Raw genomic sequence first — 57,671 nt, 5'->3', positions numbered from 1 at the left:
ATCCGAAACCGATAAAATAGACGAAGCCATGGAAGAGTTTGACGGCGATTATGAAGAAGAAGAATTGCGCCTGTACCGCATTAAGTTTATTAGTGACGTGGCTAATTAACTGTCATTTAATACAAACTTCATTAAAAAAATGATTAGGGAATACGCACCTAAAGATAAGTCAAAAGTAGTGGAGCTTCTGCGGTTAAATATTCCTAAGTTTTTTGATGCTTCAGAACAAAAAGATTTGGAACATTATCTTGACAACGAAATAGAAGATTATTTTGTAGTTGAAGAAAATGCTGAAATTATCGGTGCTGGTGGAATCAACTATGAACCTAAAGAAAATGTTGCCATAATTTCCTGGGATATTATTGACCCGAATTCACAAAGGAAAGGAATAGGTGGAAAATTAATGCAACACCGTATTGACTGGTTAAAAGACCATCAACACGTTGATTCGGTTTTTGTGAGAACATCCCAGTTTACCTATCAATTCTATGAAAAGATGGGGTTCAAATTAGAAAAAGTTGAAAAAGATTATTGGGCACAGGGTTTTGATCTATACCAAATGAAATTGACCAATAAATAAAGAAGTTGAACTACCGTTTAGTTGGAAGCTCTCTTAAAAAAACATACTTTTCATTTTCATAATCCATTTGGCAATAATAATGCTCCAGTCCATTGGTGACCATTAAATACGTAGCCTTGGCAACTAAGTTGTAACGCGCGATTTGATCGAAGGTCTGTTGTGTGATCCCAATGGAAGGTGCCTTGCATTCTACAATGAGGTAGATGGTTCCGTCAGGTTTAAAAACCACGATATCGTAGCGCTTTACCGTTTTGTGGAGTTTGAGCTGTTTTTCAACATTAATTAGCGATTTTGGATACTTTTTTTCTGAAATAAGAAATTGAATAACATGTTGCCGCACCCATTCTTCGGGAGTGAGCACAATAAATTTTTTTCGAACTTCATCAAAGATCAACGTTTTGTTTTCACTATTTTTGAACCGAAACGTATATTGTGGAAAATTTAACCGTTGCATACAACAAAGTAACAGTTTCATACAATAGGTTCAAAATTTGCTCATAAGGTTTTAAATAAATAGTGAAAAATCTCAAATCTCACGTCTAATATCTCACGTCTAATATCTAACATCTAACCATGCCACTGGACAAAGCCAAAACCATCATCAACGATATAAAAAACGGAACAATAAAGCCCATTTATTTCTTAATGGGCGAGGAGCCGTATTATATTGATGGTATTGCAGATTTTATTGAGGAGCACGTTCTTTCGGAAGAAGAAAAAGGCTTTAACCAAATAGTATTGTACGGTCGCGATGTGAGTATCGACGAAATTGTGAGCAACGCCAAACGTTACCCAATGATGGCCGAACGGCAGGTGGTGATCGTAAAAGAAGCACAAGACCTTTCCCGGACCATCGAAAATTTGGTCGCTTATGTAAAAGACCCACAGCCCACAACGGTTTTGGTTGTCTGCTATAAATACAAAAAACTGGACGCCCGTAAAAAACTGGCCAAAGAAATAAAAAAAACAGGCGTCCTTTTTGAAAGCAAAAAACTGTACGAAAACCAAGTGCCCGACTGGATCAAGCGGGTGTTGGCAAGCCGCGGCTACACCATAACGCCCAAAGCAGCCCAGATGCTTACCGAGTTTTTGGGCAACGATTTAAGCAAAGTAAACAACGAGCTGCAAAAATTACAGCTCATCATACAGCCCGGCCAGCAGATCACCCCGCAATTGATTGAACGCAACATAGGGATAAGCAAAGATTTTAACAATTTCGAACTTCAAAACGCCATAGGCGCGCGCGATATTAAAAAAGCCTACTCCATTGTGCAATACTTTGGGCAAAACCCCAAAAACAACCCTATGGTCATGACGGTGGCCCTGTTATACTCCTTTTTTTCAAAATTGCTGAAGTATCACGCCCTGAGCGATAAAAACCAAGCGGCACGAGCACTGGGCGTGAGCCCTTATTTTATTAAGGATTACCAATTGGCAGCGAGAAACTATCCCATGAAAAAAGTAAGTGCCATCATTGGCACCATCCGGGAAATCGATATGAAAAGCAAAGGGGTAGGCGCTGCCAATATTCAACAAGGCGATTTACTGAAAGAAATGCTGGTCAAGATTTTCAACTAAGAACCTTTTTTTGAGAATTTAATTTCTATCCAGAGAAAACCGTCCCGGACCCAAGAGGACGATGGCAATAAAACCAAAAAGATACAACAAAGCCATTTCTTTTATATTAAACGGGTCGTTACTGTGGTGAATAAAGGCAGCAACAGCCATCGTAATAATAGTAGGTAGGGTTGCAATTCGTGTTTTTAAACCTAAAATAATGAGCAATGGGCATAGTACTTCGGCCACGATGGCTAAAATGAGGGAAACAACAGGGCCCAATCCGATGGGATCGACAAATTCAAAATTTCCATCCATTACGTTCAACACTTTTGGAATCCCATGGGTGAGCAGTATGCCCGAAAACGTTAACCGTAAAAACAAAAGAGCGAAATGATAGGTAGTGGTCATGTTATTTTATTTGTTGGTGCGCTACTAAAATACAAAACAAATTTAAACTGTACTTTTGCAATTGCCATTTAAAAGTTGGTATTAAAAAAAGTAGAACAGCATGACAAAATTACGTGCCTGGGTTTCCGCGGCCCGCCTTCGCACCCTTCCCTTATCGATTTCCGGAATTTTAACGGCCAGTGCCGTTGCCATTGCCGAAGGGTATTTTAAGCTTTCCATTTGCGTACTCGCCCTGATCACCACCTTGGGGTTTCAAATCCTGTCCAATTTTGCCAACGATTACGGCGATGGTGTAAAAGGGACCGATAATGCCGATAGGGTAGGCCCCATGCGGGCGATGCAAAGCGGTATTTTAAAAGAAAAAGACCTAAAACGAGGTATGATCATTACTGCCGTACTCACCCTTTTGGTAGCCACCTTGCTCATTTTTGAAGCCTTCGGGAATGAAAATTTTTTACATTCCTTTATTTTTTTCAATTTAGGCATTGCAGCTGTAATCGCCGCCGTAACATATACCGTGGGTAAAAAAGCCTACGGTTACAGGGCAATGGGCGATTTGTTCGTTTTTCTATTTTTCGGGTTGTTAGGCGTCATGGGCTGTTATTTTCTGTACAGTAAAAATTTGGGCGATTTAATTCTACTGCCCGCCATCGTGATCGGTCTGTTAAGCGCAGCAGTATTGAACTTGAACAATATGCGCGACCGGCTGGCCGATGCCAAAGTAAACAAAAACACCTTGGCCGTTGTCTTGGGCGGCACAAAAGTAAAACACTACCACGCCGCGTTGATCATAACGGCATTTGCACTGTCCTTGCTCTATTTTTTTCTGAAAAGTGATGAAATTATCGAATTTCTTCCCTTGGTGGCTTTTATCCCCTTGTTTTTAAATATTGTAAAGGTCTATAAAAACGAATCTCCACCTTTATTGGACCCCGAATTGAAAAAGATTGCCTTGAGCACCTTTCTCTTCTCGGTCCTTTTTCTGATTACCGTTTCAGTGGGATAGGGTTTTAAAACGGTGTTTCAAGTCGGCTGTTGTGAATAATGGAGAACATTTCCGAAGAGAACAATCAAAACGGAAAAACATTGAGCACCAATCTGCATGGCAAAAGTGCGTCAGGGAGTCGGCGCATTTTTTGTATATTTAAGCAAAAAACCACAACCTCATGAAAATTACATACTACGGCCAAAACAGCCTTGCTATTGAAGTAGGCGGAAAACACTTAATTGTCGATCCTTTTATTACGGGAAATGACCTCTCAAAAGATAAAGTTGACATCAACGACTTAATGGCAGATTACATTTTACTTACCCATGCGCACCAAGACCATATTCTGGATGCCGAAGCCATTGCCAAAAACACGGGTGCTACCATTGTAAGCAATTTTGAAATCGCCAGCCATTACGAAGAAAAAGGGTTTGATGTGCACCCTATGAACCATGGCGGCGGTTGGCAGTTCGATTTTGGGTATGTAAAATATGTGAATGCCATTCATACCAGCTCCTTCCCAGATGGTAGCTATGGCGGGCAACCCGGCGGATTCGTTATTGAAGGCGAACACAAAAACATCTATATTGCCGGCGATACTGCCTTGACCATGGATATGAAACTCATCCCTATGCAAACCAAACTCGATCTCGCCATCCTGCCTATTGGCGATAACTTTACCATGGGCGTTGACGATGCCATCATCGCTTGCGATCTCCTGCAATGCGACAAAGTGCTGGGGGTACATTACGACACCTTTGGCTACATAGAAATCGATCACGAAGAAGCCAAAAAGAAGTTTTACGATGCCAATAAAGACCTGATGTTGTTCGATATTGGTGAATCCATAGAACTGTAGCAACCTTAATTTAAATAAAAAACAATTCTCTCCCTTTGAGAGAGATGCCGTAGGCAGAGAGGGACACCCTTGCAAAATCAATAAATAACTGAACCATTTATCATTGAAAGCACATTATAAAAAACACCTCCTCAATTTTAAACGTCCCAGCGGAACTTCCCGGGGCGTTTTGCGTACCAAGGAAACCTGGTTTTTAATTATAGAAGAAGATGGAAAATGGGGCATTGGCGAATGTGGCATTTTGCGAAGCCTAAGTATTGATGACCGTCCCGATTATGAAGAAAAGCTACGGTGGACCTGCCAAAATATCAACAAAGAAAAAGATTATTTGTATGATAATTTAATCGAATTCCCGTCCATTCAAATAGGAGTGGAGACTGCTTTTAAATCACTTCAGGCAGACAATCCTTTTCAAGTTTTCCCTTCGGAATTTTCAAAAGGCTCAAAATCAATTCCTATTAACGGATTGATATGGATGGGCGACAAAAGTTTTATGAAAGAGCAAATTTCAGAAAAACTGAAAGAAGGCTTTCAATGCATTAAAATGAAAATAGGCGCCATCGATTTTGACACTGAAATTGAGCTTTTAAAATCTATCAGGCAAGAATTTTCCGCTTCTGAAATAGAATTGCGGGTTGATGCGAATGGAGCATTTTCTCCTTCCGAAGCCTTGGAAAAACTGAAAATCCTTTCCGAGTTGCAATTGCACAGTATCGAACAGCCCATTAAACAAGGGCAGTGGCAAGAAATGGCTCGGTTGTGCGAGGAAACGCCACTTCCCATTGCATTGGATGAAGAGTTGATAGGCGTGTTTTCTTCTGAAGAAAAAAAGAAACTATTAGAAACCATACAACCACAATACATCATTTTAAAACCAAGCTTGATTGGTGGTTTTAAAGGCAGCGATAATTGGATTGATTTAGCTGAAAACGGGAACGTGGGTTGGTGGATTACTTCGGCTTTGGAAAGCAACGTGGGTTTAAATGCCATTTCGCAATACACCTTCACAAAAAACGCTATCTTGCCCCAAGGTTTGGGCACGGGCAGCCTTTACACCAACAATATAGATTCGCCCTTAGAAGTTTGTAACGGAAGCATACAATATGATACTAACCAGCAGTGGGATCTCTCCGTATTAAATGAATAATAAAACCGAAAACAGAATGTTCATAAAGCAGGCTTATAACTATTTACACGACTGGTGGCGCTACATTGTTGGCGCTATCGCTATTTTTGTCGCTTCCCAATTGGGCGCCATCCCATTTGCGTTGGTGGCGGCATTTAAACTAATGCAAGAAGGGGGCGACCTTACCATGCTGGATGACACGGCGACCTTAATGACCGTCTTGGATTCTAATTTAACGCTCTTTTTAATGTTGCTAAGCTTTGTGGTAGGGTTGATAGCGGTTTTTTTGGTCGTAAAGTATTTACATAAACAGCCTATTGTCGCTGCAACCACCTCCCGGAAAAAAGTGGACTGGGGCCGTATTTGGTTTTCTTTTTTATTGATAGCCATTACCACGATTGTTATAACGATAATAGATTATTACGGCAACCCTGATGATTATGTGCTGCAGTTTGAAGCCATACCGTTCCTTATCTTAGCGGTGATCGCCATCCTTTTGATTCCGTTGCAAACCAGTTTTGAAGAGTATTTGTTCCGTGGGTATTTAATGCAGGGCATTGGCGTTATGGCAAAGAATAGGTGGTTGCCGTTGGTGATCACATCGGTGGTTTTTGGGGGACTTCATTTTTTTAACCCCGAAGTAGATAAGTTGGGCAACATTATCATGGTCTATTACATTGGCACGGGTTTCTTTTTGGGCATTATGACCTTAATGGACGAAGGCATGGAACTTGCCCTCGGGTTTCACGCCGGCAACAATTTAATCGCCGCGCTATTGGTAACGGCAGATTGGACCGTGTTCCAAACCAACTCTATTTTAAAAGATGTTTCCAATCCCACGGCCGGGTTCGATATCTTGGTGCCCGTGTTGGTGATGTATCCGGTTTTCTTGGGTATTATGGCCTGGCGCTACAAATGGACCAATTGGGGCGAGAAGCTCTTCGGAAAAATTACCCCACTACCCGAACCGCAGCTAGAAAACCAAGAACAGCTTGAACAGTAAAAATGGATATGGAACTCCCCTTTCATTCAGCGTTTACCTTTAACGGGCTTCAATATGAAACCAAGGAGGAGTTGCATGCCTTTGCTGAAAACTTACAGAGAGAAGGGGATGAATATGAAATGCACATTGGCGATTTTATCCAAGCTTGGTTGGATGAGAGTGATACCCTAACTGTAAAAACCTCCGGTTCTACCGGAACCCCTAAAAAAATCAAACTTCCTAAACAAGCGATGGTCAACAGTGCCAAAGCCACGGCTGCTTATTTTAAGTTGGCGGCAGGCACATCGGCTTTGTTATGTCTTCCGGCCAATTATATTGCAGGCAAAATGATGCTGGTACGTGCGATGGTGATGGGTTGGGACCTGCATGTAGTCGCACCCGAAAAAGACGCGCTCACACAGTACGACAATGATTACGATTTTGTGGCGATGGTGCCCTATCAAGTGCATCATTCGCTGCCCGACTTGAATAAAGTAAAAAAACTTATCATTGGGGGCGGACCGGTTTCAAAAGAACTGGAAGAACAATTGCAATTGGTTTCAACCGAAGCCTTTGGCACCTATGGAATGACCGAAACGATCACCCACATAGCAGTACGACGCATTAACGGCCCTGCTCGCAGTGAAGCTTTTTCTGCTTTACCAAATGTGAAATTTTCACAAGACGAACGAGATTGTTTGGTTATTTCGGCACCCGATATTTCCGAAGAAAAAGTAATTACTAATGATGTGGTAGCTTTACAATCGCCAACTTCTTTTATTTGGTTGGGGCGTTACGATAACGTGATTAACAGCGGTGGCGTTAAAATCTTTCCTGAAAAAGTGGAAGAGCAGCTTTCAGAAAAAATAACAGAACCTTTTATCATTGCTTCTGAAAAAAATACCGAATTGGGAGAACGGGTTGTTTTGGTTGTCGAAACCACCTCCGAAACCATCCCCGATTATACGAAAACCTTCCAGATACTTTCTAAATACGAACGGCCCAAAAAAATAATCACCCTTTCAAAATTTCCTTATACCGAAACCGGTAAAATAAAGCGGGGAGGGGTGTTGAAGCTGCTCCGGAAGTATAAAAAATAGCTGGTCTCCCATCTCAAGACAACTGGATTTTCAATTTTGGTTTCATTTTTGATATTTTTTATCTAAACATATCAAATCACCCTTAAAACCAAACTCTTATGAAGCTAGTTGCAACCCTAATCTGTATGGTGCTTGCCATCACAACTCTGCAAGCACAACAAATTACCGTAACCGGAACGGTAAACGATGAAACCAACAGCCCTCTTGCTGGCGTTAATGTAACGGTAAACGAGACAAACGCAAATACAGTAACCGATTATGATGGAAACTATGCGTTGAAAGCCGAAATAGGCCAAGCCTTGAAATTCAGGTATGTAGGCTATGGAACCATAGAACGAAAGGTGAAAAATAAAAAGCCCATTGATGTGCAAATGAAACCTTCAGTGACTTTAGATGAGGTGGTGGAAGTTGTTGAAGCTGAAGCAATGGAAGTGAAAAAAATGTCTATTCGAGGAAAGGTTTCAGAAGGCTATTTTCTGAATTCTTCGTATCCAGTCAATAACCAAGTGTCCAACAACGAATCCTACGATAAAATACAGGAAAATATTTTTAAGAGTGTAAAAACGGCACCGCTATCCACTTTTTCTATCGACGTGGACAAAGCCGGCTACAGCAACATACGCCGGATGATCAACCACGGGCAAAAAATACCCAAAGATGCCGTAAAGATTGAAGAGATGATCAATTATTTCAGCTATAATTACCCACAACCAAAACGTAATGAACCCTTTTCAATTATTACTGAAGTAGCCAATTCCCCTTGGAACAAAAACACCAAGTTGGTTAAAATAGGGCTGAAAGGCAAAGACATTGCCACCGAGAATACACCAGCGAGCAACTTGGTGTTTTTATTGGATGTTTCAGGTTCTATGAATTCCGCTAACAAATTGGGACTGTTAAAGTCTGCAATGGGTGTGCTGGTCGATCAACTTCGCGAACAAGACAAGGTGAGCATTGTGGTCTATGCCGGAGCTGCGGGAACGGTTTTGGAACCTACCGAAGGTGCAAACAAGGAAAAAATAATGAAAGCCATCAATAACCTGAGCGCCGGAGGTTCAACCGCTGGTGGTGAAGGGATTAAGTTAGCCTATAAAATAGCTGAGGAAAACTTTATAAAAAACGGCAACAATCGTGTCATCCTTGCGACCGACGGCGATTTTAATGTAGGCGCATCGAGTGATCGAGCGATGGAAGATTTAATTGAAGAAAAACGTGAAAGCGGTGTGTTTTTAACCTGTCTCGGGTTTGGCATGGGAAATTATAAAGATTCCAAAATGGAAACCTTGGCCGATAAAGGCAACGGCAACCATGCGTATATCGATACTATGCAAGAAGCCAAGAAAGTATTGGGCACGGAGTTCTTCGGAACGATTTACACCATCGCCAAAGACGTAAAATTACAAGTGGAATTCAACCCTAAGAAAGTACAAGCTTACCGCCTGATTGGCTATGAAAACAGGTTGTTGAACGACGAGGACTTTAACGACGACACTAAAGATGCCGGCGAGTTGGGGAGCGGCCATACCGTAACCGCATTGTACGAAATCATTCCGGTTGGGGTGAAAAGTGATTATTTAAAAGATATTGACGATTTAAAATACACCAATACCAATAACACGTCGAACACAAAGGAACTGCTTACCGTGAAATTTCGTTACAAAGAACCGGATGGCAACAAAAGTAAACTGATTGTCAAAACGTTGAAAGACAACAATACCGATATTAAAAATACCTCAAAGGACTTTCAATTTTCTGCTGCCGTCGCCTTATTTGGGCAACAGCTTAGAGACTCAGAATTTATTGCAACCAAAAGCCGAGAAGACGTGATTCAACTGGCCGAAGCTGGCCGCGGCAAAGACGATCAAGGTTATCGGGCTGAGTTTATTAGGTTGGTGAAGAGCTACAAGTAGTTTTTAGTCTTTTTCGATACTTTTAGGTGCCTGAGTGCTCCGACGATAGGAGGGGTGTATCGAAGGCCCAGCATTTGTTTTGGTGTTTTCGATACAAATTCGTGATCCCTGTCGGTCTCTCAAATTCACTCAACCACCTTTATTACCTAGTTTCTGATCTCCATTACACCTGCAAAACCCCCATATTAAACTTCTTTTGAATAGGGGCGTGGTTGGCGGCCTCGATGCCCATGGAAATCCATTTTCGGGTATCCAGTGGATCGATTACGGCGTCTGTCCACATACGGGCGGCGGCGTAATAGGGGGAAATCTGTTCGTCGTAGCGGTTTTTTATTTTATCGAACAGTTCTTTTTCCACTTCTGGGGTAATTTCCTTGCCTTGTTTTTTAAGCGAAGCGGTTTCAATTTGCAGCAATACTTTGGCAGCGCTGTTCCCGCTCATCACCGCAAGTTCGGCACTGGGCCAAGCGGCGATCAATCGAGGATCGTAGGCTTTTCCGCACATCGCATAATTTCCTGCACCATAACTGTTGCCGATAACAATAGTGAATTTGGGCACCACACTGTTACTCACAGCGTTGACCATTTTGGCTCCGTCTTTGATAATGCCGCCGTGCTCGCTTTTACTGCCCACCATAAACCCGGTAACATCCTGTAAAAACACCAATGGGATTTTCTTCTGGTTACAGTTGGCAATAAACCGCGTGGCCTTATCGGCACTGTCGCTGTAGATCACCCCACCAAACTGCATTTCGCTGGGCTTGGTCTTTGCTTTGGTGGTTTTTACCAATTTACGTTGGTTGGCCACAATCCCCACTGCCCAACCATCAATACGGGCATAGCCGGTCAAGATAGTCTGGCCGTAGCCTTTTTTGTATTCCTCAAAATCGCTATCATCTACCAAACGATGGATTATTTCGAGCATATCGTATTGTTCGGTGCGCGATTTGGGCAGTATTCCGTAGATATCTTCTGGCGTTTTCTTTGGTTTTTTGGTTTTGTCCCGGTTAAAGCCTGCTTTATCAAAATCGCCTATTTTTGAAACGATATTCTGAATTTTAGTTAACGCATCTTTATCGTCTTCAGCTTTATAATCGGTTACGCCGCTTACTTCAGAATGCGTGGTTGCGCCGCCCAAATCTTCATTTTCAATGCTTTCGCCAATGGCCGCTTTTACCAAATAGCTTCCGGCTAGGAAAATACTTCCTGTTTTATCAACGATAAGTGCTTCATCACTCATAATAGGCAAATAGGCCCCTCCAGCCACGCAACTTCCCATCACGGCAGCAATTTGGGTAATGCCCATACTGCTCATCACGGCGTTGTTTCTAAAAATCCTTCCGAAGTGCTCTTTATCAGGGAAAATTTCATCTTGCATCGGCAGGTACACCCCGGCACTGTCCACTAAATAAATAATAGGAAGTTTGTTTTCTATGGAAATTTCCTGGGCGCGTAAATTCTTTTTAGCGGTAATGGGAAACCAAGCGCCCGCTTTAACCGTTGCATCGTTTGCAACCACAATACATTGCTTTCCTTTTACGTAACCAATTTTAACTACCACACCGCCGCTGGGACAACCACCGTGCTCTTCGTACATGCCTTCACCTGCAAAAGCACCGATTTCTATACTGGGTTTTTTGTCGTCCAGCAGATAGTCTATACGCTCACGGGCAGTCATTTTACCCTTTTTGTGGTGTTTTTCTATTCGTTTTTCGCCCCCGCCCAATTTTACCTTGGCGAGTCTTTTTTTAAGGTCCGAAACCGATAGCTTGTTGTGGTCTTCGTTTTTATTAAAGGTCATATCCATAATAGTCATTGCAATTTCCCCAAAAATACGAAACTATGGCATTTTGGTACGGTAAATCTCTATTTTATTACCGATATTTGTGTTTGCAAATACGTCAAAGGCCGCCATTGCTTTTGGTTGCGTTCCGTACCATATTGTACTGTTAAAGACGTGTTTTTAAGAAAAAACTGCTTATGATGAATAAAAATACCGTATTGGCTTGGGCCACGTTTATAATGATAGTGGTTGGTGTCGCACTCATTGCCCTGGGGGCGTTTCGTTACGACGACGTTGCTGGTTGGGGTTTTGCGGCTGTAGGGATTGGCTTTTTTGCTATTGCCTGGGTGTTCAATGCCTTAAAGGGAAGGGTTTAGTTTTTCTGAAATGATCAACGAACAAACCATCCGTAGCCTTTTGAAAAAACACCTTGCCGGGGGCGAAGCGTTTATCCCACTGGAGGAGCTGCTTTCAGAAATTACCTTTGAGAGAATAGGGGAGCGGCCTTATAACCTGCCGTATTCGTTCTATGAACTGTTTTACCATATTGCGTTTGCGCAGAAAGATATTTTGAAATTTTGTGTTTCTGAAGACTATACAGCCCCTAATTGGCCCGATGCGTATTGGCCAGATAAACAGCGGCCAAAGACCGAAAGCGAGTGGAAACAACTGAAACAAGAGTATCTGGACGATAGAAAGCAACTGCAAGATTTGGCCGAAACAGCATCGCTTACTGAAACTGTTCCCACGGGGGATGGCCAAACCCTGATGCGCGAACTGTTGCTGGTCATAGAGCATACCGCCTATCACACAGGGCAATTGGTAGTGGTGCTTCGGTTGCTTGGATTGAAAGGCTCTTAATTTTTAAAATTGATTTCAATCTTATAGTCCTTCATCCTTAAGTCCTAGGTCAAAATTAAACCAAAGGATGCCTAAATAAACAAATTTTATTGAAGTAGCTTAACAACAAATAACTCAAACAAATAACCCAAACACAATGTCAGACGATAAAAAAGTAATTTTCTCCATGTCCGGTGTAACCAAGACGTTTCCAAGCGCACAAACACCGGTACTTAAAAACATTTATTTAAGCTTTTTCTACGGTGCCAAAATTGGTATTCTCGGCTTAAACGGTAGTGGAAAATCCACCTTGCTGAAAATCATTGCCGGAAAAGACCAAAACTATCAAGGTGATGTGGTTTTCGCACCAAATTACAGTGTGGGTATGCTAGAACAGGAGCCTGAACTAGACGAAGACAAAACCGTGATGGAAGTGGTAAAAGAAGGGGTTAAAGAAGTGGTTGATGTTTTGGACGAATACAACAAGATAAACGATATGTTCGGCCTGCCGGAAGTCTATGAAGACGCCGACAAAATGCAGGAGCTAATGGACAAACAAGCCAAACTGCAAGATAAAATAGATGCCACCAATGCGTGGGAACTGGATACCAAGCTGGAAATAGCGATGGATGCCCTGCGGACGCCCGAAAAAGACAAAAAGATTAGTGTGCTTTCAGGCGGGGAACGCCGCCGGGTAGCTCTGTGCCGTTTGCTGTTGCAAGAACCAGACGTATTACTGTTAGATGAGCCTACCAACCACTTAGATGCCGAGAGTGTGCATTGGTTGGAGCATCATTTGGCACAATACAAAGGAACGGTGATCGCCGTAACGCACGATAGATATTTTCTTGATAATGTAGCCGGTTGGATATTAGAATTAGACCGTGGCGAGGGCATTCCGTGGAAAGGGAATTACTCTTCGTGGCTCGACCAAAAGTCCAAACGGATGGCGCAAGAACAGAAACAAGCCAGTAAACGTCAAAAAACATTGGAACGCGAATTGGAATGGGTACGGATGGCTCCAAAAGGACGTCAATCTAAACAAAAAGCCCGTTTAAACAATTACGATAAGCTCTTGAGCCAAGACCAAAATAAATTACAGGACAAGCTCGAAATATTTATCCCCAATGGTCCGCGTTTGGGTACTAACGTGATCGAAGCCAAGAGGGTGGCCAAGGCATTTGGCGATAAACTGCTGTACGACGACCTTAACTTCAAATTGCCACAAGCCGGGATTGTGGGAATTATTGGCCCAAACGGTGCCGGTAAAACCACCATTTTTAAAATGATTATGGGCGAGATTGAACCCGATAAAGGTTCTTTTGAAGTAGGGGAAACCGCCAAGATTGCCTATGTAGATCAGTCGCACGCTAATATTGATCCCGATAAGAGTATTTGGCAGAACTTCAGTGATGGACAAGAACTCGTAATGATGGGTGGCAAGCAAGTAAACAGCCGTGCCTACCTAAGCCGTTTTAATTTTAGCGGAAGCGAACAGAATAAAACCGTTTCCAAACTATCCGGTGGAGAGCGCAACCGTTTGCACTTAGCGATGACTTTAAAAGAAGAAGGCAACGTGCTCTTGCTCGATGAGCCTACAAACGACTTGGACGTAAACACACTTCGGGCGTTGGAAGAAGGACTGGAAAACTTCGCCGGTTGTGCCGTGGTCATCTCCCACGACCGTTGGTTTTTAGACCGTATTTGTACGCACATATTGGCGTTCGAAGGCAATAGTGAAGTGTATTTCTTTGAAGGCGGCTTTAGCGATTACGAAGAAAACAAAAAGAAACGTCTGGGTGGCGACGTGATGCCAAAACGTATTAAATACAAGAAATTGATACGGTAATTATGCGCAACATTCTAACCATCATACTACTTGCTGTCGCAGTAAGCTCCTGCGGCAGCAAGAAAAAGACTGCAGAAGTTACCCTTGGCACCAAACAGACCGTTGCCTACAAAAGCCTTGGCAATGGCGTAGCCGCCATTTCGTTGCTGCTATTTGAAAACAACACCTTCCAGCTGAACTTTAAAAGCATCCCGCAACCGGAAACCAATGACAAACCTGTGGAACGTTCAGAAAAAGGCACGTACACCGGCGAAGGCCATTGGAAAACATTGCAGTTTTTAAGCAAAGGTTTTGATGCTTCGGCTTTGTTCGATGCGCAATACAACAACCCCGATGAGGTGGAAGTGCTGGGCAAAAACAAAGTAAAAGTCAATACAGCACAACAGACCATTACCATTTGGGGGATTGTTTGTGAACAAGTTGCGCGTTAAGGTAAGGGACAAAGCCGAGTTTGATGTTTTAAAAAACCAAATGTTCTGTATGTAGAAACTTCGGGTTTTCAACCTAAAAGTATATTTTTTACAGTAATGTCCGATTAAAAAAATTGTCCTTAAAATTAACAATAGTTATTTTCAATAAAATTTGTTTGTTCATTTTTTTCATTGACAAAAAAACGAACCAAAAAAGTCTAGGCTTAACCGAACTTTGCTAAAAATTTCCCTCGTTACGGCGCAAACTAAAGGTATTCGCTGGTTTTTATAAATTTTTAAAGCTCAAAGTTTTGCTATTGTCTATTCAATTTTTGCGGCTGGCGCTAGTTTGCTTAACCCTCCACTCACATTATTTTTTAACGCAAACTTCGCTTAGGCCATTAAAAGATAAAAAACCTTAAAGCAAGACGTCATACTATAAAATCTCTCAAACCCTTTGCTATTGTTGGCGTGTCATTCGTTTTAATTAATTTAATCGGACACTAATAATTTTTTTACATTGGTGTCCGATTAAATTTTTAAACAACTCAACAACATAACTGTTTCAAATGTTTCTCATTATGGACACCTTGCTATTTTGTTTTTGCTATTTTTTTAAAGCATAACAATTTTTTAAACACGACTGTCTGATCATCAATTTTTTAACAATAAAGTCTTACGTCTTACGTCTAATAGTCCCGTAGCTACGGGAGTCTTACCTCTTAGTCGAACACGACTATATTTTTTTATAATCAGCTGAAAATACCGTAACTTTCAAAAATACACGTAGAACAGGCAGATTAACTGACTTTTAAAGCAAAGATAGAGCAACACGCCTATGGGAAATCATAAAAACAAACGTTGGATTGTCATGTATGGAGTATTGGCGGCTTTATTGATCGCCATACATTACTTGTTGGAATTAGAAGCCTTCGATGCTTGGGATGAGTATGTTCCGTTTTTGAGAAAGCTCACCATGAGCCTGTTTTTGATTTCCTTGATTTTCATGATAAGCAAAGTCATTGCGAGGGTCGTTACCACACAAAGCCATATAGAAGGGGAGCGGTATAACCTGTTGCGCATTATCCGGTTTCTTGCCATTGTGCTCAGTCTTATCGTGGTGGCTTCTTTTCTGTTTCAAAATCTATACGCCGCAGCTGTTAGTTTCGGGTTGATTTCCTTGGTGCTGGGTTTTGCGTTGCAAGCGCCCATTGCATCTTTTATCGCTTGGATCTATTTGGTTTTTCGGCGTTCGTATCTGGTGGGTGACCGTATTCAAATAAAAGGGTTTCGGGGCGATGTGGTAGAAATAAGTTATTTGGACACCTCCATTCTGGAATGCAGTGGCGATTACCTGGGCAACGACAGAAGGAGCGGTAGGGTTATCCGGTTTCCCAACAGTTTGATATTAAAGGAAGAAGTGACCAATTATTCGGGTCCCCAAATGCCTTTTATCCGAAATGAAACCCCACTGCAAATAGCCTACACCAGCGACCTCAAATTTGTGGAAAACTGTCTTCTGGAGGCAGAGCAAAAGGACTTTAAAGAACAGTACCCGCACCTTACCACCCATAAAAACGAAGAATGGGAACCCATGGTCTATTTCAGGATCAACACATACGCTTGGATGGAAGCAGTGGTTTCGTACCCCGTGGAGCCCACCGATACCACCGGCCGCCGAAACCGTATTTTAAAATACGCCCTGCCCAAACTAAACGAAGCACCCGATAAGGTCCAATTTCCCGAAGGGACGTTGCGGTGAGGGTTGAACTTAATTTTCGGATTCGTCCATTTAGATACCGTCTCGTTTTGGATAATACCTCGCTGTTTTGTTGTGTAGTGGTTTTTTCTTCACAAATAGTTGTCACCGTAGCGAATGCGTTATAAGAGTAAGTTGTAATTTTCACTTGGTGGAAACAATAATTCAATTCCCTTTGGTTTTATCTTGAACAAAGGCCCTTTTTCAACAACCTTGCCTTTAGAGTTCCGCTTAATTAAATGGTCAAGAGTTATAATTCCCTGTTCGACGAGCAAATCAAATTGAGAAGTAATCGGTTTTTTGGTATGCTCAACAAAAGTATATTGAAAATGTTCTCTTCCATCAATTCTGGTACTTTCAGCTTCTACCCAAAAAGTTTCCTTGTGCTTTGCCTTTAATCGGTTGTGCAACTTGTCAAGTGTCCAAATCACAAAATCTCCAATCTCTGGCTTATCTGAATTTTCTATTAATTGTGCTATGTCACTGTCAATTCTTAAGTTCAATCCTTGTGAGTTTCTTGTTATAGCCGAAACAGTACAATACAACTTAAAATCATCGCCACGGTCATATCCAAATGCATCCAAAATCTCAGCTGAACTTTTGAATTTACTCAGTTTCCAATTTGGTACTTGAGCGAAAAGATTTTTGCGATTTGTTCTATTACTTCGATATGATTTAAGTTCAATACCTTTGTAATCAGGATTTTTTGATGAATTCATTGGTATCTTTAATGCGCGTTCAAGCGAACGACCAACAGCTGTATCAGCATCAACCATTGAAGGGACAGGGCCCGAATTAGCAACCTTTCTCAACATTGCTAATAGTTCAAATGCTACGGTGTTCTCGGAACTGTTTATTTCTGCTACAACTTCTTGAAATGGATTCTGTATAGTAGAATTCATCAAAGATTCGACATCTAATTTTGTGAGATTGAAAATATGAAATCTATTATCAAAAAAGGTAATTGCGATAATATCATTGGCATCAGCGAATTTTGTCAATCCATAAAACCAAATTCTTGGGTCTCCGTTTTTAGTAATCGGTCGATATAAAGATGCTTGTTTATTAAAAGTTTTGAAACCAGTATGAATTGTTGTAGGTATCATTACCTTGTTTTTCGGACCTTGTTGTTGTAATCCATAGTCGTGGATATTCTTATCCTTTAAGTAGCTACGGACTGAGCCAGTTGCATCCATAATTGACTTTTTCAACCCGGTTTCGGTTGGTTCAATAAGGGTTAAAGAAACTTGGTTTTTAGTAAGAAGTTTGAGTTTAGACTGCTCGGCGTTGGATAGTTCTCTCATTTAATGTTTTTTAAAATTTCATTGGCTATTGCTCTTGCCATTAAAGGTGGAACTGCGTTTCCAACAAGTGTATATTGTGGCACCTCTGTTTTTCTGTTATTACCGCCTGTCGATCGTTTACCTTGAAAGACAAACGAATCATCAAACGATTGCAATCTTGCCATTTCTCTTACTGTCAAAGCTCTTGGTGAGTTGTAATGAATGTAATCATCCGGTATGGTCATTATAGTTGAGCTTTGTTCTTCTGGTTTGAGAACATTATAATTTCTCTTATTTGAAGCAAGCCCACGCTTTTTGAGTTCTTTTTGTGCGTCTTTGTAATTTCCGCTTTTAAGAATTACTTCAAGTCTCTTTATGACCTTTTTATTTTGATTGCTTGTTTTATGGTTGTTTAAAATATCAAAGAATTTCTCTCCACTTTCAAGACCTTTGGAATTTTTGACGTAAAATGGTTTGGTTTGTGGCTGGTAGCGTTCAATTAACCTTCCTTCTTTTGACCACTCCGCATAGGATTTACCATTTCTGGAATTAGGTTTACCATCAATTTTTCTCTTTTTTAAAAGATTTTCCATCTTTTTAGCAGTACCATTATACTGAGTGCTAATGTCAACCAATTCATAACGATGGGCTTCTTGATTATTGCCAACAAAATCTAAATCGTATAGTGCTTCGAAAATTGTCACTTTATCGTCTTCCGATACGGTTGGTGGAATTTCAGAGATAAAGTTTTGGTCTTTTCTGCAACCAATAAAAAGTACTCGTTCTCGATTTTGAGGAACACCATAATTTGATGCATTTGCAACAAATGGCTTTTCGATTTTGTATAGACGAATGCTTTTGAGAATTATCTCTAATTCTTGTCTTTGAACTTTGTTGCACAGCTGTTTTAGTAAATCTATTGATTCGTCGAAGGTTGATGTATATATTTTTAAGGCCGTGATAATGTCATCACAATCCTTTTTGTATTTTGAAGATATTTTTAGTGCTTTAAAAGCTTTCTCGATTCTGGAGATAACATTTTCAGGACTTATCTCAGTAAGGAAGTTTGTAAAGGTGTCAGTGAAATGATCATTATTTACATTACAATAATCCTTTTCTTTTATAATATCTCGCTTGAGTTTATTCCATTCCTTTGTTCGTGCTAATAAATTGAAGCCGTGCCGTATGGTATTTATATTATCGTCCGTTTTGCTTGTTTTGTAATCAGCAATTTTTGGTGTCAGTTTCTTAAATCGATTATCGATAAGGTTCACAAATTCTTCTCTGCCATAATCTTTATCCCTTTCGGAAATCGCTTCCAACTCAATTCGCTTAATAATTACATCAAAAACGAATGAATTTGATTCTTTTTTTACTTTTCTTGTGAATGAAACCAACCGAGGAATTTCTTTAACATCAACAATAGAATTGATTTCTTTAAGGATTAAATCTTTGATTTTCCCTTGTTCCTTGGTCAAGATTCCTTTGACATTTTCCATAATGAAATATTTAGGCTGTAGCGCCTTTATAACTTCTAAGTAATGAGTAAACAAGTCATCTTTCTTATCAAATTTCTTGCGCTTTCCAGCAAGACTGAAGCTTTGGCAAGGTGGGCCGCCGCAAACAACATCAATTTTTCTTTCGCCAATTTTGTGAAGTAAGTTGTCGAGAAAGTCGGGTTCGGTAATATCCTGAGTCAAGAATTCAGCGTCCAAGCCAAGTTGATAGTTATAACGAACAACGTGTGTAAGTTCGCAATTTTCGTTGATGTCATTTGCAACAATGAAATCGAAGAATTTATTGTTTTGTTCTGCTTGTAAAAAACCTTCGCTAAATCCACCAGCACCTGCAAATAGATCAACGAAAGTGAATGGTTTTCCATAGAGCGATATTTGCTCTTTGGCAATACTTACAGTGTTGTTTTCTTTGTAACAGTCAATGTGTTCGTTTAATATGGTTTTTACTTCTTTTTGTTCAAACTTTTTTTTGTTTGAATGATGCAAAAGCTCGTCTGCCCTTTCGCGAAGGTAATTCAGGTAATGATTCAGTTCGTGAGATTCAACACTAATGCCGGTTGCTCTTTGTTTTTTCTTATCAAATTTTTCAGGTTGGATTTTTTCTCCAGTTGCTATTTTAATTTGACTTCCATTACAGTTTATTCTCAAATGTATAGGAGCAAGTCCCTTCTTGTCAGTTTTGTCGAGATAAAAATTTATTGTTGCCATATTTGCGGACACTTTTACGTACACGGACAAATCTACGGACATTAATTTTTATTTTCTAATAAATTTTTATATTTCTCTGTTCGGATACAATAGCAGAAAAAACTCTTTCAGTTTTTCAGCGTATGTATCTGGTGGGCGACCGTATTCAAATAAAAGGGTTTCGGGGCGATGTGGTAGAAATAAGTTATTTGGACACCTCCATTCTGGAATGCAGTGGCGATTACTTGGGCAACGACAGAAGGAGTGGCAGGGTTATCCGGTTTCCCAACAGTTTGATATTAAAAGAAGAAGTGACCAATTATTCCGGTCCCCAAATGCCTTTTATCCGAAATGAAACCCCACTGCAAATAGCCTACACCAGCGATCTCAAATTTGTGGAAAACTGTCTTCTGGAGGCAGAGCAAAAAGACTTTAAAGAACAGTACCCGTACCTTACCACCCATAAAAACGACGAATGGGAACCCATGGTCTATTTCAGGATCAACACATACGCCTGGATGGAAGCAGTGGTTTCGTACCCCGTGGAGCCCACCGATACCACCGGCCGCCGAAACCGTATTCTAAAATACGCCCTGCCCAAACTAAACGAAGCACCCGGTAAGGTCCAATTTCCCGAAGGGACGTTGCGGTAGGGAACTGAATAGTCCGCAGGTTGTTTTCATTGGCACCCGTTTTATTTCTATTTTTCCCTCAAAATTTTCTCCATTTTACGACCTTTTGCTAATTCGTCTACCAACTTGTCTAAATACCGAACCTGTCGATAAATTTCAAATTCATCCTCAATCTCTTCAATTCGATAGCCACATATAACCCCTTTAATCAGATGTGCGTTTGGGTGTAATTTTGCTTTTTGAAAAAATGTTTCAAAGGTTGCCTCCTCCTTAATAAGTTCTTGCAAATCCTTTTCATTAAAACCCGTTAGCCAAGCTATAACTTGGTGAAGTTCTTCTTTTGTTCTGCCTTTCTTTTCTACCTTGGTCACATAGTGAGGATAGACAGATACGAATGTCATAGTTGCAATTTGTTTGTTTTTTTTAGCTGTTACTTTCATTTTAATATCATTTTATTGCTTTCTCATAAAGTCAAACGCACCTTTTCTCAGTTGTATCCCATACTCTAAATAAGCTTTCATACAAGCGAGGAAGTTTGCCCAACCACCCGAATTTTCCAATGCCCATGTCAGGTTTTTATCATTAAGTTCCTTTCCGTTTTCGTTTACTCTAACTATGGTGCTATTGTCGGGTAATTTTTCTAAGGTAATGGTAACAATGGTTTCAGGATCCCAAACAAAGGAAATGGAACGGTTTGTTTCAACCTTAACGTCTGTTATAGGAAACCTTTCAGGAAATTCAGGAAATTTCCAAATCACATCTTTTCCTGTTTCCAGTTGTCCGCTACTTTCTGAAATGAAGTAGTTGGTCATTTTGGCTGGATTAACTATTCCTTCAAAAACTTTCTCTACCGGTTTTTGAATTTGTATAGTAGCATTAGATTCTAGTTTCATATAAAATTCCTTTAGGTGTTGAATAGCCCATAGTCTGTTCTAATTGGTGCTAACGTCTCGCGTATAACCACAATTATGGTTTTAAAGTTACTTAATTTTTGGGTTAAGCAAAGTCGTTAGCAATTCTGGGTGGATTCAGCCTGTCCTGAGCACAGCCGAGGAGTAGTCTCCCGAAGCGTCGGGATGCTATAATTGTGGTTTGGCATCAATGAAAAAGCAGTAATCGAGTATCTTAAATATTCACTTAAAAAAAAATACTAATTTTAAAGAACTGAGCTAATGCTTTTTATAGGATACAAGGTTAACCACTGGCTTTTTATTCAGTGCAATCGCCTTTTGAAACTACAAAACAAGAAGTTCTGGGTTGTGTTAAAAGGTGTTACATGGTCTTCTGTAATACACTTTATTTTGTCAAATCCGTTATTTAATTCAGCCGTTAATTCTTTTTCGTTGTATTGTTTTATTTCTAGGCCACTACATTTTTCTGGTCCATTTTTTGAAAAGGTGCCGATTGTCAAGAAACCGTTTACACAATTTCTTGCAGTTTTCATATATTTTTTTATTTGGTCAGTCGTTGTTAGAAAATGAAAGGTTGCTCTGTCGTGCCAAACATCAAAAGTCATATTTGGTTCAAACTCTGTAATGTCGCTTACAATCCAATTTACTTTACTTGCTTTTTCTCCAAGTCGGTTTTTTGCTTTTTCAAGTGATTTAGAAGAAATGTCAAGCACGGTAATATTTTCAAATCCTTCGTCAAGCAAGTAATCAACAAGTTTACTGTCTCCACCGCCAATATCTATTATTTTCGCAGTTTTTTTGAGTCCGAATGAATGTATAAATTCAAGCGAAGTTTTCGGTATTTTTTGAGTCCAACTTACTTGGTCTGGGTTTTTAGTTTCATATACTGTTTCCCAATGTTTTTTTCTGTCTAATGTCATTGTTGAGTTCGTTTTTTCAGCTTGTTGCCAGCGGTTGCGTATAACCGCCAGTTACAGGTTTAAAGTTACCTAATTTTTGGTTTAAACCAAGGCTTTAGCAATTCCGAGTGGATTTAGCTTGTCTTGAGCGCAGCCGAGGGGTAGTCTCCCGAAGCGTCGGGATGCTATAATTGTGGTTTAGCATCAATAAAAAAGCAGTAGATCCAATACCTTTAAAGTATTCTAAAAGAATAAGACCTGCCCGTCCGGCAGGCGGGTATGAAAACTGCACCCACTGCCCAACCTAAGTTATACATTGGCATTGACATCCACAAACAGGGCTGGAATATTCACTGTGCACCAGTCTTTTTAGTGACAAGCCATTCAAAAAAGGTCGATGACATATGGGGCCTGCCTTGCCGGTAGGCAGGTGCGGAGCAAGTTATATGGTGTTGAAATATTGATAATCCTTCGGAGTTATCAACATTCCAACACCCCAAAACCATCATTATGAAATAATTAAAATAAAAATATTATTTTTGAAGAACAGGATTAGTGCTTTTCATAGGATACGTTGTTGGCAATAGTTATTTTACTTTATGTTCAAATTTAAAAGACTGTTTTTTATTTGTAACTACAATCTCATAAACTCCCTTTTTCAATCCGAGATTACAGTTATCTTTTTTACTTTCAACTTCTGTGATATCAATTGGAACAGCTAGATTTATATCTTCCCCTTTTTTAAAAGCTAAAACCATAATTGGAAATTCAATTTGAATATCAGTTAGTGAAATAGAAACGTTTTTATTTCCATTTTCGAATAACCAATTAGGTCTATCATCAATATATTTTGTATTTGGATGAAGCACAGCTATATCAGTCCAAGCCTTTCCACGTTGATAGCTCAATGGTTTATTATCTTTGTCAATCAATACTGACGATTCTTTAATATCTAATGCTTTTAAAAGAGGATGATTGTATTCAGGTTTACTTTTCTCGCTATAAAATACTTGATTAATAGTCAAAGGATTTATGTTTGTATATTCAGTTAATCTTCCAGCCATTGCTTTTTCCCAAGAGCTATGATTTCCCTCTAAGGCGTGATCATAACCGCAATGGATTAAGAATTTTTCATTTGGTTTGGAATTGATTACATTCTCAATATTTTTTGCTTGTTCAATCTCTCTTGGTTTCCCACTTCCTTTCCCCATATTTTCATAAGCAAATAGTTCATATCCAATTTCAAGGGCATCTCTAACTAAATTGCCAAATTGAGGGTCTTTGATATACAAACCCGTTTGTTGAGTTGGGTATTTTCTTTTATTAAGAGCTGAAATTAAACTATCATTATTTTTTAATGCCTCAAGTCCTAAATTTTTATACCCATTTTCAAATAGCTTTTTAAGAAGTGATTTTGTAAATACTCGATGAAAGGAATTGTGGTGAGCTTCATTAATAATAATTACTTGATTCTCCTTTGCTTTTTCTATAATATACTCACTTGCTTTAATTTTCGAATACTTCTGATTAATAGAATCTATCTGGGATTTTGAAAAGGTTTTTTCTGTTGTTCCCATTGCCAAATCCCATTGAATTAAAGCATTTTTATAATCTCCTTTTAAAGCATAGTTAGAAGCTGAAATTTGATACTTCCAAGGAACAGTATCTTTTTCAACATCATTCTCTATTTCAGATGATAATTTATATTTTGGTTCAAAATCAATTTTTTCAATCACTCTTTTTTCTTCTTTACAAGAGGTGAATAAAATGATGATTGCAAATATGTAAAATGTGTTTTTCATAATTATTGCCAACGTGTTTGTATATGATTTGTTGCGTACTTTAAGTACCTAATTTAGCAAATAAAAACCGAATAGAAAATCCGCGAGGACTTTCGTAAGTAGGCTATAACTAGCAATGAATTATAGCATCAATAAAAAAGCAATAGATCCAATACCTTTAAAGTATTCTAAAAACAATAAGACCTGCCCGTCTGGCAGGCGGGTATAAAAACTGCACCCACTGCCCAACCAAAGTCATACATTGGCATCGACATTCACAAACAGAGCTGGAAGATTCACTGTGTCACCAATTTTTTTAGGGGCAAATCATTCCAAAGAGGCCGGCCACATATAGGGGCTGCCTTGCCGGTAGGCAGATGCGGAGCAAGTTATATGGTTTGAAATATCTTTCAGGATTCTCAACATTCCAACACCCCAAAACCATCATTATGAGATAATTAAAATAAAAATATTATTTTTGAAGAACAGGATTAGTGCTTTTCATAGGATACGGTGTTGCCCACAGTTATTTATTCATTATACTGTTTTTCAGTTTTTGGAATTCAGACCACTTATTTGAAGGATAATCTTCTATGATTAAACTTGAATCTCTTGAAATAACTCTATTTACAATTCCGCTATGAGAAAAAGATGACTTTGAATTAATCTTCAGTTTTGTTAGTTCCAAAATTGAAGTTTCAATCAATTCAATTTGCTCACTGTTCAATTCAATACTATCGATTCCTCGTTCAAGCTTTTTGTATTCATACCATTTTTTAATTTCTTCGTTTTCCTTTGGCGGTTCTGGTGGTTCATACGAACCTAAATATTTAGCATACTTCGCATAATAATTTTTTCCGTCAGAATAAACTAATATTATATCTGTATCACCGCCCCATTCGCCGTATTTGTCATCTGTATGAGATAATTCAATTTGGTTCCATCTATCGACATATTTTAATTCAGCTTCATTAACATTTTTAGTCACGTCAAAATCAACTGAATTTTCAGCTTTGATTTCAGCTTTCTTATCAGAGCAACTCGCTAATAAAATTCCGATTGTTAATGTCAGCAGGATTTTTTTCATAATTGTGGGCAACGTCTCGCGGCTAAAAACAGTTCCTGTTCTATCCGCTCGTCTAAAGTAAGGTTATTTTTTTTAAATCACCGTCTGTTCCAAAAAAAGCAGGACAGGTATTGTTTTTAGGCGCTGTTGAGTTTAGTTTTTATTTCCCCGGTGCGCCCACCTTCATAAAAACGGAGTTTGGACATTTTTACCGTGACATTTTAAAAATGCCTTTTGGGGCATTTCAATGGATGCCGAGAACCTGTTGCATAGCCGGAGCTATGCGATCGTTTTCTTGGGTTTTTGTTGGTGCGGTGCCTTTCGGTGTTTCAGGGGCAGGGCAATAAAACCACTTGACTTTGTCGTTTTATTTCACTACCTTGGCCAAGTCTTTGTACGTTACAACGTTCTGAAAACCAGTTTTCAACGATGCAATCGAAAGACTTGGGCGAAAGGTTTTCAACCTTCCCTGGAACACCGCCCATCCCTTTCCCAACAAATCCATTGCGATAAAAAGCAAAAACTGTTCAAATTAAATTCAACGTGTTTATATAAGCAGTTATATTACATTTATCTTCCTTATTTGGCATGCTAAGAGCAGCTTTTATGCTTTTAACCTATTCTTATTTTATTTAATTAAAGGGAAGTATCTTTCAAATATACTCAAAAAACCCAAACCTCAAAATGCTGTTTGTTTGGTCTTGGCTTTTAGTGCTGTTTTTCCCCGTTAGTAGTGGTGTTTTATGCCTCGACACCCAACTATCCATCCAATAAATTAATCTTTTAAACCTCCTAAAAACCATTTTGGGTGCATCTAGAGATACTTCGGGTTTACTTCGGGTTTAATTCGGGTTTGATTCGGGTTTGATTCGGGTTTGATTCGGTTATGGTTCGGGTACGGCAGTGGCAAACTCTTACATGGATTAAGCAGGGTTTCGTTTCAATCCGCGAAAGCCGGGTGCCATCAAAGGCGTCCAAAACCTAACCATACCGCATTCCCAAAGCTACAACACGTCATCAAAACCTCCAATAAATTGCAACTTATTGACAGCAAATGACGGCCTTTGACGACCATTGACGGCCATTGACCGAGCCTGCAAGCTGTTGCAGAGGTATAACGGTATATGACGACCGTTGCATCCGTTTGCATTCAATTGACAATGTTTGGAAAGAATACTCTAAATTTCAGGGGTTTTGTTCGGGTTTCCTTCGGGGATCCTTCGGGAACGGGTAGGGGCTATTTTCCAAAAATGCACGCTTTCCCGAACAAAGTCCGTAGCAAATCGCAACCATACCAAAAGAAAAGCCTGCAAAACGTGTGGTCTGCAGGCTAATGCTTAGCGTAAAGCGTGCTTTAAGCGGTTGGTTTAGAGCGTAAATGCATTGTTGTTTACAAAAAACAGGCTGTTTACAAACAACAACTTCCCATTCTGCCAAAACGACCGGAACAGCACATCGTCCACCAAATACACCACACTTCCGTTGCCCACACGGTCTTCCCCAAATACCAACGAATTGGCCAACCCTTTTTTGGCATCGGCCCCTGCAAAGCCCGAAACATTTGTTGCTTCGCCTTTTATGTAGCCTACGTTATAGCCCGAATCTAAAAAACCGTAAGCACTGCTGCCCAATTTTAAACTAAAATAAGTATCGCCATACCCAAAAGCCATCGGGTGGGAGGGATCCATCGTGACCTTAAAAATACTTCCGGTAATCATGTTCTTGGTGTTTTCCTGTTCGCGCTGGTCATAGGGTGTGAGGTTATCGTTTGGGGTGGCCGCGCCGTTTTCTTCTGCTGCATCGTTTTTAGTGTGTTGTAGCGCAAAACCGTCCTTGCCTTCAAACTGGCTCACGGCTTGGCCTATGGCGATCACTTTCCCGCCCTTGCGCACCCAGTCTTCTAACTTGGTAAAGGTATCGTCGTTCAATATATGCCCGTACCAACCGTCGGGCATCACCAGGACATCGTAATTGGTTAAGTTAATAGTTCCAATATCATCGGTATTGATAGCCGTAACAGGATAGTGTAATTGCTGCTCAAAAAAGTGCCATATAGCCCCATAGCTCAACGACGAGGTGCCCTCTCCCTGAAGCACGGCAATGCGCTGCTTGTTAATCAGTTTAACGTCTGGCGAACCAAAATCGGTCATCGTATCGGCAAAACTGGTGTTCGAGGCGTACAGGTTCCGTTTGTGTTTGTTGGCAAGTTGGGTTACGGTAGTATCAAATTCTTTGTTGCTTTTATTGTCGCTTCGGGTAATGATTAAACTTCCGCGGTCAAAGGTATTGCCGTTAAAGCGCAATTTCTTTTCTGAAAAACGCACGCGGATGTCGTGTTTCAACAAATCGGCCAGAAAAGCAGCATCGTCCATACTGTCCCACTTGGCAATATAACCGGCTGCATTTAAAGCTGGGGCATTACTTTTAAAAGTAGCAGGCAGATTGGCAGTTGCCGAAACCAAAGAGGTGCTCGCCACGGCATCCAACCCATACGCATATGGAAGGCTCCACGCAGTAATATCATAGGTTACCGGCGTGGAAAGTTTTGTTTTGGGCTCAAACAACACCTCTACCATCCTCCCTTTTGGCTGATTGGTACTCACCACCAAGGCGGGGTCAGCTTTTATTGTTCCTTGCTCGCCATTGGCATAGTGGTAGCCGCTCACCGAGCCGTTATTTTTAAAACCATAGGTAATGTCGTGCGTGTCTAATAATTCGGTCAGCGCATGAATGTTATCGGCGTTTCCGGTAAGCACGTAGCTTTTGTATTTTGAATTGGAAGGGGTAAAGAACTGTTTAAATTCCGAAGTTAAGGCCGCCGCATTGTTCGCAGCCACTTCTATGGTGGAAAGCCCCGTCGTGGTATGATGGGTTAGGCGGTCTTTTAAAGTGAGCTCAAACCCTTCATCGGTGTTGATGCCCAAGCCTGCCCGTCCGTGGCCCGCTTGTTCATACGTCATCCCAATGGCGCCCATATAAATAGGGTAGGTGTCGCCATAGCTGGGGTACAGCAAATCGAAACGTTCGCGCGTAAAGAACAACCAGCCTTCCTCGTCAAAATACCGGGCATTGTTTTTTCCTATTTTGGTCTGAAACTCCCGCTGGAAAGGCGTGATAATCTCGTGAAACGGCTCGGCAGCAGGGGCAAAGTAATAAGGTTCGTTAATGCCTTGTTCGTGAAAATCTACGTGAACGTGCGGCATCCATTGATTATAAACCTTTAAACGCTGCCGTGTTTCCACTTGCGACGCCCACGCCCAATCGCGGTTTAAATCGAACAGGTAATGGTTGGGGCGCCCGCCTGGCCAAGGCTCGTGGTGTTCGGTTGCGTCTTGCGCAGGGTTATAGGGCGTTGCCTTTACTTGATTGTACCAGTTTACATATCGGTCGCGCCCATCGGGGTTTACCGAAGGATCCATAATAACAACCGTGTTCTGTAACCAAGATTGTTTTTCGGTAATTAACGTATAGAGGGTGTTCATGGCCGCTTCGGTACTGGAAGCTTCATTGCCGTGTACGTTATAGCTTAGCCAAACGATAGCGGTTTCAGGACTTGCAGTACCGGGCTGAAGCCCGATGCTCTTCAGGTTGTTCAAACGGATGGTTTCTAAGTTCTTGATGTTTTCTTCTGAAGAAATAACGGCGTAGCTAAGGGTTCGGCGTTCGTAGGTTTTTCCGTACGGCTGATAGGTCACCATACTGCTGTTTTTGGCCACGTGCTCAAAATAATCGACCACATCGGCATTTCTGGTAAACTGAGTGCCAAGCGGATAACCTAAAAATTCAGAAGGCGATTGAAGCTGCGCCAACGATATAGCTGAAATAAATAAAAAGAGGAGTGTAAAACGGGTTGTCATGAATTAGGTGTTTTTTTGAAAGGCTAAAGATAGTTGAATTTATAGAAATAGTTGGATGCTGGATGCTAGGTGTTGCGTCTCGATACAATTTTGTTTGTCCTTACCGATCACCCAAAACGCATCTCATCTGTATAAAAAAAGTAAAGGCGGTTGAGTGAATTTGTAAGCCTGGCAAGGATTACAGATTTGTACCGAAACCCCGGCTCTAGGCTGTAACAATAAAAAACACTATCATGTTTTGGTGTCTGAGTGAATTTGGGAGCCCCTTAGGGATCACAAATTAGTATCGAAGACACTGATTCCAGATGCTCAATAAAAGTGTCCAATCACCGATGCTTTAAAATTTCAAGAGCATAACTTTCATAAAAGATAAGGCCGGGATTGTTCTTTAAAGTGTAAAAAGTTCTTTAATTTGTAATGATAAACCCAATGTACAGTGAAAGATACTTATACCCATAAAGGCAAGCGAAAACAGTTGGTGGAAACCTTAAAAGCCAAAGGAATAGAAAATAAAGCCGTATTGGAAGCCATCAATGCCATCCCTCGGCATTTGTTTATGGATTCAGGCTTTATTGAACATGCCTATGTGGATAAAGCATTTCCCATCGCTGCAGACCAAACCATCTCACAACCCTATACGGTAGCTAGACAAACTGAGCTTTTGGAGGTTTCAAAAGGCGATAAAGTATTGGAAATAGGGACTGGTAGTGGGTACCAGACGGCTGTTTTATTGGAAATGGGGATCACGGTGTTTTCCATAGAACGCCAAAACGAACTCTTTAAAAAAACAAAGCGCTTTTTACCAAAGCTGGGCTACCGGCCCAAACGATTGATATTTGGCGATGGATACAAAGGCTTGCCAGAAGAAGCCCCCTACGATGGTATTGTCGTCACCGCAGGCGCACCCTATGTGCCCAAACCGTTAATGGCACAATTGAAAATAGGCGGTAAATTAGTGATTCCGGTAGGGGAAGAAAACCAGATTATGACCGTTTTCACCCGTACATCGGAAAAAGAGTTTGAGAAAGAAGAACACGGTGCGTTTCGGTTTGTACCGTTGTTGGAGGATAAAAATTAATCTATAAAGCCTAAAAACTTCAGCCCAAAGATAAAGGCGCCATCACTGCGGCCATTATAATACGACCGAACGTAATCCAACCGTAAAAACCTAAAGTTGCCAAAACCGAGGTTATCGATCCCTACTGAAAACTCGCTGTACGGTTTGTTGTTGTCAATACTCAGTAAATGCGCTCCAGCCACCAAATTAAAGTTCAACTGATTAATGCCGGGTATTTTTCCGAGGATCCAACCTTTAAAATCGTGTTCCAAATGTCCTTCAAAATAGCTTTTGTTGGTACTCAATTGGTAATAGGGCAATAGGTTAAATACATTGGTGTACTTTGAAGAAGTCCCGAGACGTGTCTGGTTACCGTTAAAATGCTGATAATCTACAAAACTGATGTTTTCGGCATTAAAAAACGTCCCGGCTTTTAAATTATAGGCAAATTCGCCTTTGGTGCCGGTATTGATGTTTTGTGATAAACTAGCACGCAACTGGCTGTAATTATAATCGTCATTTGATGCCCCCAAACCATTTTCAAAAGTCACGGACAAGGCGGGATATTTAGTATTTCCTAAATTGTATTTTCCATCAGGGTACGTCATATACTTTTGACCAAAGGTTATATCGGCCCGAACGCCCGTTTTAAAAATATGGTGCTCGTCAATAGCAGCATTGTTAAAATCTGAGGGGTTAAGGGGATTATTCGAAGTGTAAGAAACATCCTCGTTGGGTATCGTTACATAATCGGTAGTGTTAAACAGCGGTTTCCGTTGTTCGTAGCCGAAATTGGTAAAAATCCGTAGTCCATTGAACAGTTCTTGACTGTAGGCAGCTTTGGCGTAATTTAATCCGTACAGCTTCATATAATTCCGTTCAAAGAAAAGACTGGAAACGGTGTTTACAATAGGCGAAATAGGTGCTTCGGCATTAAATTGTTGTACTTTACTTCCGCCTAAAAGCGATAAACGCAATCTGTTGGTGCGGTTAAAGTTTTTGGTGATTCCGCCCGTAAAACGTAGCCTATCTTCTGAAATTCCATAGTTGGCATCGCCGTAGATGGAAAGCCATTCGGTTTGGTTTTCATCATACCATTTAAAATACCGAAGCCCGGCACTGGCATTCCAACCTTGAACCGTATTGAAATTAATGCCAGGGAAAATACCGTCATAGCTTACACTCCATTTATCATAGCTGTTTTTATAGGAATAGCTGGTAACAATATCCAATGGTTTCACTTTGTTGGAGACCGAATCCACAGAGTCTAAATACGTTTTCGATTTCCGAAGTTCTTGTATGCTGTCTTTTCTTACATAGTCACGCAACTCTTCATCGGTCAACGGAACAGGTCGTGTGCCTTTCCAAAACAGGCTGTCTTTTTTATTGGCGTTTTCAGTAAACAACAAAACTTCATTGGTGAACGATTTTTCAGAAAATTGCGGCTGAAAATCATAGTTGCTATACACGGCAATAAACTGTCCATCGCCTTGAAACCCTAAGAATTTAAAGCTAAAATCGATGGTTTGAGAGCGTTTTACCCAACTGTCGGTTTTAGTGTCAAATTTAAAATTCTGTTTAAACAGCAGTTTGTTGACCATAGGCACTTGAATGGCCGAACCCGTAGTGTTGAGTTCCACGCCGTACAATTGCCAATCGTCTTCCACAATATAGATAAACCCGTCCCACACGCGGTCTTTTGGACGTTTTGGCGTTACTTTTATCTTGTTGATGAGCTTGTTGCCTTCGTAAAAAACGCCGTCAAGTTTATAGGTGTAGTAATTTAACGCATTGTCGGCAATGGGTGACACGATAGAAGCGTTGAGGTTCACAGTGTTTTCATAAAACGAAAAATTAGCGTCCTGCGCACTGTTAAAACTGAAGCCATTGTCATTACCACTCACTTTACTGGCAATTATTTTTTCCTTAAAATCATCCGGTTGTCGATAGGCAATCTCGCTAATGGTTTCCGAAAGGTAAATGATCCCCGTTCGGGTAGAATCGAGTGCGCCGTCAAAATCGCCTATTTCTTGGCCCAGAACTTTTTCGGGTAAATCTTCTACGCGCCAAATGCCCCGGGAATAGAAATCGGCCGTAAAAGCGGAGTGTTTTTTAAGGTTCTCTTTCCGTTTGGCAATGGTTTCGCGGATAATCCGGTAGGCAGGATCTTCGGTATTGGAAACCACCACTTCGTCAAGACTGACAGATTCTTCATCCATGGTAACATTTAAAACGTACGGAAAAGAGGTAGCGTCAATGTTTTTGGTCACTGTTTTGTAGCCCAAGAACTGAAAAATGATTTCGTATGTATTGGCTTCGGAAACATCCAAACGAAAATTTCCGGTATCGTTGGTAGTCGTACCTTTGTAGGAATCTTTGAGGTATATGTTTACAAAAGGAAGCGGATTGTTGTTGGTATCGGTTACTTTCCCAACGATTTGAGCTTGCGATATGATGGTTGAAAGTAGGGCAAAGGCGAGTACAAATCTGGTCATAGATCGTGTTTTCTTAAAAGACGAGGAAGAAATTGGATTGTTACTGCAATGCACCAATTTTTAAGTTTAAATTAGAATCCATTATTAAAGCGATTCAGTTTTCAAAATTAATGTCATCCATCATCCATCATCCATCATCCATCATCCATCATCCAGCATCTAATTATTAAACGCCTTCTTAATACGGCTTAAATTACGTTTGCTTTCCCGTTTTTTAATGGCTTCGCGCTTGTCGTATTGCTTTTTACCTTTACATAGGGCTATATGCAGTTTGGCCAGGCCGCGGTCGTTGGTGAACAATTTTAACGGAATGATGGTCAAACCTGTGTTTTTTACTTCTTTTTCCAGTTTTTTAAGTTCGCTCCGGTTTAAGAGCAGTTTGCGCTCGCTCTTGGGGTTGTGGTTAAAACTGGTGGCATGCGAGTATTCCATCACCGTCATATTGATCACGTACAGTTCGTTGTCCTGAAACTCGCAAAAACTTTCGGCAATGGAGGCTTTCCCTTCACGTATTGCCTTGATTTCGGTTCCTGCCAAGACAATACCGGCGATGTAGGTATCTAAGATTTCATATTCGAACCTCGCCTTGCGGTTTTTTATATTTACGTTTTTCTGAAGTGCCATAGACCACAAAAATAACAAGTTTAACATACTATCCTTTTAAAACTATCATAAGTTTTGCGAGCTATTGCTTACTTTTGGTATAAAACACCGTGATGAAAAATGTAGCCTTCCTTTTATTGCTTCTTTTGACAGTGGCGTGTAAAGATTCCAAAGATAAAACAAATGGAGATACTGCCTCCGAAGAAAGTATAACGGCCCAAGCCATTATAGACAAGGCCATCGACAAGGCCTGCAACGGCAATTGTGACCGTGCTGAAATAGCGTTCACCTTTCGGGACAAAGCCTATAAGAGCAAGCGTTTTGATGGTGAATACGAGTTAGAGCGCATCACCAAGGACTCTGTGGACGTAACCCGCGACCAATTGTCCAATTTTGGCTTTACGCGCTGGGTAAATGACATTAAATTGGAGTTGGCAGATACCACGGCTTTAAAATTGGGCAATAGCGTAAACTCAGTGCATTATTTTGCGCAATTGCCGTATGGATTGAATGCCCCTGCTGTTCAAAAAAAATTAATCGGCACCGATACGGTTAAAGGCGAACCGTATTACGAAATAAAAGTAACCTTTAAAAAAGAAGGCGGTGGCACCGATCATGACGATGAGTTTATGTACTGGGTGCACCAAGATGATTTTACGGTAGATTACTTAGCGTACAGTTATGAAACCAATGGTGGTGGCATCCGTTTTAGGGAAGCGTACAACCCCAGACGGGTGGAAGGCATTCGCTTTGTAGATTACAATAATTATAAAACCGATGATTTAAGTACGCCACTTTCTCAACTTGATGATCTTTTTGAGGAAAATAAATTACCGCTGCTTTCCAAGATTGAAAATGAAAACATAGAAGTGAAACTGCTTAATCAATGGTAAGCAGTTGTACTTTTGTTTTGTCGCCTACCACAGTAACAATGTATAGGCTGCCGTTATCGGCGTCGTCTATGTCGGGATACCGGTCTTCACCAATTATTTTATTGACAAACTGTGGCGTGGTATCGCTGTGGCCAACCACCAAGACCGTTTTACCTTGGGTGCGCATTTTAAAATCTTCGCTGTACAGGTTATCGGCTGAATAGGGCGTCAATTTCACATCGCTCTGTAACGAAATGGCCGAGACCGTCTGTTGCGTGCGTTTATATTCCGTGGAATAAATTTCGTCAAATTTTATATTCTGAAACACCTTGGTCCATAAAGCGGCACGGGCGATGCCGTCTTCGTTGAGGTCTGGGTCTTCGTTGTTGGGGTCGCTCCGGTCTTTTTCGGCGTGGCGAATAAAGTAATAGGTGGATATTTCAGGGATCTCGGTTTCAGGTTTAGGTGGTTTCATATCAGCACAGGAATACAGTAATATAAGTAAAATACAAAGTGGTACTATCTTTTTCATGTTTTCTATTTTTTCTGAAGTAATTATATAAAAACCAAATCATCAGTCTTCTATCTCACGTCTATTGGTAAAATAACACTTTTTAAGAAATTTTAGCTATAAAATAACGATATATCAAGAAACTTTATAAATCTCTTATGTAAAATCCTGTGCCATTCAACTTATCTTTATTCTATTAACTTTAAAAACAAATTATTATGAACACAGATCAAATAAAAGGAAAGTGGAACCAGATTAAAGGAAACGCCAAGCAAAAATACGGTGTTGAAATGGACGATGAGGAAGCATTTTCTGAAGGTAAGTACGATGAAATGGTGGGTAAAATCCAAGAAAAGACCGGTAAGGCTAAAGAAGACATCAAAAAAGAAATCGATAGCTGGTAAATCACTTTCCGTATCACAACAGTTAGAATCCGCTTGCAGTAATGTAGGCGGTTTTTTTTATGAGTTTCTTTTAATTTCTCCCCACTTTAGAAAGATTATGGACATACTATTTTCTAACAGGTGTCTAAATACAATGAGAACCCTTTTATTTCAAACAACAGTTTTAATTACTTCTTTTTTCTGTACAAAATAGGGTTAAAAGCCCCATGTCATTTCAAGGTATTACCTTCTATAATTTAATTCTATAGCCTTAAGTTTGTCATAAACTATAACAGTCCTACCGTGAATGACCATGACGTTTATAATTGTCAGTGGCTGCAAACACACGATTTGCAAGGGTATGTTACATAAGTACAATACTTTGTTACATACGTTATAGCCAAAATAATCAAGCAACGGTAGTTTTAGAAAACCAAAATAAGTAACCCTTAAAAACTTAAATTATGAAACCTTTAAAAACCCTCCTCACCGTATTTTTTGCCTTGGCAATTTGTGGCACTACCAACGCACAATTTTTTAAAAAACTGAAAAAACGCGCCGAAAACGCCGTGGAGCGAACCGTGCTCAATAAAACCGACCGGGAAGTCTCCAAAACAACCGATAAAACCATTGACGGAGTAATAAAAGGCGACGGTAAAAAAGGAAAAACAAAAACGCAACAAAATCGTACCTCACTTTTTGGAGGCGGTTTGGAAGGCCTTCCCGATGCGTATGAGTTTGAGTACGTGATGGATATGACGTTGACCTCCCGCAAGAAAGAAGAAATGACCTTACAGTATTATATAGCGCCGAACACCAGTTACTTTGGCAACGCCATGCCCAACCAAAAAACCAATAGTGTTATTGTGTACGATATGGAAAACCAAGCTATGATAACCTTTATGGACAACAACGGCCAAAAAATGGCCATGAGAATGGATATTCCTTTAGAAGAAGAAATGCAAAAAATGATTGAAAAGTCACAAAATGGGGAAAACAGCGCTCAAAACATGGCCAATATTACGCCATTGCCCGGCAAGACGATATTAGGGTACAAGTGCAAAGGGTATTTGGTAAAGCAAGAAGATGGAACAGCTAAAATCTACATTACCAACGAAGCACCGGTAAGTTTTGTAGGAATGTTTGCTAATCTTGAAAAAATGCAGAAAAACATGAATACTGCCTCCATACCGTTTGGTAAAAACTCGTTGATGATGGAAATGGAGTACACCTCAAACAAGCGAAAAAGAGACCATATGCACATGATTTGCACCTCGCTAGAGAAAAAACCATTTACCATTGAAAAGGCCGATTATCAAGGCATGTAAATACCGTAAATAAAACGGTTGACAAAATTTCGTATAATCAAAATACAAACCGGACAACGTTTAAAGCCAAAAAGTGTAATAAGTAGTAAACTTGAAAATTAATATATGATGTATAAACGCAACGTAGTTACAACAGTGTTGTTAACAGTATTGTTTGCTGTCAATCTGTATTCCCAAAAAGTGGAAACCATCCGCATGGAAGTCGAAAAGGAAATTCCTGGCGAAACCTTTTCAGACAATAAGTTTGAAGTTGATTTTTGGGTACAGACAGAAGGTTTTTCGGCCATCGACCCTCAAAATACCGAGTTACTCGAACTGAAGGACGATACAGGAAAAGACTTGCTAAAGGCCCACGAAAAAGAAGTACAAGCTTACGAAGAAGAAACCGAACGTTTGGCAAAAGAAGGGCACTATCGGTTTTCAACACGTACAGAAGGGTTTATCCGGCCAGACCAGTGGAAAAAAATGTACGATACCTTAGGGTTTAAAGCGACCCTCAAATCACAAATGGTAGTGCCTTCGCCCAAAGCCACCAAAGTTCATGTAAAAATGAAAATAGGATATACCCAAAAAGTAGTTGGTGATGAAAAATCAACCAAGGTTACCTTCAACGCATTGGCAAGCGATCCCACAGCGCGATTACTGGGGGCTTCAGTGCCCATTCAAAACAACAGCAGCATGACTCATGACGGGTCAAAATACATTTTTTACACCTTCCCTGAAACCGAAACCCCAGTTGCCATTACCCGCATTGAACCGGAAACCCAAGCCCTTAAAACAGCCAATGAGAAAACACAGGTAAACAACAGGCCCAACGAATTTTTAGTGAAACAAGGAGACGATACCAAGCCAGTCAGCATAAAAGTTTATTACCAAGAAGTTGAAAAAAAATCCCTTCTTATCGATAAATGGGTAAGCGTAGGCTTATAATATGAATACTGATAACAGCACAAAAAAAACAAACTAATAAATATGGAAAAAACGATAATACCCCCTGTCTCTCAAAAGTGTAAGGGACTTAAAAAGGGTTATAGACTGGAAGAGGAGCCGGTCTATAATCCCCGAGGTTAACAAGGCAGGGGTATTGTCGTTTTAAAAATCAACTAAACTCAAATTATGGAAAGCACACCAACAAACACAGCAACCAATACAGAAGAAACAGTGAACACCAACGAAGGCAAGACCATTGCCGTTATTTCTTACCTAACCATTATAGGCCTCATTATCGCTTATGTGATGAACAACGACAAAAAAAGTGAATTTGGAGCCTATCATATTCGCCAATCCATTGGTCTGGCCGCGGCTGGGTTAGCCTTGGGCGTTATTGGCCTTATCCCTATTTTAGGATGGATCGTAAGTGTTTTAGGAACCCTGTTGCTTATTTATATGTGGGTCATGGGATTGATCAATGCCATGAACGAAAAAAGGAAACCGCTGCCGTTTTTGGGTAAAAAGTTTGAAGAGTGGTTTAAAAGCATTTAAATATAATTAGAAAAATACAGGCCTGTTTAAAAACGAGCGATCGAGCAGGTTTTGGCAACAAACCTTTACAGTTAAAATACTCACAGATTATAGAACTATTGTAATAGCTCCCCAAATACTATGCTTTGCAGTTATTCTTAAAAATGTTTACGCTGATACAGAAACTTAAATTTTTAATCAGGAGGTTGAACAATAAATATAAGAATATGAAAACTTTATTTCAACTTATGCTCGTCCTGAGTATAATGGGCTGCAAAGACACAGGCTCCACTGAAATCTTAATTGAAGATAATGTTACTCATGAAACTAAATTAGGTGCTCCTGGTATAGAAAGCAATGGACAGGCAGACTTTAAAGTATCGGCCAAAAAATCAAAATCATTAAATCAATCAAATGCACATCTAAAAAAATATACCATCACCAAAACCAATCAAAAAAAGTTTGAAAGCTGGAAGCACGGTGCAGCAACCATTTTTTTGGTTACCCAACCTTATAAGAGAAGCAATAAACAAGAAATTGAAATCGGGCGATTTCAAACCGATGGCACCTTCGGGTTTAACCTGCCCGCCTCGGTAAAGACGGATAGACCAATTGCTGACTTTTTTAAATGCGAAGGCACTGCTGCTGTAACGACAGAGTACAAAGCACCAAAAACCGGATTGGTTTCTGCCTTTTTCAGCATCCGGAAGAATGAAAATGAAATTGGGCTGCTTAGTTTGGCAACTTCAAGGCAACAGGTATATAATAATTCGCCTTTTGGCAAATACCACGGTCATTCAGGATATCGACTGCAATTTTGGTATGCCGATGCCAACACAGGCGCTTACGCGGTTTGTAACAGGAACATTGAAGCAACCGATAATGCCGAAACCACCAAACAAATAGCCATTACAGATATATACGACCTATCCTTCAACCAAGGATGGAATTATGTAAAAACCGAAATCATAGAAAATCAGCTGGTAGGGCGCGTACCATATTACAAAGCAAAAAAACACCAAGTGTCACCCTCATTGCCCGACGATGTAAAATGGGTTTTTAAAGCGCATTGAAACGACTTGGACCATTAAACCTCAAGGGTTCTCAACACCTTTGGGGGGTTATCAATTAAAAAAACTCAACTAACTATAGATAAAATTTTTCAACAATTATGAAATATGATGCCTCCCGAAGGGAATTCTTTCAAAAAATAATGCTGGCCAGTGCAGGCGTATATCTTTTGCCTATGTTTCAAGCTTGTGATTCTGGAGAAACCATAACTATTCCCGAAGGCACAGGAATGCAGCCATTTAAAACCTGGGAAGAAATGAGATACGCCCTTTCTCATAGTTCGGATAATTTTTTAGCAAAACGGGACCGCCTGGTGCAGCAAAAAGACCCCAAAGCGATGTTCGATTTTGTGCGGGAAGAACTGTTGTTGTTGCCAAGTGACAACCAATACCTAAGACGAATAGGCTATGGCACGATGTACGGTATTGAACAAGGTTTACGTTGCGGAATGGCCACGCCAAGGGAAAAAGCCGAAATTTTAAAGAACATGCTCATCGATGCCGGTTTTGAAGCCCGAACTGTACGAGAACATATTGCGCTCGACAAAGAAAAAGCCAAAGAAATCCTGTTCAGAAAAAACGAACCAACATTCAGCATACCGGTAAGCAGCAACCAATACCGCAAGTGGCAAAAAGCATTGGGAGCTGATGAAAATCAAGGAAATTTCAAGCCCATGCCCGATGTGGTTGCAGAAGCAAAAGCGTTAGCAAATAATCTATTGGATACAACCGAGCCACAGCACCGAAAAGAAGACCGGGAAAGCAAATTTTACTTTTCAAACCGAAATGTTCCCGGCGTGGCATTTAAACAAAAAGAACAAGAGGTGTATCTGCATCTTTTCGATCCATCGGTGGAATACGGCATGCTGCATCCGGCCAACGAAGCCCAAAAAGCTTATGATCTCAAGGAGTTCAAAGAAGACGATTTTGATGTTTCCCTTTCAATTAAAACAACCAATTCTTTCGATATGCGGGAAGAAACTGAAATCCTTTCGGCAACCTACAAGGCTTCCGAACTGGTGGGCAACCAATTGAAACTTCAGTTTTTAAACAATTTGACCTTTGAGGAACAAGCTACACAAAGCATCAACAGCATAAATACCTTTACTCCCAGCATTGCGCTTCAGGATCTCGACAAAGATGTGGAATATTTGCAAGAACGCTCCTTTGTGGGCGACCCCATAACCTTGGGAGGCGAAAATATTTTTAAGGAGGCTGTTCTTTTTTCCGAAGAAACCGCCCAAGGTAAACCAGCGGGAAATCCAGACCAAGTAAGGTCCTTAACGGTTAAAGCCCGTCCCAAAGTGTTCCCCAATGTTGAATTGGAACTGCTGCCAAAAGATGCAGATGGCAATATCGTTGAAGGGCTTGCTGCCGGTAATTTTAAAATTCAAGATAACGAAACGGGCGTTCGAGGGATGCTTCGTAAAAACGTGATAGCACCCAAAATCCTCTTGGTGTATGATACCTCTATGAGCATGCCTAGTGAATACAGGGGTAAAGGCATTCAGAAATTTTTGAACCAAATGCAGGGAAAGATCCGTGAATTGTACCCCAATGTCTTAATTGAACTGATGAAAACGGGTTCTAACGTTTACACCACTCACCTAAAGGTTGCCCAAACCAGCAACGACTTGGTGCTCTATGCAACCGATGGCCACAACAACGATACCTACCAACCGGAATATAAGGACGTTTATGAAGCCGGCCCGCCCATAATTTATTTAAATGTTTACGATGACACGTTTTTTTATGATAAAATAAGAGAGAATATCGCCATAACCGAAATTTCTGCATCCGATCAAGAAGCTGTTATCGCGGAAGTTTCAACTATTTTAGGTGAAATGGAACTGGCTCCTTATGTGTTTAGCTATAATACATTTGAGAAGGAAGGCGAACATCAGGTTCACGTTTCGCTTTTTGAAACGTCGATCACTGCAACCGATTCATATTCCTTTCCAAAAGGTGTTGAACAGGCAGTGGGAAAACGCATTGTGGGGCTCTACCTTGATATCAAAGTTGGCAGACAAGGTGTGAAGCGCCGTATTTTAGCTGGATATAACAAAACCCTTCAATATTCCGAACCTCCTACCAAACAGATGGCCAATGAGGTACACGAAATGTTGTTGGGCAATTTGAGCATTGCTTTTGAAAAAGCAGGGGCTACCACTTCGGTGCGGTTTTCAGAATACCTAAAAGCCCTTTTGAGCACCCGCAACTGGATGGAACCGTATCTAAAAGGCGAAACCCAGACCGCCGCTGAGAATTTTGAAAAAGGTGGGTTCGATTATCCATCGGTATTGTTGAGCATGATGCAACCGATACAAGAATCGGTCAATGAAGAAACTGCTACCTACGTTAATGGGATGCGCGTAGGCATTTTAAAATTCAAACCGGCATTGTTCACCGAAACCTCACACGTATCTTTTGATTACCTCCGTACCTCCCAATACCGAACCTTGACCCGAAGCGGTAAAGGATGGATACGGGCCAATGCACAAAAAACCGCCCAGTTGGCCCTGTTGGAAGGAAGGTATTTTCCTGTGAGCACCTATTCACAATTAAAAGGGGAGCCCTTACAATTCAGTGAAAACCTGCCCGATACTGATCAATATACTTCAAAATCCTTGGGTGAGGACTATACTTACTTTAGGGAGTATTTATTTAGGGGAGGCAAACTCAATTTCTTTGATGCTTCGACAAAAAAGAAAGCTTTTTGGAGCATCGATCATAAGTATGGAGAGCTGTATGGTATTCTCCCCAATATGACGGGTGGCGGCGGCGAAAATATAAAAGAACAACTTGAAGGGTTGCAAACCGTGATCGATGATTACCAACGGGTTATTTCTGGAATAAACCTGGGCATTATGGCCGCCGGTGGCGGTTTGGCCTTGGGTGTGGTGGCGGCATATAGCGTGACGCTCGTAAAGCTTTATGCTCTCGCTTCACAGGCTATAATTATTATGGATACTGCCGGTATGGACGATGAAATTGCAAAAGCCATGCAAGCCTTGGCCTGCAATATTTACAAAGAAATCCTTTATATGGGCCTCGGTCCCGTGGGAGAAGGCATGGCGGGAGTGGAAAACTTAATCGGTATGATGGGTGGAAACTATTCGTTTGTATCTTGTTAAGGCGAAAATTTTACAACCAAACCTCAAAGGTTTTCAAAATCTTTGGGGTTTCTGTCTTATTATTCATAATTAAAAAAACACCCCGAAAATTACTTCCGGGGTGCTTTCAACTAACCAATCAATTATAAAACGGAACTTTTTAATGCTGTCCCGATTAATCGGGTTCAGAAATTAGGCAAGCTCCAAGCTAGTTCAATTGTCTTCTACAAGGTCTGTTTGATTTCTGAAAACGAGCCCATCTTCAAAACTGTCGATCAAGATGATGCTATCGGTCGTTACTTTGCCGGCAAGGATATCTTTGGAAAGTTCGTTGAGCACTTCCCGTTGAATGACCCGTTTTACAGGTCGCGCCCCGTATTGTGGGTCGAATCCTTTTTCGGCTAAATAGGCGATGGCTTCTTCCGTGGCATCTATGGTAATGTTCTGTTTTGACAACATTTTTGAAACACCTTTCAGCTGTAACCCTACAATTTCCTTGATGTTGGTTCGGGTCAATGGTGTGAACATGATGATATCGTCTATCCGGTTTAAAAATTCAGGACGTACCTGTTGTTTCAGCAAACCTAAGACCTCCAGTTTGGCGCCTTCCATGGCGGTGTCTGGGTCTTTTACCGTTTCAAACTTCTCTTGAATAATATGGCTGCCCATATTACTGGTCATAATGATGATGGTGTTTTTGAAATCGGCCACACGACCTTTATTGTCGGTCAACCTACCTTCATCCAATACTTGCAACAGAATATTGAATGTATCGGGATGTGCTTTTTCAATTTCATCAAGCAACACAACCGAATACGGTTTACGACGGACGGCTTCGGTTAATTGTCCGCCTTCATCATAACCAACATACCCTGGAGGTGCTCCAACTAAACGGCTCACACTGTGGCGCTCTTGGTATTCACTCATATCGATGCGGGTCATCGCACTTTCATCATCAAACAAATACTCTGCTAAGGCTTTCGCCAATTCGGTTTTACCCACCCCAGTGGTTCCTAAAAACAAGAACGAACCAATTGGTTTTTTCTCGTCTTGCAATCCGGCGCGGCTACGTCTTATGGCATCGCTCACGGCAATAATAGCTTCTTCTTGGCCTACTACACGTTTGTGCAGTTGATCCTCTAATTTCAATAACTTTTCGCGTTCGCTTTGCAGCATTTTTGTTACAGGAATTCCTGTCCATTTTGCAACTACCTCTGCAATATCGTCATTAGTGACTTCTTCTTTTATTAACGAACTGGTGCTTTGGTTTTCGGCCAATTGGGTTTCCAATTTGCTCAGGGCTTCCTGCGCGTCTTTTATTTTTCCGTAGCGCAGTTCGGCTACTTTGCCAAAATCACCTTCCCGTTCGGCACGTTCAGCCTCCAACTTTAGGTCTTCGATTTCCTGTTTCAGATTCTGTACGTTGTCCACCACTTCTTTTTCGCTTTGCCATTTGGCGTTCAGCTCGTTGCGTTCTTCTTTTAAATTGGCGAGGTCGGCGCGAAGTGATTTCAGCTTGGTTTCGTCTTTTTCACGTTTAATCGCTTCGATCTCAATTTCCAACTGCATGATTTTTCGGTCCAACACATCCAATTCTTCGGGTTTGGAATTGATTTCCATCCTAAGTTTTGAAGCGGCTTCGTCCATTAAGTCGATGGCCTTATCGGGCAAAAACCTATTGGTGATGTAACGTTCGGAAAGCTCTACCGCGGCAATGATTGCTTCGTCTTTAATACGGACCTTGTGGTGGGTTTCGTACTTTTCCTTAATTCCCCGTAATATGGAAATGGCACTTTCGGTATCGGGTTCATCGACTACTACTTTTTGAAAACGACGCTCCAAAGCTTTATCTTTTTCAAAATATTTTTGGTATTCATCCAACGTAGTTGCTCCAATGGCACGCAATTCACCACGGGCCAAGGCCGGTTTTAAAATATTAGCGGCATCCATTGCGCCTTGTCCGCCGCCGGCACCTACCAAGGTGTGGATCTCGTCAATAAAGAGTACAATATCGCCATCGCTTGTTGTAACTTCTTTAATCACGGCTTTGAGGCGTTCTTCGAATTCGCCTTTAAATTTGGCACCTGCAATAAGAGCACCCATATCGAGGGAGAAAATCAATTTGCTCTTTAGGTTTTCGGGAACGTCGCCGTCAATAATTCGGTGTGCCAACCCTTCGGCAATGGCAGTTTTTCCAGTACCGGGCTCGCCTACCAACATAGGGTTGTTTTTGGTGCGGCGCGATAAAATTTGTAAAATACGTCTTATTTCTTCGTCCCGGCCAATGATGGGGTCGAGTTTCCCTTCTTTGGCCAGTTCGTTAAGGTTACGGGCGTACTTATTTAATGAATTGTAGGTGTCTTCAGCACTTTGGGAAGTTACCCGATCGCCTTTGCGCAATTCTTCAATGGCGGCTTTCAACCCTTTTTCGGTGACACCTTGATCCTTTAAACTTTGGCCAATGCTGCTCTTTGATTTTAAAATAGCCAACAATAAATGCTCGATGGAAACATACTCATCGTTCATTTTCTTGGCAATGATGCTGGCTTCGTTTACCGTTTTACCGGCTTCGCGGGACAGCATAATATCACCGCCTTCCACTTTTGAAAAACTTTCCAGTTGTTTATCCAATACTTGTTGTAGCAACGGTAGGTTTACGTTCAGTTTTTTTAAGATAAAAGGGGTTACATTCTCGTCCACTTCAAAAATGGCTTTGAGAATGTGTTCGTTCTCTATTTGTTGGTTGCCATAACCCTGCGCTATTTGCTGCGCTTGCTGAATGGCTTCCTGGCTTTTTATGGTAAAATTATTAAAGTTCATATTATTGTTATCTTATTTTTTCAATTTATCGTGGTGATTTCGATACATTTTTCGTTACAAGTTTCACTTGTAACAAAAACCACTCAATCACCTCTTTAATCAGCATAAACAGAGTAAGGTTGCTGAGTGATTCCGAAAGCGGAGCGCTTCGGGATTGTATCGAAGCGCCGGAATTGTATTGCAATCCCATAACTCTTATTCAAAACATAAGCCATACTAAAATTAAGACAAAATGTCTGCTAAAGCTTTGGTTTTAACAGTCATTATGACTGGTTTAACATTTTGTTCTTTTAGCAAGAATTTCAGAAAAAACAATTAGATAGATAGTACCTTTGTTGAAAAACAGTAGATATGGGAATTTTGGATATGTTTAAAAAATCGGAACGCGATATAGCAAAGGAAGAAATTGTTGAAATACCTTGGCATATGCTTTCGAAAATGGAACAATTGGATGAAATTGTAGAAGAATCGAAAAAACAAGCTGTGGCTATATTTAAGCACAGCACCCGTTGCGGCATTAGCCGGATGGTGTTGAAACAGTTTGAAAAAGAATACGATTTAAATGAAAACCAGTTGAAGTTATATTTTCTCGATTTATTACAAAACCGGGATATTTCAACCGAAATTGCCAACCGTTTCAAGGTGCACCACGAAAGTCCGCAATTGATTGTTTTAAAGGGCGGCAAAGTGGTTTATCATGATTCGCACCAGGGGATTGATGCGAACCATTTAAAAACCTTGGTTTCTTAGTATGAATTTATTAGAAGTTATTTTTTAAAATCTCTTTTAACCGCACTTTTAGATCTTCGCCTGCATCAAAAACCATTTGTTCGTTGGACGGAAAAGGGACAAAGCGGTTCTGCACCCACGTCCAGTCTTCCGTCGAGAGTGCTTCTTTATCGCCGCGATACGTAGCAAATATGTTTTCAAATACAAAATCTGAAGCCAACGGATAATCATTAATGATTCTATTTTTCAACAAATCCTTATAAACTACATCGCCAGCCACTTGCACTGCTTTTTCTTGGACCGTGATTTGTAACAATGCAGAAACCTTTTTATACGTATCCACTTTTATTTTATTGCCATCACGGTCTAAAACGAAATCGCCATTTCTATCTTTTTTATACTCCCATCCATCTTTGATGCGTTGCGAACGGCGTTCTTCGGTTTCTGAAATGCGCTCGGGAGAAATGGCAATGTTTCGCAGGTTTAGGTCGATGGCGTGGGTATAATCGATCCCGTTTTCAGGTTTGCTGTGAAACTCCGTCCAAAAACTGTTCAATCCATAGGTATTGAAGTCCAACAGTTCCTGTTCCAAGCGCAGGGGAATGATCTGGTTGGTCCGGTTGTTCAAGGATACTAAAACAAAGTCAGTGCCCAAAAAACGCGTTTCGTCCAAGAGGGTGTTTACGTTTTTATAATTGGGCTGCAAGTCGTGAATGTCACAAAGAACGTAATAAGAATTTCTATAATTTTCAATGGTGTTCCTGTTCTTTAAACGTATGGCGTCAGTATAAAGGTCTGCCACGTAGTTTTGCTTGGCGGCAATAATCTCGTTGCTGTAGTCTTTGAATTTAAAATTGGCGTTTCTGCCCAAGGTTTTGCTATATAAAGGAAGCAACGGCCGTATTTGAAATTGGCGATCCTCCAGTCTTTTGTACAGAAAATAGATTTTTTGTGATTTATTGGATTCGTTGCTTTTTTTCAGGAAATTGATGCGCTTGGTGTCTTCTGAAACCGCTTTTTCATAGGCTTCTTCCAAGAGAATGATGTGTTCGTCGTTTTTATCGGCGTGCTTGTCTTTCTGAAGTTTTTTTACCGCAAGGTCAATGGCACGGTCGTAATCGCCTTCAGCTATAAATTTTTGGTTTCGTTTCACACTGCTACAAGACGAAAAAACCAGTAGCGCAACTATGGAAAATAAAAAAGCTCTCATAATTTTTTAATTTGGTTATGAGAGCTAAAATACAATTGTAATGCCAAACTTTAAAATGGATCGGCCGGAAGTATTTTTCCGCTGCAATCGCCAAAGCCTATTCTAACCTTGTCATTTTCGCAGAAACCCCGAAGAATTACCGTGTCGTTATCGTTTATAAACTTCCGCTCACTACCATCGTTTAACTTTAGTGGATTTTGACCTTTCCAAGTCAATTCTAGCATAGAGCCGTAGCTGTCTTTAGTAGGGCCAGAGATGGTTCCGCTGCCCATCATATCGCCGCTTCGCACGTTGCAACCGTTAATGGTGTGGTGGGCCAGTTGTTGCGACATAGACCAGTACATATATTTAAAGTTGCTGTTGGCCACAACATTTTCTTCGCCTCCTTCGGGCTGAATCACTGCTTGCAAATGGATGTCGAAATTCTTTTTGCCGTCTTGTTTTAAGTAGGGCAGTGGTTCTGGATCTTGATTGGGGCCATCGGTGCGGAATCCTTCCAAAGCATCAAGTGTTACAATCCAAGGGGAAATGGTCGATGCAAAGCTTTTTCCTAAAAACGGGCCAAGGGGCACATATTCCCAAGCTTGAATGTCACGGGCGCTCCAGTCGTTAAACAGCACGAGGCCAAAGATATATTCCTCAGCATCTTCAACCGAGATGCGTTTTCCCAAATCATTCGCAGCGGTGGTGATAAACGCCATTTCCAATTCAAAATCCACTAATTTTGAAGGGCCAAAGCCTGGAACACCATCGTCTCCTGGTTTTTGTTGACCAATCGGTCTTTTTATTGGGGTTCCCGATGGAATGATAGACGAGCTCCTACCGTGATAGCCAATTGGGATGCGCAGCCAGTTGGGCATCAACGCATTTTCAGGACCACGGAATAATGTACCTACATTGGTCGCGTGTTCTTTGCTGGCATAAAAATCGGTATAATCGCCTACATCGACGGGCAATTGCATTTCAATTTCATCAAGGCTGAACAACACTTGTTCCCTGTGCTTCTCGTTATCGCGCAGTTCGGTATGGCTTCCTTCACGGAAAATTTCAGAAATACGGTTTCGCACCAATCGCCACGTTTTTCGGCCATCGGCTATAAAATCGTTTAAGGTGTCTTGTAGGAAAATATCGTCGGTCAGGTCAATTCCCTTAAAGTAGCCCAATTGGTGCAATGCGCCTAAATCTATTGCGGTATCGCCTATACGCGTGCCAATGGTAATTACGTCGTCACGGGTCAAAAAGACACCAAAGGGGATATTCTGTATGGGGAAATCACTGTTTTCAGGAACTTCCAGCCAAGAGGTGTGGGATGGATCGTTTGCTTGTAGCGGCATATTCGTTTTTTTGTAGTTTGTAAAAAGGTGTATCAAATATATAATTTCTGAAGGACTAACCACAACCATTTTGTATTTTTGCCCTTGGTATGTGGTATTTTATAATTTCCTTAACGGAAACATACACAACCAATCAAATTCCTTAGTTTAATTGGGTTTGTAGATACTGGAAAACAAGGGTTACCTATAAAGATAAAATTATGACAAGAGACAATGACATTTTCGATTTGATAAAAGCCGAAAAACAACGGCAATTAAATGGATTGGAGCTCATCGCTTCCGAAAACTTTGTGAGCGATCAAGTGCTGGAGGCAGCAGGTTCTATCTTAACCAATAAATATGCCGAGGGCTATCCCGGAAAGCGCTATTACGGCGGGTGTGAAGTGGTCGATAAAGTAGAACAATTGGCAATCGATAGAGCCAAAACGCTTTTTAATGCCGAGTACGTAAATGTACAACCACACAGTGGTTCGCAGGCCAATACAGCAGTTTTCGCTACCTGTATGAACCCTGGCGATACGTTTTTGGGCTTCGATCTTTCCCACGGAGGCCATTTAACCCACGGTAGTCCGGTGAATTTTTCAGGAAAACTCTACAACCCGGTTTTTTATGGCGTGGACAAAGAAACCGGCTTGATCGATTATGACGAAGTGGAGAAAATTGCCGTTGCCGAAAAACCAAAAATGATCATCGCCGGGGCTTCAGCCTATTCACGGGAAATTGATTACAAACGCTTCCGTGAAATAGCTGATAAAGTTGATGCAATCTTGGTGGCCGATATGGCACATCCAGCGGGTTTGATCGCCAAAGGCATTATTAGCGATCCCGTGCCACATTGCCATATCTGTACGACTACTACCCATAAAACCTTGCGCGGCCCTCGTGGCGGTATGATCTTGATGGGAAAAGACTTTGAAAACCCTTTCGGTCAAAAATTGAAAAGCGGCAAGCTTAAAAAAATGTCCACCTTATTGAACAGTGGGATTTTCCCCGGAAACCAAGGCGGTCCTTTAGAACACATCATTGCGGCAAAAGCAGTAGCCTTTGGTGAAGCCTTGACCGACGACTTTTTGCATTATATGGTGCAAGTAAAAAAGAATGCCGCCGTGATGGCGCAGGCCTTTGTAGATAAAGGGTATAACATTATCAGTGGCGGGACGGACAACCATATGATGTTGATAGATCTTCGGAACAAAGATATTTCAGGTAAAGACGCCGAAGAAGCTTTGAACAAAGCCCATATTACCGTGAATAAAAATATGGTGCCTTTTGACGATAAATCGCCTTTTGTAACCAGCGGCATTCGTGTTGGAACGCCGGCTATCACTACCAGAGGCTTGGTTGAAGATGATATGCCCACCATTGTTGAGCTGATGGATGAGGTTATAACCAATTTTGAGGATGAAACCATTCTGAAGCAAGTTTCAAAAAAAGTAAACGATTTGATGGAGGGGCGTCCTTTGTTTAAAAATTGATTTTAAATTTTAAAACGCATATAGTTTTATGAAAATACACCTCTTGATAATTGCGGTTCTTGCAATTGTATTGGTGCAATCTTGCAAGGATAAAACAACGATTAGTGAAGAAAAGCAGCTGGCAAAAACCGAAGCAGACCAATTGCATGGCTTGTGGAAACTTGAAAGTATGGAGCAAAAAGACTCTCTTGGCAATTGGCACGAGTGGCGCAATGGCATGCAAGGCTATTTGTTGTACGACGGCAATAAAAGTATGGCATTGCATTTACTGAAAAAGGATTATGAAAAAACCGATTTACGTTTTCCCAATTTTACCGACACTATTCCCGAAGCAGCTTTAAAACACCTAACAGGTTCCTATGTTTATATAGGTGATTACAAAATACTCACTCATAAAAGCATTGTAGAGCATACGCGACTCTCACATTCCAACCCCGGCGAATGGGGAAAAACAGTACAACGGCGGTTTTCTTTTAGCGGCGATACGCTCATTATAAAACCGGTTGAAGAAAAGAATGCCAGCTTACGGTTAAAGTGGTTGAAGAAGCAATAATTTTTATCTTCTGTAAGCCTTGATTTTAAGGGGACATGTAAATAATTGAAATATAATTTGTTAAAATGCCCATTTATAAAAATTATAGCAGTACATTCGCACTTTATTAATTAATTATATTTATTACAATGCAAAAAGGCACAGTAAAATTCTTCAACGAATCTAAAGGATTTGGATTTATCACTGAAGAAGGAACAAACAAAGAACATTTCGTACACGCAACAGGTCTAATCGACGAAATCCGTGAAGACGACGAAGTGGAATTTGACTTAAAAGAAGGTAGAAAAGGATTGAACGCAGTAAACGTAAGAGTACTATAAATAAATTCATTTTTTAGATCACAGAAAGCCGCTCTATTTTGGGCGGCTTTTTTTATGGGAAATTTTTACTGCTTTATTCTTCCTCAGGAAAAACAGTTCTTTCATAGGCTCCAGCATCTAGGTTTGTGTTTGAAGGGGAAAGCCTGTCGTTACCGTTTAATTCTTTTCTGGCCCAACACCACCTTTTCCAATTTCAACAATTACTGAATTTCCGGCTTCAATATTAAAATTGTTTTTGCCAGTGTTGGTGTTTTCCACCAACACATATTTTTGTAACTAATTAACCCGGGTTATAAAATGGTAGATCGTTGACGGAAAAAACAAACAAAGACTATATGTCTTGATTTTAAGAACTACTTGAAGGTTTGTACGTTTCTACTGGTACTTTAGCTTTTCACTCAGTTGTGATTCCCCGGCCTTTCCTCCTTCGGAATGACAAAACATAATTATCTCTCCTCCGGAAAAATAATGCTTTCATAAGCTCCAGCATCCGGGTTTTCCACATCTCTTTGAGCACCGTTTAAATCGACATTAGGAGGCACACCCGGTTTTCCAATACCATCAGCAGCTGAGGTTCCGGTTTCAATATTAAAATTATTTAATTCTGTATCCTGAAAAACGGGATCTTCATTGAATACCGAGTTGGTATAAAGTGCTGTATTTGTAAAATCGTATAACGGGTTGTCATCAAACTCACCGTTCGGGTCTTCAAACCGAATCAAGCTGTTGCTGAAATTGAAGTTAAACGTCCCGCCATCGTCTTTAAGCAAGGCAATTTCACGGGACTCATTTCCATAGACAATACAGTTGGTAAAGGAAATATCAAGATCATACGCTTCGGCCCCCGTTTCGGTTTCAAAATAGTTATCGATCAATACGCTGGGAAAGGTTCGGAAACTATTGTTCCAGTAATTGGCGAAGGTACAATGGTTAAACTCATACGTGCCACCAAGCGAGGCTGCTAAAGAGGCCTGGCCACTGTTGTTGATTACTACATTTTCGCCATATACATTTCCGGTGCGTGCCAGCAAACCCGTATTGGCACTGTTGTAAATCTGTACGTTTTTCAGCGTAAGGGTTCTATCGCCATCGTTATTGTCCATCAACAGGCCAACGGTTCCATTTTTTATGGTGGTATAGCTGAATTCATTATCGGTACTTCCAGAAGTCATCCAAATGGCGCCCCATTGCCCAGGCACATCGGCAAATTCTGGTTCTAAGCGGTCACCTTCAAAAATGATTTCGTTTTCCAGCAATTCGGGATCATTGCTTGGTGCACCGTTTGCTTTTATGGAGCCCGTGTTGGCGACTAAAATCCCGCTGTTGGCGTGAAAATGAACGCGTGCCCCGGCTTCCAATTGCAATGTTTTTTGCGGTGGGACCGCCGCATAACCATAAATTACATACGGTTTTTCGTTGGTAAAGGTGAGTTCGTTATCATCCAAGAAAAAACCTTCAATTAAAATATCGTTGCCGTCGTTGTCGGTGCCCAAATTTAAAGTTTCCACAATGCCGTCGCCCAGTTGCTCAGGAAACAGGAATACCGCATCTTGCACCAAGGTAACCAGTTCTACGTTCTGTTGGTTGCCGCCGGTGTCAAATTGAATTTGGTCGGTATATAAAAAGGTGGTCTCATCGGTGGGTAGGGTGGTGATATCGGCAGTGGTTTCAATGAAGATGAAAATACTGTCTTCGGCCATTACCTGTATATCCTGAAATGATTTTCCAGGAATGCCGTCCACATTTAAACGGTAGTTGGACGTTTCGCCATTGGCCAGTTGAATGGAAGGGATGTTAATGTCCTCATCGCTTCGGTTATACACTTTCAAGTTATACGTGCTGGAGCCAATATTGCTGAAAACGGTGTCCAGATAGACCGTGTCTTTTGAAAATTCAAGGTTTCCGGTGCTGGGGACACTTTCAAAATCATTTCGGCAGGAACTCCATAAAACGAGGCAAGCAAGTATTGCCAATCCATAAACATACTTCATTAACGATAATTTTCAGTAAAAATATAACTTTTTACGGACGATTATATTGTTTGGTGTGGAAAGTTGGGAAAGAACTGTCTTTTTGAAATATAGATTTTTAATTGTACATATAGTTCTCGATACAAATTTCTTTTAGAAATTTACTTGAACTGATATGGTTTAAAACTTTAAAAGGGTCGAACATTGACTGATGAGCTACCAGCATTTATAATCAAAAATCCGGATATCTATAAGAGAGACTTCGGCCACACCTCAGCATCACACGTCATATGTCTCAAGTCTCATATCTAATATCTATTTCCCCTCATACTTCCCCATATACCGTTTCCACAGTTCGGTTTGGTGGGTTTCCAGCGACACATCCCGGCCGTCTATAAAAACGTGTGTTAAGATATTGGTGCGCATATCCAAAGCATCGCCTTCCGAAATAAAAAGCGTGGCACTTTTCCCTTTTTCCAAAGTGCCGTACGAATCATCGATGCCTAAAATTTTTGCCGTGTTCCCCGTAATCAATTGCAAGGCCTTTTCTTTGTCCATGCCTTGGCTTACCAAATGACCGGCATAAAAAGGCATGTTTCGGGTGTTCATACGTTCCATTCTTCCGTTGGCCTGCAACCCGACCAGTACGCCGGCATCGGTCAATAATTTTGGCAAGCTGTACGGTAAGTCGTAAGCATCGTCTTCCCGTTGCGGAAGGCTGTGCACGCGCCGTATTAAAACCGAAATATCGTTTTTCTTTAAAAATGCAGCGATTTTATGGGCTTCGTAACCGCCAACGATAACCACGTTTTTAACACCATGTTCTTTGGCGGTGGTAATGGCATCGATCATTTCCTTTTCACCATTGGCATTGATGAACAATGTTTTTGAACCATCGAACAGCCCTTTCATGGCTTTGAAGGCTTCATTTTTAGGTTGTTCTTTGGTATTTTTATACGCTTTGGCATTTACCAAAAAAGAACGAATTTCATCAAGGTCCTTTTCGTAATTTTTATTGGGTTTGTACCCACGGTCTTCGCCTAGCCACCAACGGCCGCGTTTAAAACTGTTTGGCCAGTTCATATGGATGCCATCATCCACTTTTACGGCGGCGTCTTCCCAGTTCCAAGCGTCGAGTTGCACAATGGACGAAGTGCCCGAAATACGTCCGCCCTGTGGGGTAACCTGCGCCAACAAAACACCGTTGGGACGCATACTTTCCACCACTTTGCTTTCGGCATTGTAAGCAATCAAACTTCTAACATTAGGGATCATATCGCCTATTTCATCGTCATCGATTGTGGGACGCACGGCATCGATTTCGCCCAATCCCAATGTGGAAACGGGCGCGATAATACCTGGATAGACGTGTTTTCCAGTCGCATCAATCACGTTTCCTTTTGTAGGAATAGCAGTTCCAATGGCGGTAATTTTTCCATTTTCAAAAACAATCGTGCTGTTTTCAAGTACGCTGCCATCGCCAATATGAGCCGTTGCTCCTTTTATGGTAATGGCCTGCGTTTGTTTTGGTGCCGGTGTTTGTTGTGCAAAACTCACCGAAGTGATTAACACAATTACAAGCGTGGTTATTTTATAGAATACGTTCATGAGTGCTTAGTTTATGGTTTCACAGGTGAATTCGCGTTTGTCCTTTCCTTTGGGTGGTTTGGTTTTTCCACCGTTCTGTTTTTCGGCGAGCATCATTTTTATCAATTTATTGCGTTCTTTTTTAATTGCCTTTTGCTTTTGCTTGTCCCGTTCCAAATCGAAATAGGTGGTGCCTTCGATCATGGTTTTTTCTGCTTTTGCGTGTACCGATAATGGGTTGTCACTCCAGAGGACCAAATCGGCGTCTTTTCCTTCTTTAATGCTTCCGGTACGGTCGTCCAGGTGTAACAGTTTTGCAGGATTGATGGTAACCATATTCCAAGCGTCTTCTTCGCTCATACCTCCGTATTTAACGCTTTTGGCCGCTTCTTGATTTAAACGGCGGCTCATTTCGGCATCATCACTGTTGATAGCCGTTACCACGCCTTGGCTGTTCATGATCGACGCATTATACGGGATGGCGTCGTTTACTTCATATTTATAAGCCCACCAATCGCTAAAGGTAGAACCACCTACACCGTGAGCAGCCATTTTATCGGCCACTTTATAGCCTTCCAGAATGTGCGTAAACGTATTGATACGGAAATCGAACTTTTCAGCTACTTTCATCAACATATTGATTTCGCTTTGCACATAAGAATGACAACTTATGAAACGTTCGCCGTTTAAAATTTCAGCCAATACTTCCAATTCTTCATCATACCGAACGGGTTGGCCGCGTTTCTTTTTAGCATCGTATTCCTTAGCGCGGTTAAAATAGTTTACATACACTTGTTCCACGCCCATTCGGGTCTGTGGAAAACGGTTGAAACTTTGCCAATTGGACTGTTTTACGTTTTCTCCCAAGGCGAATTTGATAAATTTCGGCGAATTGTCATAAATCAAACCATCGGCATCTTCGCCCCATTTCAATTTAATGATAGCCGAACGACCACCAATGGGGTTTGCCGAACCGTGCAGAATCTGTATAGAAGTAACGCCGCCGGCGAGGTCCCTATAAATACCAATGTCTTCGGGGTCCACCACATCTTCAATGGTTACCTCGGCCGAGGAGTTTTGCCCCGCTTCGTTCACTGCCAAGGTGGCCAGGTGCGAGTGCTCGTCAATGATACCTGCGGTTAAGTGCTTTCCGGTCGCATCGATGGTTTTGGCACCTCCGGCACGTAAATTTTGGCCTATTTCGGCTATTTTTCCGTTTTTAACCAATACATCGGTATTGTTCAATATGCCTGCATCTTCACTGGTCCAGACGGTGGCGTTTTTAAACAATACATCCTGTTGTTTGGGCTTGGTTGCAAAACCGTACCCAATATTGGGGTAGGTAATGGGCACGATTTCGGGTTTTTCGGTTTTGGATTTCTTTTTTGTTTTTTCTTCGGAAATGCCTCCTTTTTGCCGTACCGCTGTAAAGTCGGTTTCGCTGCCATCGGGATTGACCATTTTTCCTGAAAATCCATCTCCTTGTTTAGGGACGATTCCTGTGGTTCTGAACACCTCGTTCGTTTCTTTATCGGTAAAAGAAAGCGTTACCCAGTTTGCTGAATAATCCATTTTTGAAGGATATTCAACATCCCCGAGTTTTATGGTTGCTTTTGGTTTTGAAACATCACCTGTAATGGCAACATCATAGGTTTTTCCACCAGAAGTGATTTTATAATTACCACGAATGTCTTTTTGATCCTGGGTATTGATTACGTTTTTCGTGCCTTGAACCCAATTTTCATAAAGTGTGGTTTCATCGTCGAAAAGGGCTCCGGAAGTAATTAAAAAATTGGCGTAACGACCGGGCTTTAAGGATCCTATTTCATCACTTTTGCCCAATAGTTGAGCAGGAACGGTGGTTAACGACTCCAACGCTTTGATTTTGTCAAAACCGTATTCAAACGCTTTTTTCAGTTTTTTGGTAAACTCTTTCGGTTTTTTAAGCTTGAACGTAGTCAAGGCAAAGGTTATGTCGTTTTCTGAAAGTACTTTCGGGTTTATTGGGGCTTGGTTCCAGTCGCGCATATCGGCCAACGAAATATATTTTGCGGCATAAGGATTGCTTACATCGTATGCTTCCGGGAAATTAATTGGGATGATGAAGCTGGCATTTGTTTGTTTGGTCTTATTTAACATTTCATATTCATCGCCACCGCCGACAAGAATATAGTCCACACCAAATTGATCCCCAATGTTATCGGCCCGAAGGTTATTGCTTTTGCTGCCCGCTTCGAAAAAGGCAACGTTCTTTTTATTGTTTAACAAAGCCTCGAGAGCGCGGTCTTTTGTTGCTATATTTCCTTTACTGTACCAACTGGCATCGTGGTACATTTGGCGTAATAGGGCCATCGCTCCCATTAAGGAGGTTGGGTAGCTTTGTAAGCTGGTCACGCTTTTTTCAAAAGAAAAATACTGCCCTAAGGCATCGTCCAATATCCGTTGAGCGGCTCCGTCTTTATCGTTTAAGGCTACCAAAACCCCTGTGCCCCGGGCGATACCGTCCATTTGAAGCGTGGTAACAGTGCCAAAGCCCATGTTGCGGTATTCCTTGGCCAGTTTTTTATCGTAACTAAAATAATCGATGGCGTTTTGGTCTGGCCGTATGTGGTCGTTCCAGTAATAGCCATCGCGTGACGGTTTGTATTGTGCCGATCGACCGTTGCGTTTTGCTTTTTTTGGTTTTTTCATGCCAAAATTAGTATAGGGATCGATAAACGACGGATAGATGTGTTTTCCCTTCAAATCGATGATCACGGAATTTTCAGGAATGACAACCGATTTTCCCGAAGCTACCACTTTTCCTTGTTGAATGAGCAAGGTTCCGTTTTTAACCTTTTCGGTAGGGGTTATAAATAAGGTAGCATTGGTTAAGGCGATGTAGTTGTTGTTTTGTTCTTTAACCCCGTCGTTCTTTGGGAAGTACTCTTGGGCAAAAATAAAAGACGAAAAAAAGCAACAAAGTAGGAGGAGGGTAGTTTTTCTCATTATGTTTTCAAAATTTAAGTTGCTAAAGATAGCAGACTTATTGCATTTTGGCAGAACGCCCTTGTATTTTAACAAAGCATTAAGAAATTTTAAAATGGCTTGTCCTCAAAATAATTAACCACCAAGGCCACCATATAATTATAGCTTTTAATGCCTTTGGATTGATTGTTGGCTTTTAAAAAATAGTTGTAAAAATGTTTTGAAAAAACCTCGAACGGATTTTCATAACGCGCCCAAAAATCGCGCATTTCTTTATAACTGGCCAAAATCCCCGGGTTGATGGTGGTCAATAATTGGTGATAGGTGTCTAAATCCCTGCGGGCGATTTCGTTTACGCAATAACGGAGCGCAAAAATATAACCGGAATATTGTATATATTCATCATCGCTATTTAAAGTGGCCAAAGTAGCGATGAAATTGGCTTCATTTTCGGCTGCATAGCCTATTTGGTGGGCTTGCTCGTGGCAGCTTACTACCGGGAATTTATAGGTTTTTATGAGGTTGTTCACTTGTGCTTCGCCCGAAAACGGATTTAGATAACCGCTGTACCCCATATAGGTTAGCCCTAAGCTCCAGCCGCTTTTTTTAATGCTTTTGGGCGAATATTCCAACTTCGGAAACTGTGCTTCAAGGTTTTTGTATCCGTTGTCAGAGATATCAAAAACTTCCTGTTGCGTAAACGGCAAATCGATTTTCACACTATCTGCATAGCCCAATTGACGGTGCATTTGGTTTGATTTTGAAATCAAGCGCTTGGTGGTGGCGATCAATTCTTCCGTAGTATAATCGGCCTCAATACCGATGGATTGGTGCAACGGCAAGCGGTAATAGTTAAACCCCCAGAGCATATGGAACATAAAATACACTACCGAAATGGCGGCGGTGATATCCAAAATGAAACCGAGCGGCTGTTTCCAAAGTCTTTTGAAATTCAGAAAAAGCCATCGCAGCGCAACAATGGAAATTAAAACATAAAACAAATCGCCCACCGAAAACGGTACCCAA

The 57,671-nt window shown here is 40.9% G+C and carries 48 protein-coding genes (2 of these 48 cut by a window edge); 27 read left to right on the top strand and 21 right to left on the bottom strand.

Annotation, left to right across the window (positions count from 1 at the left end; translation table 11 throughout):
- Both recQ and DDV96_RS12965 read left to right on the top strand, forming a co-directional pair.
- Positions 1–109: the final stretch of a DNA helicase RecQ gene (recQ, locus tag DDV96_RS12970; RefSeq protein WP_116695194.1), read on the top strand. Its footprint begins 2,084 nt before the window's first position; 109 of the gene's 2,193 nt are visible here — the last part of the coding sequence; its start codon lies beyond the left edge, outside the window; it ends in the stop codon at positions 107–109.
- Positions 110–139: 30 nt separating this feature from the next.
- A complete protein-coding gene (locus tag DDV96_RS12965) occupies positions 140–580 on the top strand; it encodes a GNAT family N-acetyltransferase (protein ID WP_116695193.1) in 441 nt (146 codons plus the stop codon).
- Between the two features lie 10 nt (positions 581–590).
- Here DDV96_RS12965 and DDV96_RS12960 read toward each other — a convergent pair whose 3' ends face one another.
- Entirely contained in the window at positions 591–1,034 is a 444-nt protein-coding gene (locus DDV96_RS12960) for a type I restriction enzyme HsdR N-terminal domain-containing protein (protein WP_116695219.1), read from the bottom strand.
- Between the two features lie 125 nt (positions 1,035–1,159).
- On the opposite strand from DDV96_RS12960, the gene holA reads away from it, so the two are divergent.
- The gene (holA, locus tag DDV96_RS12955; protein WP_116695218.1) at positions 1,160–2,158 is read left to right on the top strand and encodes a DNA polymerase III subunit delta; all 999 of its coding nucleotides are present in this window, start codon (positions 1,160–1,162) and stop codon (positions 2,156–2,158) included.
- An 18-nt stretch (positions 2,159–2,176) separates the two neighbouring features.
- Here holA and DDV96_RS12950 read toward each other — a convergent pair whose 3' ends face one another.
- Positions 2,177–2,548 carry a DoxX family protein gene (locus tag DDV96_RS12950; RefSeq protein ID WP_116695192.1) on the bottom strand — a complete coding sequence of 124 codons (372 nt, stop codon included), beginning with the start codon at positions 2,546–2,548 and terminating at the stop codon, positions 2,177–2,179.
- Positions 2,549–2,648: 100 nt separating this feature from the next.
- Between DDV96_RS12950 and menA the strand changes: the two genes are divergently transcribed.
- The 6 genes from menA to DDV96_RS12920 all read left to right on the top strand — a co-directional run bounded on the left by menA (position 2,649) and on the right by DDV96_RS12920 (position 9,513).
- Positions 2,649–3,554 carry a 1,4-dihydroxy-2-naphthoate octaprenyltransferase gene (gene menA / locus DDV96_RS12945; RefSeq protein ID WP_116695191.1) on the top strand — a complete coding sequence of 302 codons (906 nt, stop codon included), beginning with the start codon at positions 2,649–2,651 and terminating at the stop codon, positions 3,552–3,554.
- A gap of 160 nt (positions 3,555–3,714) precedes the next feature.
- On the top strand, positions 3,715–4,395 hold the full coding sequence (locus DDV96_RS12940) for a metal-dependent hydrolase (RefSeq protein WP_116695190.1): 681 nt from the start codon (positions 3,715–3,717) through the stop codon (positions 4,393–4,395).
- 103 nt (positions 4,396–4,498) lie between these two features.
- Positions 4,499–5,542: an o-succinylbenzoate synthase gene (locus DDV96_RS12935; RefSeq protein WP_116695189.1), complete on the top strand. Its 1,044-nt coding sequence runs from the start codon at positions 4,499–4,501 to the stop codon at positions 5,540–5,542.
- A gap of 16 nt (positions 5,543–5,558) precedes the next feature.
- Complete coding sequence (locus tag DDV96_RS12930; protein WP_116695217.1) at positions 5,559–6,524, top strand: CPBP family intramembrane glutamic endopeptidase; 966 nt, start codon at positions 5,559–5,561, stop codon at positions 6,522–6,524.
- 8 nt (positions 6,525–6,532) lie between these two features.
- On the top strand, positions 6,533–7,603 hold the full coding sequence (locus DDV96_RS12925; protein WP_116695216.1) for an AMP-binding protein: 1,071 nt from the start codon (positions 6,533–6,535) through the stop codon (positions 7,601–7,603).
- A gap of 98 nt (positions 7,604–7,701) precedes the next feature.
- Positions 7,702–9,513, top strand: coding sequence for a vWA domain-containing protein (locus tag DDV96_RS12920; protein ID WP_116695188.1), 1,812 nt, complete (start codon positions 7,702–7,704; stop codon positions 9,511–9,513).
- 163 nt (positions 9,514–9,676) lie between these two features.
- On the opposite strand, the gene DDV96_RS12915 is transcribed toward DDV96_RS12920, so the two are convergent.
- Positions 9,677–11,320 (bottom strand): acyl-CoA carboxylase subunit beta, encoded by a 1,644-nt coding sequence (locus DDV96_RS12915; RefSeq protein ID WP_116695215.1) that lies wholly within the window; start codon positions 11,318–11,320, stop codon positions 9,677–9,679.
- Positions 11,321–11,496: 176 nt separating this feature from the next.
- On the opposite strand from DDV96_RS12915, the gene DDV96_RS15785 reads away from it, so the two are divergent.
- The 5 genes from DDV96_RS15785 to DDV96_RS12895 all read left to right on the top strand — a co-directional run bounded on the left by DDV96_RS15785 (position 11,497) and on the right by DDV96_RS12895 (position 16,157).
- On the top strand, positions 11,497–11,673 hold the full coding sequence (locus DDV96_RS15785; RefSeq protein WP_240607727.1) for a CAL67264 family membrane protein: 177 nt from the start codon (positions 11,497–11,499) through the stop codon (positions 11,671–11,673).
- A 10-nt stretch (positions 11,674–11,683) separates the two neighbouring features.
- Positions 11,684–12,157, top strand: a complete 474-nt coding sequence (locus DDV96_RS12910; protein ID WP_116695187.1) for a DinB family protein — start codon at positions 11,684–11,686, stop codon at positions 12,155–12,157.
- Between the two features lie 136 nt (positions 12,158–12,293).
- Entirely contained in the window at positions 12,294–13,985 is a 1,692-nt protein-coding gene (gene ettA / locus DDV96_RS12905) for an energy-dependent translational throttle protein EttA (RefSeq protein ID WP_116695186.1), read from the top strand.
- A gap of 2 nt (positions 13,986–13,987) precedes the next feature.
- Positions 13,988–14,416, top strand: coding sequence for a hypothetical protein (locus DDV96_RS12900; RefSeq protein WP_116695185.1), 429 nt, complete (start codon positions 13,988–13,990; stop codon positions 14,414–14,416).
- Between the two features lie 817 nt (positions 14,417–15,233).
- A complete protein-coding gene (locus DDV96_RS12895) occupies positions 15,234–16,157 on the top strand; it encodes a mechanosensitive ion channel family protein (RefSeq protein WP_116695184.1) in 924 nt (307 codons plus the stop codon).
- A 119-nt stretch (positions 16,158–16,276) separates the two neighbouring features.
- On the opposite strand, the gene DDV96_RS12890 is transcribed toward DDV96_RS12895, so the two are convergent.
- Complete coding sequence (locus DDV96_RS12890; protein ID WP_116695183.1) at positions 16,277–17,458, bottom strand: MvaI/BcnI restriction endonuclease family protein; 1,182 nt, start codon at positions 17,456–17,458, stop codon at positions 16,277–16,279.
- Positions 17,455–19,662 (bottom strand): DNA cytosine methyltransferase, encoded by a 2,208-nt coding sequence (locus DDV96_RS12885; protein WP_116695214.1) that lies wholly within the window; start codon positions 19,660–19,662, stop codon positions 17,455–17,457. Before DDV96_RS12885 ends, DDV96_RS12890 begins: the two co-directional genes overlap by 4 nt.
- A 122-nt stretch (positions 19,663–19,784) precedes the next feature.
- Between DDV96_RS12885 and DDV96_RS12880 the strand changes: the two genes are divergently transcribed.
- The gene (locus DDV96_RS12880; protein WP_116695182.1) at positions 19,785–20,294 is read left to right on the top strand and encodes a mechanosensitive ion channel family protein; all 510 of its coding nucleotides are present in this window, start codon (positions 19,785–19,787) and stop codon (positions 20,292–20,294) included.
- A 47-nt stretch (positions 20,295–20,341) separates the two neighbouring features.
- On the opposite strand, the gene DDV96_RS12875 is transcribed toward DDV96_RS12880, so the two are convergent.
- The 6 genes from DDV96_RS12875 to DDV96_RS12840 form a co-directional block, all read right to left on the bottom strand.
- Positions 20,342–20,713 (bottom strand): DUF2200 domain-containing protein, encoded by a 372-nt coding sequence (locus tag DDV96_RS12875; protein WP_116695181.1) that lies wholly within the window; start codon positions 20,711–20,713, stop codon positions 20,342–20,344.
- A 12-nt stretch (positions 20,714–20,725) separates the two neighbouring features.
- Positions 20,726–21,166, bottom strand: a complete 441-nt coding sequence (locus DDV96_RS12870; RefSeq protein ID WP_116695180.1) for an SRPBCC domain-containing protein — start codon at positions 21,164–21,166, stop codon at positions 20,726–20,728.
- A 320-nt stretch (positions 21,167–21,486) separates the two neighbouring features.
- Positions 21,487–22,104, bottom strand: a complete 618-nt coding sequence (locus DDV96_RS12865) for a class I SAM-dependent methyltransferase (RefSeq protein ID WP_116695179.1) — start codon at positions 22,102–22,104, stop codon at positions 21,487–21,489.
- Between the two features lie 566 nt (positions 22,105–22,670).
- Positions 22,671–23,885, bottom strand: coding sequence for a hypothetical protein (locus DDV96_RS12860; RefSeq protein ID WP_116695178.1), 1,215 nt, complete (start codon positions 23,883–23,885; stop codon positions 22,671–22,673).
- A 505-nt stretch (positions 23,886–24,390) separates the two neighbouring features.
- Complete coding sequence (locus DDV96_RS12850; RefSeq protein ID WP_116695177.1) at positions 24,391–24,951, bottom strand: hypothetical protein; 561 nt, start codon at positions 24,949–24,951, stop codon at positions 24,391–24,393.
- 1,346 nt (positions 24,952–26,297) lie between these two features.
- Positions 26,298–28,787: a M14 family metallopeptidase gene (locus tag DDV96_RS12840; protein WP_116695175.1), complete on the bottom strand. Its 2,490-nt coding sequence runs from the start codon at positions 28,785–28,787 to the stop codon at positions 26,298–26,300.
- Positions 28,788–29,223: 436 nt separating this feature from the next.
- On the opposite strand from DDV96_RS12840, the gene DDV96_RS12835 reads away from it, so the two are divergent.
- The gene (locus DDV96_RS12835; RefSeq protein ID WP_116695174.1) at positions 29,224–29,865 is read left to right on the top strand and encodes a protein-L-isoaspartate(D-aspartate) O-methyltransferase; all 642 of its coding nucleotides are present in this window, start codon (positions 29,224–29,226) and stop codon (positions 29,863–29,865) included.
- Here DDV96_RS12835 and DDV96_RS12830 read toward each other — a convergent pair.
- Positions 29,862–32,339: a DUF5686 and carboxypeptidase regulatory-like domain-containing protein gene (locus DDV96_RS12830; RefSeq protein ID WP_116695173.1), complete on the bottom strand. Its 2,478-nt coding sequence runs from the start codon at positions 32,337–32,339 to the stop codon at positions 29,862–29,864. The genes DDV96_RS12835 and DDV96_RS12830 overlap by 4 nt on opposite strands.
- Positions 32,340–32,498: 159 nt before the next feature.
- Entirely contained in the window at positions 32,499–32,990 is a 492-nt protein-coding gene (gene smpB, locus DDV96_RS12825) for an SsrA-binding protein SmpB (RefSeq protein ID WP_240607724.1), read from the bottom strand.
- Between the two features lie 65 nt (positions 32,991–33,055).
- On the opposite strand from smpB, the gene DDV96_RS12820 reads away from it, so the two are divergent.
- Positions 33,056–33,835: a DUF6503 family protein gene (locus DDV96_RS12820; protein WP_116695172.1), complete on the top strand. Its 780-nt coding sequence runs from the start codon at positions 33,056–33,058 to the stop codon at positions 33,833–33,835.
- On the opposite strand, the gene DDV96_RS12815 is transcribed toward DDV96_RS12820, so the two are convergent.
- Positions 33,822–34,346 carry a SixA phosphatase family protein gene (locus DDV96_RS12815; protein WP_240607723.1) on the bottom strand — a complete coding sequence of 175 codons (525 nt, stop codon included), beginning with the start codon at positions 34,344–34,346 and terminating at the stop codon, positions 33,822–33,824. The two genes, DDV96_RS12820 and DDV96_RS12815, sit on opposite strands and share 14 nt — an antisense overlap.
- A 197-nt stretch (positions 34,347–34,543) precedes the next feature.
- Between DDV96_RS12815 and DDV96_RS12810 the strand changes: the two genes are divergently transcribed.
- The 6 genes from DDV96_RS12810 to DDV96_RS12785 all read left to right on the top strand — a co-directional run bounded on the left by DDV96_RS12810 (position 34,544) and on the right by DDV96_RS12785 (position 41,701).
- A complete protein-coding gene (locus tag DDV96_RS12810; RefSeq protein ID WP_116695171.1) occupies positions 34,544–34,729 on the top strand; it encodes a CsbD family protein in 186 nt (61 codons plus the stop codon).
- A 443-nt stretch (positions 34,730–35,172) separates the two neighbouring features.
- Complete coding sequence (locus DDV96_RS12805) at positions 35,173–36,036, top strand: DUF4412 domain-containing protein (RefSeq protein WP_116695170.1); 864 nt, start codon at positions 35,173–35,175, stop codon at positions 36,034–36,036.
- A 105-nt stretch (positions 36,037–36,141) separates the two neighbouring features.
- Entirely contained in the window at positions 36,142–36,966 is an 825-nt protein-coding gene (locus DDV96_RS12800) for a hypothetical protein (protein WP_133240849.1), read from the top strand.
- Between the two features lie 186 nt (positions 36,967–37,152).
- Positions 37,153–37,518, top strand: coding sequence for a DUF4870 domain-containing protein (locus DDV96_RS12795; RefSeq protein WP_116695168.1), 366 nt, complete (start codon positions 37,153–37,155; stop codon positions 37,516–37,518).
- A 206-nt stretch (positions 37,519–37,724) separates the two neighbouring features.
- On the top strand, positions 37,725–38,570 hold the full coding sequence (locus tag DDV96_RS12790) for a hypothetical protein (protein ID WP_133240848.1): 846 nt from the start codon (positions 37,725–37,727) through the stop codon (positions 38,568–38,570).
- Between the two features lie 98 nt (positions 38,571–38,668).
- On the top strand, positions 38,669–41,701 hold the full coding sequence (locus DDV96_RS12785) for a hypothetical protein (RefSeq protein ID WP_116695166.1): 3,033 nt from the start codon (positions 38,669–38,671) through the stop codon (positions 41,699–41,701).
- Positions 41,702–41,893: 192 nt separating this feature from the next.
- Here DDV96_RS12785 and clpB read toward each other — a convergent pair whose 3' ends face one another.
- On the bottom strand, positions 41,894–44,500 hold the full coding sequence (gene clpB / locus DDV96_RS12780; RefSeq protein WP_116695165.1) for an ATP-dependent chaperone ClpB: 2,607 nt from the start codon (positions 44,498–44,500) through the stop codon (positions 41,894–41,896).
- Positions 44,501–44,851: 351 nt separating this feature from the next.
- Between clpB and ytxJ the strand changes: the two genes are divergently transcribed.
- Positions 44,852–45,250, top strand: coding sequence for a bacillithiol system redox-active protein YtxJ (ytxJ, locus tag DDV96_RS12775; RefSeq protein ID WP_116695164.1), 399 nt, complete (start codon positions 44,852–44,854; stop codon positions 45,248–45,250).
- A 10-nt stretch (positions 45,251–45,260) separates the two neighbouring features.
- Here the strand turns inward: ytxJ and DDV96_RS12770 are convergent, their stop codons facing one another.
- Positions 45,261–46,439, bottom strand: a complete 1,179-nt coding sequence (locus DDV96_RS12770) for a hypothetical protein (RefSeq protein WP_116695163.1) — start codon at positions 46,437–46,439, stop codon at positions 45,261–45,263.
- Between the two features lie 50 nt (positions 46,440–46,489).
- Positions 46,490–47,773 (bottom strand): fumarylacetoacetase, encoded by a 1,284-nt coding sequence (gene fahA / locus DDV96_RS12765; RefSeq protein WP_116695211.1) that lies wholly within the window; start codon positions 47,771–47,773, stop codon positions 46,490–46,492.
- Positions 47,774–47,973: 200 nt separating this feature from the next.
- Between fahA and glyA the strand changes: the two genes are divergently transcribed.
- From glyA to DDV96_RS12750, 3 genes are all read left to right on the top strand, one after another.
- A complete protein-coding gene (glyA, locus tag DDV96_RS12760) occupies positions 47,974–49,248 on the top strand; it encodes a serine hydroxymethyltransferase (RefSeq protein WP_116695162.1) in 1,275 nt (424 codons plus the stop codon).
- 28 nt (positions 49,249–49,276) lie between these two features.
- Positions 49,277–49,801 carry a lipocalin-like domain-containing protein gene (locus tag DDV96_RS12755; protein ID WP_116695161.1) on the top strand — a complete coding sequence of 175 codons (525 nt, stop codon included), beginning with the start codon at positions 49,277–49,279 and terminating at the stop codon, positions 49,799–49,801.
- 128 nt (positions 49,802–49,929) lie between these two features.
- Positions 49,930–50,121, top strand: a complete 192-nt coding sequence (locus DDV96_RS12750; RefSeq protein ID WP_116695160.1) for a cold-shock protein — start codon at positions 49,930–49,932, stop codon at positions 50,119–50,121.
- Between the two features lie 446 nt (positions 50,122–50,567).
- Here the strand turns inward: DDV96_RS12750 and DDV96_RS12745 are convergent, their stop codons facing one another.
- The 4 genes from DDV96_RS12745 to DDV96_RS12730 form a co-directional block, all read right to left on the bottom strand.
- On the bottom strand, positions 50,568–52,112 hold the full coding sequence (locus DDV96_RS12745; RefSeq protein WP_116695159.1) for a hypothetical protein: 1,545 nt from the start codon (positions 52,110–52,112) through the stop codon (positions 50,568–50,570).
- A 294-nt stretch (positions 52,113–52,406) separates the two neighbouring features.
- Entirely contained in the window at positions 52,407–53,699 is a 1,293-nt protein-coding gene (locus DDV96_RS12740) for an amidohydrolase family protein (RefSeq protein ID WP_116695158.1), read from the bottom strand.
- Positions 53,700–53,705: 6 nt separating this feature from the next.
- Complete coding sequence (locus tag DDV96_RS12735; protein WP_116695157.1) at positions 53,706–56,666, bottom strand: amidohydrolase family protein; 2,961 nt, start codon at positions 56,664–56,666, stop codon at positions 53,706–53,708.
- Positions 56,667–56,755: 89 nt separating this feature from the next.
- Positions 56,756–57,671, bottom strand: partial view of a DUF3810 domain-containing protein gene (locus DDV96_RS12730; RefSeq protein ID WP_240607722.1) — the 3' portion only. Its footprint extends 128 nt past the window's final position; the window shows 916 of its 1,044 coding nt (coding positions 129–1,044); its start codon lies beyond the right edge, outside the window; the stop codon is at positions 56,756–56,758.

The organism is Marixanthomonas spongiae (assembly GCF_003095375.1).
GTDB lineage: Bacteria > Bacteroidota > Bacteroidia > Flavobacteriales > Flavobacteriaceae > Marixanthomonas > Marixanthomonas spongiae.
The sequence above is the reverse complement of the archived record's forward strand: the minus strand, read 5'-3'. Positions and strand labels throughout refer to the sequence as shown.

Bases quoted from the DNA above. Each gene is read 5' to 3' on its own strand.
- DDV96_RS12965 (WP_116695193.1), top strand. From the start codon at position 140: ATGATTAGGGAATACGCACCTAAAGATAAGTCAAAAGTAGTGGAGCTT.
- DDV96_RS12960 (WP_116695219.1), bottom strand. From the start codon at position 1,034: ATGCAACGGTTAAATTTTCCACAATATACGTTTCGGTTCAAAAATAGT.
- DDV96_RS12950 (WP_116695192.1), bottom strand. From the start codon at position 2,548: ATGACCACTACCTATCATTTCGCTCTTTTGTTTTTACGGTTAACGTTT.
- menA (WP_116695191.1), top strand. From the start codon at position 2,649: ATGACAAAATTACGTGCCTGGGTTTCCGCGGCCCGCCTTCGCACCCTT.
- DDV96_RS12940 (WP_116695190.1), top strand. From the start codon at position 3,715: ATGAAAATTACATACTACGGCCAAAACAGCCTTGCTATTGAAGTAGGC.
- DDV96_RS12930 (WP_116695217.1), top strand. From the start codon at position 5,559: ATGTTCATAAAGCAGGCTTATAACTATTTACACGACTGGTGGCGCTAC.
- DDV96_RS12925 (WP_116695216.1), top strand. From the start codon at position 6,533: ATGGAACTCCCCTTTCATTCAGCGTTTACCTTTAACGGGCTTCAATAT.
- DDV96_RS12920 (WP_116695188.1), top strand. From the start codon at position 7,702: ATGAAGCTAGTTGCAACCCTAATCTGTATGGTGCTTGCCATCACAACT.
- DDV96_RS12915 (WP_116695215.1), bottom strand. From the start codon at position 11,320: ATGGATATGACCTTTAATAAAAACGAAGACCACAACAAGCTATCGGTT.
- DDV96_RS15785 (WP_240607727.1), top strand. From the start codon at position 11,497: ATGAATAAAAATACCGTATTGGCTTGGGCCACGTTTATAATGATAGTG.
- DDV96_RS12910 (WP_116695187.1), top strand. From the start codon at position 11,684: ATGATCAACGAACAAACCATCCGTAGCCTTTTGAAAAAACACCTTGCC.
- ettA (WP_116695186.1), top strand. From the start codon at position 12,294: ATGTCAGACGATAAAAAAGTAATTTTCTCCATGTCCGGTGTAACCAAG.
- DDV96_RS12900 (WP_116695185.1), top strand. From the start codon at position 13,988: ATGCGCAACATTCTAACCATCATACTACTTGCTGTCGCAGTAAGCTCC.
- DDV96_RS12895 (WP_116695184.1), top strand. From the start codon at position 15,234: ATGGGAAATCATAAAAACAAACGTTGGATTGTCATGTATGGAGTATTG.
- DDV96_RS12890 (WP_116695183.1), bottom strand. From the start codon at position 17,458: ATGAGAGAACTATCCAACGCCGAGCAGTCTAAACTCAAACTTCTTACT.
- DDV96_RS12885 (WP_116695214.1), bottom strand. From the start codon at position 19,662: ATGGCAACAATAAATTTTTATCTCGACAAAACTGACAAGAAGGGACTT.
- DDV96_RS12880 (WP_116695182.1), top strand. From the start codon at position 19,785: ATGTATCTGGTGGGCGACCGTATTCAAATAAAAGGGTTTCGGGGCGAT.
- DDV96_RS12875 (WP_116695181.1), bottom strand. From the start codon at position 20,713: ATGAAAGTAACAGCTAAAAAAAACAAACAAATTGCAACTATGACATTC.
- DDV96_RS12870 (WP_116695180.1), bottom strand. From the start codon at position 21,166: ATGAAACTAGAATCTAATGCTACTATACAAATTCAAAAACCGGTAGAG.
- DDV96_RS12865 (WP_116695179.1), bottom strand. From the start codon at position 22,104: ATGACATTAGACAGAAAAAAACATTGGGAAACAGTATATGAAACTAAA.
- DDV96_RS12860 (WP_116695178.1), bottom strand. From the start codon at position 23,885: ATGAAAAACACATTTTACATATTTGCAATCATCATTTTATTCACCTCT.
- DDV96_RS12850 (WP_116695177.1), bottom strand. From the start codon at position 24,951: ATGAAAAAAATCCTGCTGACATTAACAATCGGAATTTTATTAGCGAGT.
- DDV96_RS12840 (WP_116695175.1), bottom strand. From the start codon at position 28,787: ATGACAACCCGTTTTACACTCCTCTTTTTATTTATTTCAGCTATATCG.
- DDV96_RS12830 (WP_116695173.1), bottom strand. From the start codon at position 32,339: ATGACCAGATTTGTACTCGCCTTTGCCCTACTTTCAACCATCATATCG.
- smpB (WP_240607724.1), bottom strand. From the start codon at position 32,990: ATGTTAAACTTGTTATTTTTGTGGTCTATGGCACTTCAGAAAAACGTA.
- DDV96_RS12820 (WP_116695172.1), top strand. From the start codon at position 33,056: ATGAAAAATGTAGCCTTCCTTTTATTGCTTCTTTTGACAGTGGCGTGT.
- DDV96_RS12815 (WP_240607723.1), bottom strand. From the start codon at position 34,346: ATGAAAAAGATAGTACCACTTTGTATTTTACTTATATTACTGTATTCC.
- DDV96_RS12810 (WP_116695171.1), top strand. From the start codon at position 34,544: ATGAACACAGATCAAATAAAAGGAAAGTGGAACCAGATTAAAGGAAAC.
- DDV96_RS12805 (WP_116695170.1), top strand. From the start codon at position 35,173: ATGAAACCTTTAAAAACCCTCCTCACCGTATTTTTTGCCTTGGCAATT.
- DDV96_RS12800 (WP_133240849.1), top strand. From the start codon at position 36,142: ATGATGTATAAACGCAACGTAGTTACAACAGTGTTGTTAACAGTATTG.
- DDV96_RS12795 (WP_116695168.1), top strand. From the start codon at position 37,153: ATGGAAAGCACACCAACAAACACAGCAACCAATACAGAAGAAACAGTG.
- DDV96_RS12790 (WP_133240848.1), top strand. From the start codon at position 37,725: ATGAAAACTTTATTTCAACTTATGCTCGTCCTGAGTATAATGGGCTGC.
- DDV96_RS12785 (WP_116695166.1), top strand. From the start codon at position 38,669: ATGAAATATGATGCCTCCCGAAGGGAATTCTTTCAAAAAATAATGCTG.
- clpB (WP_116695165.1), bottom strand. From the start codon at position 44,500: ATGAACTTTAATAATTTTACCATAAAAAGCCAGGAAGCCATTCAGCAA.
- ytxJ (WP_116695164.1), top strand. From the start codon at position 44,852: ATGGGAATTTTGGATATGTTTAAAAAATCGGAACGCGATATAGCAAAG.
- DDV96_RS12770 (WP_116695163.1), bottom strand. From the start codon at position 46,439: ATGAGAGCTTTTTTATTTTCCATAGTTGCGCTACTGGTTTTTTCGTCT.
- fahA (WP_116695211.1), bottom strand. From the start codon at position 47,773: ATGCCGCTACAAGCAAACGATCCATCCCACACCTCTTGGCTGGAAGTT.
- glyA (WP_116695162.1), top strand. From the start codon at position 47,974: ATGACAAGAGACAATGACATTTTCGATTTGATAAAAGCCGAAAAACAA.
- DDV96_RS12755 (WP_116695161.1), top strand. From the start codon at position 49,277: ATGAAAATACACCTCTTGATAATTGCGGTTCTTGCAATTGTATTGGTG.
- DDV96_RS12750 (WP_116695160.1), top strand. From the start codon at position 49,930: ATGCAAAAAGGCACAGTAAAATTCTTCAACGAATCTAAAGGATTTGGA.
- DDV96_RS12745 (WP_116695159.1), bottom strand. From the start codon at position 52,112: ATGAAGTATGTTTATGGATTGGCAATACTTGCTTGCCTCGTTTTATGG.
- DDV96_RS12740 (WP_116695158.1), bottom strand. From the start codon at position 53,699: ATGAACGTATTCTATAAAATAACCACGCTTGTAATTGTGTTAATCACT.
- DDV96_RS12735 (WP_116695157.1), bottom strand. From the start codon at position 56,666: ATGAGAAAAACTACCCTCCTCCTACTTTGTTGCTTTTTTTCGTCTTTT.